Annotated in this window: 45 protein-coding genes (2 of these 45 only partly in view); 13 read left to right on the forward strand and 32 right to left on the reverse strand. The window is 72.4% G+C overall.

What is annotated here, in order from left to right; all coding sequences use genetic code 11:
* The 8 genes from QOM21_RS10565 to rimP all read right to left on the reverse strand — a co-directional run.
* Nucleotides 1-5,362, reverse strand: the 5' portion of a protein-coding gene (locus QOM21_RS10565) for a hypothetical protein (protein WP_407549613.1). It extends 95 nt beyond the left edge of the window; 5,362 of the gene's 5,457 nt are visible here — the first part of the coding sequence; its start codon is at nt 5,360-5,362; its stop codon lies off the left edge, out of view.
* A 358-nt stretch (nt 5,363-5,720) separates the two neighbouring features.
* Nucleotides 5,721-6,701: a tRNA pseudouridine(55) synthase TruB gene (gene truB, locus QOM21_RS10570; RefSeq protein WP_407549615.1), complete on the reverse strand. Its 981-nt coding sequence runs from the start codon at nt 6,699-6,701 to the stop codon at nt 5,721-5,723.
* Nucleotides 6,698-7,156, reverse strand: coding sequence for a 30S ribosome-binding factor RbfA (rbfA, locus tag QOM21_RS10575; protein WP_407549617.1), 459 nt, complete (start codon nt 7,154-7,156; stop codon nt 6,698-6,700). The genes truB and rbfA overlap by 4 nt, the downstream gene beginning before the upstream one ends.
* Before the next feature lie 66 nt (nt 7,157-7,222).
* Nucleotides 7,223-7,516, reverse strand: coding sequence for a DUF503 domain-containing protein (locus QOM21_RS10580; protein WP_407549619.1), 294 nt, complete (start codon nt 7,514-7,516; stop codon nt 7,223-7,225).
* A 198-nt stretch (nt 7,517-7,714) separates the two neighbouring features.
* Nucleotides 7,715-10,834, reverse strand: coding sequence for a translation initiation factor IF-2 (infB, locus tag QOM21_RS10585; RefSeq protein ID WP_407549621.1), 3,120 nt, complete (start codon nt 10,832-10,834; stop codon nt 7,715-7,717).
* Nucleotides 10,835-10,994: 160 nt separating this feature from the next.
* Nucleotides 10,995-11,285, reverse strand: a complete 291-nt coding sequence (locus QOM21_RS10590; protein WP_393895591.1) for a YlxR family protein — start codon at nt 11,283-11,285, stop codon at nt 10,995-10,997.
* 123 nt (nt 11,286-11,408) lie between these two features.
* Nucleotides 11,409-12,401: a transcription termination factor NusA gene (gene nusA / locus QOM21_RS10595; protein ID WP_407549623.1), complete on the reverse strand. Its 993-nt coding sequence runs from the start codon at nt 12,399-12,401 to the stop codon at nt 11,409-11,411.
* 2 nt (nt 12,402-12,403) lie between these two features.
* Nucleotides 12,404-12,955: a ribosome maturation factor RimP gene (gene rimP, locus QOM21_RS10600; protein WP_407549625.1), complete on the reverse strand. Its 552-nt coding sequence runs from the start codon at nt 12,953-12,955 to the stop codon at nt 12,404-12,406.
* 159 nt (nt 12,956-13,114) lie between these two features.
* On the opposite strand from rimP, the gene QOM21_RS10605 reads away from it, so the two are divergent.
* From QOM21_RS10605 to QOM21_RS10615, 3 genes are all read left to right on the forward strand, one after another.
* A complete protein-coding gene (locus tag QOM21_RS10605) occupies nt 13,115-13,660 on the forward strand; it encodes a hypothetical protein (RefSeq protein WP_407549627.1) in 546 nt (181 codons plus the stop codon).
* 112 nt (nt 13,661-13,772) lie between these two features.
* Entirely contained in the window at nt 13,773-14,279 is a 507-nt protein-coding gene (locus QOM21_RS10610; RefSeq protein ID WP_407549629.1) for a ferritin-like domain-containing protein, read from the forward strand.
* A 44-nt stretch (nt 14,280-14,323) separates the two neighbouring features.
* Nucleotides 14,324-15,235: an aminoglycoside phosphotransferase family protein gene (locus tag QOM21_RS10615; protein WP_407549631.1), complete on the forward strand. Its 912-nt coding sequence runs from the start codon at nt 14,324-14,326 to the stop codon at nt 15,233-15,235.
* Nucleotides 15,236-15,304: 69 nt separating this feature from the next.
* On the opposite strand, the gene QOM21_RS10620 is transcribed toward QOM21_RS10615, so the two are convergent.
* The 10 genes from QOM21_RS10620 to QOM21_RS10665 all read right to left on the reverse strand — a co-directional run bounded on the left by QOM21_RS10620 (nt 15,305) and on the right by QOM21_RS10665 (nt 31,003).
* On the reverse strand, nt 15,305-17,014 hold the full coding sequence (locus tag QOM21_RS10620) for a proline--tRNA ligase (RefSeq protein WP_407549633.1): 1,710 nt from the start codon (nt 17,012-17,014) through the stop codon (nt 15,305-15,307).
* Between the two features lie 88 nt (nt 17,015-17,102).
* Nucleotides 17,103-17,639, reverse strand: coding sequence for a GNAT family N-acetyltransferase (locus QOM21_RS10625; protein ID WP_398557162.1), 537 nt, complete (start codon nt 17,637-17,639; stop codon nt 17,103-17,105).
* Nucleotides 17,640-17,664: 25 nt separating this feature from the next.
* Complete coding sequence (locus tag QOM21_RS10630; RefSeq protein WP_407549635.1) at nt 17,665-18,510, reverse strand: GNAT family N-acetyltransferase; 846 nt, start codon at nt 18,508-18,510, stop codon at nt 17,665-17,667.
* Between the two features lie 185 nt (nt 18,511-18,695).
* Complete coding sequence (gene ispG, locus QOM21_RS10635; protein WP_407549637.1) at nt 18,696-19,874, reverse strand: flavodoxin-dependent (E)-4-hydroxy-3-methylbut-2-enyl-diphosphate synthase; 1,179 nt, start codon at nt 19,872-19,874, stop codon at nt 18,696-18,698.
* A 242-nt stretch (nt 19,875-20,116) separates the two neighbouring features.
* Nucleotides 20,117-21,418: a M50 family metallopeptidase gene (locus tag QOM21_RS10640; RefSeq protein WP_407549639.1), complete on the reverse strand. Its 1,302-nt coding sequence runs from the start codon at nt 21,416-21,418 to the stop codon at nt 20,117-20,119.
* Complete coding sequence (gene dxr, locus QOM21_RS10645) at nt 21,415-22,689, reverse strand: 1-deoxy-D-xylulose-5-phosphate reductoisomerase (RefSeq protein WP_407549641.1); 1,275 nt, start codon at nt 22,687-22,689, stop codon at nt 21,415-21,417. Before dxr ends, QOM21_RS10640 begins: the two co-directional genes overlap by 4 nt.
* A gap of 175 nt (nt 22,690-22,864) precedes the next feature.
* Nucleotides 22,865-24,784: an acyl-CoA dehydrogenase family protein gene (locus tag QOM21_RS10650; protein ID WP_407549642.1), complete on the reverse strand. Its 1,920-nt coding sequence runs from the start codon at nt 24,782-24,784 to the stop codon at nt 22,865-22,867.
* 399 nt (nt 24,785-25,183) lie between these two features.
* Nucleotides 25,184-26,644, reverse strand: coding sequence for an aldehyde dehydrogenase family protein (locus QOM21_RS10655; protein WP_407549644.1), 1,461 nt, complete (start codon nt 26,642-26,644; stop codon nt 25,184-25,186).
* A 298-nt stretch (nt 26,645-26,942) separates the two neighbouring features.
* Nucleotides 26,943-28,592 carry a PucR family transcriptional regulator gene (locus QOM21_RS10660; protein ID WP_407549646.1) on the reverse strand — a complete coding sequence of 550 codons (1,650 nt, stop codon included), beginning with the start codon at nt 28,590-28,592 and terminating at the stop codon, nt 26,943-26,945.
* A 233-nt stretch (nt 28,593-28,825) separates the two neighbouring features.
* Nucleotides 28,826-31,003, reverse strand: coding sequence for an ATP-binding protein (locus QOM21_RS10665; RefSeq protein ID WP_407549648.1), 2,178 nt, complete (start codon nt 31,001-31,003; stop codon nt 28,826-28,828).
* Between the two features lie 262 nt (nt 31,004-31,265).
* On the opposite strand from QOM21_RS10665, the gene gabT reads away from it, so the two are divergent.
* The gene (gene gabT, locus QOM21_RS10670) at nt 31,266-32,615 is read left to right on the forward strand and encodes a 4-aminobutyrate--2-oxoglutarate transaminase (RefSeq protein WP_407549650.1); all 1,350 of its coding nucleotides are present in this window, start codon (nt 31,266-31,268) and stop codon (nt 32,613-32,615) included.
* 539 nt (nt 32,616-33,154) lie between these two features.
* The gene (locus QOM21_RS10675; RefSeq protein ID WP_407549652.1) at nt 33,155-33,805 is read left to right on the forward strand and encodes a phosphatase PAP2 family protein; all 651 of its coding nucleotides are present in this window, start codon (nt 33,155-33,157) and stop codon (nt 33,803-33,805) included.
* A gap of 8 nt (nt 33,806-33,813) precedes the next feature.
* Here the strand turns inward: QOM21_RS10675 and QOM21_RS10680 are convergent, their stop codons facing one another.
* From QOM21_RS10680 to QOM21_RS10710, 7 genes are all read right to left on the reverse strand, one after another.
* A complete protein-coding gene (locus tag QOM21_RS10680) occupies nt 33,814-34,266 on the reverse strand; it encodes a hypothetical protein (RefSeq protein WP_407549654.1) in 453 nt (150 codons plus the stop codon).
* 133 nt (nt 34,267-34,399) lie between these two features.
* Nucleotides 34,400-35,833 (reverse strand): NAD(P)/FAD-dependent oxidoreductase, encoded by a 1,434-nt coding sequence (locus tag QOM21_RS10685; RefSeq protein ID WP_407549656.1) that lies wholly within the window; start codon nt 35,831-35,833, stop codon nt 34,400-34,402.
* Between the two features lie 5 nt (nt 35,834-35,838).
* A complete protein-coding gene (locus QOM21_RS10690) occupies nt 35,839-36,690 on the reverse strand; it encodes an ABC transporter permease (protein WP_407549658.1) in 852 nt (283 codons plus the stop codon).
* Nucleotides 36,690-37,622, reverse strand: coding sequence for an ABC transporter permease (locus QOM21_RS10695; RefSeq protein WP_393895612.1), 933 nt, complete (start codon nt 37,620-37,622; stop codon nt 36,690-36,692). Before QOM21_RS10695 ends, QOM21_RS10690 begins: the two co-directional genes overlap by 1 nt.
* Nucleotides 37,619-38,797 carry an ABC transporter ATP-binding protein gene (locus QOM21_RS10700; RefSeq protein WP_407549661.1) on the reverse strand — a complete coding sequence of 393 codons (1,179 nt, stop codon included), beginning with the start codon at nt 38,795-38,797 and terminating at the stop codon, nt 37,619-37,621. Before QOM21_RS10700 ends, QOM21_RS10695 begins: the two co-directional genes overlap by 4 nt.
* Nucleotides 38,798-38,850: 53 nt before the next feature.
* Nucleotides 38,851-40,098 (reverse strand): spermidine/putrescine ABC transporter substrate-binding protein, encoded by a 1,248-nt coding sequence (locus tag QOM21_RS10705; protein ID WP_407549663.1) that lies wholly within the window; start codon nt 40,096-40,098, stop codon nt 38,851-38,853.
* A gap of 219 nt (nt 40,099-40,317) precedes the next feature.
* Complete coding sequence (locus QOM21_RS10710; protein ID WP_407549665.1) at nt 40,318-41,838, reverse strand: gamma-aminobutyraldehyde dehydrogenase; 1,521 nt, start codon at nt 41,836-41,838, stop codon at nt 40,318-40,320.
* Nucleotides 41,839-42,039: 201 nt separating this feature from the next.
* Here QOM21_RS10710 and QOM21_RS10715 point away from each other — a divergent pair, with 201 nt between their 5' ends.
* Nucleotides 42,040-42,657: an NADAR family protein gene (locus QOM21_RS10715; RefSeq protein ID WP_407549667.1), complete on the forward strand. Its 618-nt coding sequence runs from the start codon at nt 42,040-42,042 to the stop codon at nt 42,655-42,657.
* A 35-nt stretch (nt 42,658-42,692) separates the two neighbouring features.
* Here QOM21_RS10715 and QOM21_RS10720 read toward each other — a convergent pair whose 3' ends face one another.
* Nucleotides 42,693-43,091 (reverse strand): DUF4190 domain-containing protein, encoded by a 399-nt coding sequence (locus tag QOM21_RS10720; RefSeq protein ID WP_407549669.1) that lies wholly within the window; start codon nt 43,089-43,091, stop codon nt 42,693-42,695.
* Between the two features lie 502 nt (nt 43,092-43,593).
* Here QOM21_RS10720 and QOM21_RS10725 point away from each other — a divergent pair.
* Entirely contained in the window at nt 43,594-44,616 is a 1,023-nt protein-coding gene (locus tag QOM21_RS10725) for an adenosine deaminase (RefSeq protein ID WP_407549671.1), read from the forward strand.
* A 105-nt stretch (nt 44,617-44,721) separates the two neighbouring features.
* Here the strand turns inward: QOM21_RS10725 and QOM21_RS10730 are convergent, their stop codons facing one another.
* The 4 genes from QOM21_RS10730 to QOM21_RS10745 form a co-directional block, all read right to left on the reverse strand.
* On the reverse strand, nt 44,722-45,216 hold the full coding sequence (locus QOM21_RS10730; RefSeq protein ID WP_407549673.1) for a hypothetical protein: 495 nt from the start codon (nt 45,214-45,216) through the stop codon (nt 44,722-44,724).
* Nucleotides 45,217-45,436: 220 nt separating this feature from the next.
* Nucleotides 45,437-46,000 (reverse strand): HXXEE domain-containing protein, encoded by a 564-nt coding sequence (locus tag QOM21_RS10735; protein WP_407549675.1) that lies wholly within the window; start codon nt 45,998-46,000, stop codon nt 45,437-45,439.
* 49 nt (nt 46,001-46,049) lie between these two features.
* Entirely contained in the window at nt 46,050-47,231 is a 1,182-nt protein-coding gene (locus QOM21_RS10740) for a PotD/PotF family extracellular solute-binding protein (protein WP_407549677.1), read from the reverse strand.
* Between the two features lie 131 nt (nt 47,232-47,362).
* Entirely contained in the window at nt 47,363-48,817 is a 1,455-nt protein-coding gene (locus QOM21_RS10745; RefSeq protein WP_407549679.1) for a gamma-aminobutyraldehyde dehydrogenase, read from the reverse strand.
* Between the two features lie 179 nt (nt 48,818-48,996).
* Here QOM21_RS10745 and QOM21_RS10750 point away from each other — a divergent pair, with 179 nt between their 5' ends.
* The 6 genes from QOM21_RS10750 (at nt 48,997) to QOM21_RS10775 (ending at nt 55,444) form a co-directional block, all read left to right on the forward strand.
* Entirely contained in the window at nt 48,997-49,470 is a 474-nt protein-coding gene (locus QOM21_RS10750) for an Lrp/AsnC family transcriptional regulator (RefSeq protein WP_052860613.1), read from the forward strand.
* Nucleotides 49,471-49,472: 2 nt separating this feature from the next.
* Nucleotides 49,473-50,834 carry an aspartate aminotransferase family protein gene (locus QOM21_RS10755; protein WP_393895622.1) on the forward strand — a complete coding sequence of 454 codons (1,362 nt, stop codon included), beginning with the start codon at nt 49,473-49,475 and terminating at the stop codon, nt 50,832-50,834.
* Nucleotides 50,835-51,049: 215 nt separating this feature from the next.
* Complete coding sequence (locus tag QOM21_RS10760; protein ID WP_407549681.1) at nt 51,050-51,790, forward strand: ABC transporter ATP-binding protein; 741 nt, start codon at nt 51,050-51,052, stop codon at nt 51,788-51,790.
* Nucleotides 51,772-52,935 carry a hypothetical protein gene (locus tag QOM21_RS10765; protein ID WP_407549684.1) on the forward strand — a complete coding sequence of 388 codons (1,164 nt, stop codon included), beginning with the start codon at nt 51,772-51,774 and terminating at the stop codon, nt 52,933-52,935. Before QOM21_RS10760 ends, QOM21_RS10765 begins: the two co-directional genes overlap by 19 nt.
* Before the next feature lie 138 nt (nt 52,936-53,073).
* Nucleotides 53,074-54,225 carry an LOG family protein gene (locus QOM21_RS10770; protein ID WP_407549686.1) on the forward strand — a complete coding sequence of 384 codons (1,152 nt, stop codon included), beginning with the start codon at nt 53,074-53,076 and terminating at the stop codon, nt 54,223-54,225.
* Nucleotides 54,226-54,391: 166 nt separating this feature from the next.
* On the forward strand, nt 54,392-55,444 hold the full coding sequence (locus tag QOM21_RS10775) for a hypothetical protein (protein ID WP_407549687.1): 1,053 nt from the start codon (nt 54,392-54,394) through the stop codon (nt 55,442-55,444).
* Between the two features lie 67 nt (nt 55,445-55,511).
* Here the strand turns inward: QOM21_RS10775 and QOM21_RS10780 are convergent, their stop codons facing one another.
* Entirely contained in the window at nt 55,512-56,582 is a 1,071-nt protein-coding gene (locus QOM21_RS10780) for an ABC transporter ATP-binding protein (protein ID WP_407549689.1), read from the reverse strand.
* Nucleotides 56,583-57,671: the 3' portion of an ABC transporter permease gene (locus QOM21_RS10785; RefSeq protein WP_407555628.1), read on the reverse strand. It continues 672 nt past the right edge of the window; only the last 1,089 of its 1,761 coding nucleotides appear in the window; its start codon lies beyond the right edge, outside the window; its stop codon occupies nt 56,583-56,585.

Here is a 57,671-nt window from a genome sequence, read left to right on the forward strand (position 1 = left end):
GCGCGAAGCCGGGCACCTGCCGTCCCAGCTCCACCAGCCGCCGGTCGAAGCAGGCCGCGCCCTCGGGAGTGCGTACCAGCAGCATGCCTGTGCGGTGCACCAACTCTCGGGTGTGGTCGGCGGGCCGTCGCCGCGCGCCCTCCGCGGCGGCCCGCAACAGGGCTTCCAGAACCCGCGTGTCGTGTCCGGCCACCCTGGTAGGGCCGCCTCCCCGCGGGGCGTACGGGCTCCCGCGGCCCGGAGGCGGTGCGTCGTATGCCTCGCTCGCGAGCAGCACGTCGAGGAATTCGCGGCGCAGCCGGGCCGACGGGGAAGCACCCGGCCGTGCCAGGACGGGGGCGAGCGCGCACCGGACCGCGACGCCCTGCCCGGTCAGCAGCTCCACGATGAGGGGCCGCAGGGCGGCGCGCGCGTCCGGCCCGTCCTCGAGCCGCCGGTCGACGAAGCGGGCGAGGTGCCGCGCGGCGTGCTCGGGGCGGCGCCGGGCGTACGCCCGGATCAGATCGGCGGCACGACGGGCGAGGTCGGCGGACGGCGGGGCGGAAACGGTGGGCGGCGCGAGCATGGGCCCCGCGCCCGCCGGCCCTCCGGGGGCCGGGACGGTGGACGCCGGGCCGCAGGCGTCGGCGAGGACGCGCAGGACGGCCTCGGCCGAGCAGGGGCCGCGGTCCGAGCCGGCGGCGCAGCCGTCGCATTCGCGGTCGCGGTCGCCCGAGCCGTCACCGTTGTCGCCCCTACCCCCGTCCCCGTCCCCGCCGTCGCCATATCCGTCGAGCAGTCGGGACAGGAAGGCGTCGAGCACCGGCTCCGGATGGGTGTGGAGAGCGCCCGCGAACGCCTCGGGCGGCACCTGTGGCGCACCGGGACGTGCGGCACCGGCCACGAAGCAGGCCAGGGCACGGTCGATGAACTGCGAGCGGGTGGACGGGTCGCGCACCAGCAGGGTGAGGGCGGCGCCGTGCCGGGAGGCGTCGGCGGGCCTGGCGAGGGAGGCGAGGGCCGCGTAGCGCAGCAGGGCTTGATCGGTGTCGGTGACGGCGTACGGGGCGACGCGCAGCGCCAGTGCGGCCGCGGTGGCCCGACGCTCGGACCGCTCGTCGTACGCCCAGCGGTCCACGGCCCGACAGACCGCGGAGGGCTCGTCCTCCGCCAGGGCTTCCAGCAGCTCCTGCGCCCCGGGGTGCGCGGCGTCGGCCAAGGTGTCGGCCAGTGCGTCCAGGGCCTGCCGACGGTGGGTGTGCAGCAGGGCTTGGGCGGCGGCCGCGACGGTGATCCGCCGGGGCGCGGGGCGTACGCGGGCGGGCACGGCTGTCGGCTGCTGCGGCACGCGTCCCTCGGCTCCTCCGGAAACACGTCCGGGCTGCGAGGCGGAGGGCGTCAAGGCCGCGCCTCCCCGGCCAGGTGTTTGCAGGGGGCGCCGGTCGTCGAACCAGGCGCAGAGCAGCGGCTGCGTCCGCTCGGGGTCCGCGCGCAGCAGTTCGGCGACGAGATCGAGGAACCGCACCGGGTCCCGACGATCCGTCGTTTCCGGGGCCGTGGCACTTCCGGCAGGCGGCGCGGCCGCCTCTGCCGACGCGGGCACCCCTGGCGCGACGGGCGCCCCGGCCGATCCCTCGGCAGTGGCTGCACCCGCCGCCCCCTCTGGTCCCGCCGGTCCTGCTGCACCCACCGCTCCACCCGCTCCGGTCACCGCCGTCGGGCCGGTTGTCACGCTCGGTCCGGCTGCCGGGCCCGGTCCGGTTGCCGGGGCAGGTACGACTGTCGGGGCCGCTTCCGGGAGGCGGGTCTCAGGGGCGGGCGGCGGAGGAGGCGCGAGACGAGGGCGCTGCGCCTCAACTCCCGCCCCCGAGACGGAGGTTGGTGAAGACTCGCGCGTCCCCTCCAGCCCACGCGGCCTCACCTCGGCCGACGGCCGTTCGTCCGCATCCCGCGCGGCGGCCTGCGGCGCCCTCTCGCCAGCCGGCCCACGACCCGCCCCGGACACCGGCCCCGCCACCGACCCGGACGCGGAGTCGGACGCCGGTTCGCGCGGCCACTCGCGCGGCCGCTCCCAGGGCGGCTCGGCCGGGCGGTGCAAGGAATCTGCCGTATGCACATGGACGCGCGGCGGACGCGCGAAGGGCCTGGCGGGGCGTCCGCGTACCGGTTCCGAGGGCTCGTCCGCTCCTCCACCGACGCCGAAGGAGGCCCAGGCGTCGGCCGTCCCCTCGCCCCTCCCGGTCGCGCCACGTGGGGTGGGCGTGGGGCCCGCCGGTGCGGCTTCGGGAGACGTACGGGGCGGATGGACCCGGTGCGCCCGCCCGGGCGCTCCCTCGGCCTCCCCCAGCTCCACCGACGGCCGCCCTTGCCGCCCTCCCCCACTCCCATGCTCCGGACGCCCTCCCCCGGCAGACCGCCCGTCGGCGCCCGTTTCCCCGGACCGCCGCACCCCTACCTCGTCCCTCACTCCGGCACGGAGCCCGTCCGCGGCCGCCGCTCCCGCGCGGGGCCCGTTCCCGTCCGTCACCCCGGCACGCCGCCCCTCCTCGGCCCATGCCTCGGTGTACAGCTCCGCCACGGAACAGCCCTCGGCGCCGAGGGGCTCCACCCTCCGCGCCAACCCCTCAGGGCGCTCCGCCGCACCGCCGACCGGCGACTTTCGTGCCCGCCCGTCACCCGAGCCGGCGGGAGCCGGCCGCGCCCCGTCCGCGCCCAGCCGCTCCGGCATCCCCGCCCGCCGCCCGACCGGTCCCGCCTCTCCCCTGCGCCCGGCGCTCCCGGCCGCACGCGACGCCACCGCAACCGCCGGCGGGCCATCGGCAGGCAGCAGCCTGCGCAGGAGGTCCATCCGGTCCGCCTCGGCCAGCGGCAGAAGCCGCCAGAACCAAGGCCCGAACGCCTCCAATCCGGTGTGGGCGAAGCCTCCGGCCGAGACAGCTCGTTCCGTGATGCGGTCTGCCAGCAACCGCAGGACACCGGCGTACGGCGTCGCATCCGGCACCCGCAGCAACACCCCGCTCAGGAGGCGCGTCGCCCACCACTGTGCGTCCGCGTACCGTCCGCCCCGCGGACCGGCGGCGGGCGCGGTCACCACCGGCACCAACTCCGCCAGCCGCCGCGTCAGTTGCCCCGTCCCCTCACGGCGGGCGAGGAGCAGCAGCGCCTGGACCACGGGCCCGATGCGATGGCCCGGTACAGGCACGGCGGCGGCCGGGCCCCGGGCCGCCCCGACACCGTGCGAGGACAGCCGCGCGAACGGCTCTTCGTGCGACGCTCCGCAGCCTCCCACCTGGCCCGCGTCCTCCCCCCGCTCCCGGCCGGCTCGGTGCACCAGGACCGACAGGGCGGCGTCGACATCGAGGTGGGCGCCCTGAAGCCACTCCCCGAGCTCCTCGTGCGTGAAGCGGTAGCCGCTGCCCGCCGGGGTCAGCAGCCCCTCCGCACGCACCGCGCCGCCCCAGCCCGTCTCCGAAGGGAACAGGGCGCCGAAGGACGCCTCGTCCAGCTCGCCTTGCCCGGGGCCGAGGCAACGGCGTGCAGCCTCGTGGACCTGCCCCGCGACCCGGGCGGCGAGGCGGCGTACGGACGTGCCCCGGAGCGGGGGCTGTGGTGCGGCCGCGAGCCGTACGGCGATGCGCAGACACAGCAGATCGAGGTAGGCGTCGAAGATCTCGTGCCGATCGGGCGCAGCGGCAGCGTCCGCTCCTCCGTGGTCCCCGGCGCCCACTTCCCTCCCGGCGCCTTCCGCATCCTCCGCACCTCCCGTCCTGCGGACATCCCCCTTCGGCAGTGCGGCCCTGACCTCCGCGAGCAGGCGCAGCGCCAGCGGGTGCCCGGCGTCGGGGGCCGCCTGCGCGCCGCTCGGCAGTCCGTAACGGGAGCGGGCCCGCTCGGCCTGCGGTCCGGCGAGGTCGCCGAGGCGTACACAGGGAGGCAGCGCCCAGGGCGGCGCTGCAGACGAGGCGGCGTGCGGCCGGCTCGGACGGTGGAGGCAGGCGGGCGGGAAGAGCGCACCGGCCCGCTCCCAGTATTCGGGGCGGCAGGCGAGGACCAGCCGCACGTCCGCCGCGCGTAGCCACTCGGTGGTCGCTCCGGTCCACTCGCGCAGGTCACGGGCCAGGGACGTCGGCATCTCCTCAGGTCCGTCGAGCAGCACCAGCAGCGGCCGCCCGGCTGCGGAAGCCTGCCGCGTCACGGCCTCCGTGGTGGTGCCTGCCGCGTCTCCGACAGTGCCCCCGGACGTCGCGACGGCCCGGCCCGCGGAACACAGGGCCCGGTCCACCGCAGCGCGAAGTCCCTCGTCACCGGCCCGCAGATCGGCGCCGCGGAGCCGCAGCGTCGGGGCCGGCGATCCGCTCTGCGCGCGTCGCTCCGCGAGAGCGGTCAGTTCGGTGCTCCGCCCCGTCCCCGGTTCGCCGACCAGCCCCAGCACCAACGGCGCGCGTCCGCCCCGCCCTCGAGGTGCTGTGGACTCACTCTTGGCCCGTGCCTCCGGCTCCTCCCCTTCCTCACCAGCCTCGTTCCGCTCCCCCGGCACCACCCCGAAGAGCGCGAACTCCCTTGCAGCTTCGGGACGTTCGACCGGATCGCGCCATCCGCGTGGCTGCCCGGCGGGTCCCGAGGAGATCCCTGACAGATGCAGGACACCCGCGAGATTCAGCTCGCTGCCGTAGGCCGGGACGGTCTCCGCGTTGCGCTTCAAAAGCGCCGCCAGCGCATTCCGTGGCGTCGTCTCCGCCGCCGCGCGCAAGGGAATCGCGAATCCGTCGGCACGGCTCCCGGAGTGCAGCGCGGTCCCGAGCAGACCGAGCACCGCCCCCGTCCGCGCGTCCAGCACCGGGCCGCCGGCCGCCACCCCGCCCAGCCGCAGCGCCTCCCGCCCCCGCGCGCAGAGCGCCAGTTCCAGCGTCTCGTCGAGGGGATGGAAGAGCTCCGTCGCCGTGTACGTGACCCCCGGGCCCGCGCCGACGACCGTGCCCTCCAGCCAGCTGCCGGCCCAGAACCGCACCCGGGTACCCGCCGCGGGGCGGGCCGCCGCGACCGGCAGCGGCGACAACCGGGGGAAGCCGAATCCGTCGCTCCGCACCAGGGCCAGGTCGAGCCCCGGGAGCGGTGTGACGGCGTCGGCCGACACCAGCCTGGCCGGTTCCGCGCCGCCGATGACCGCCTCCGCGACCGACCCCTCGAACGAGCCCCCGGACGCGCCCCCCGTTGCGCTGTGCGCCAGGGGCTGCAGCACCATCCGCGTCAACCCGTCCACCGCTTCATGGCTGGTGACGACCGTGCCGCGATGATCCGCCAGGAACCCCGTCCCGCGCGCCCTACCTGCCAGATCGCGGATACGCACCAATGCTTTTTCCGCGTCGGCATCCAGCCACGTCATCGCCGATCCTCCCCGCCGGTCCCGTGCTCCCGACGGTAGGCAGACGATGATCTTCTGGACAGGGTCACCGGCAAACGCGCCCCCTTCCACGCCGTGATTCACTCCGGGCGCCTGCCCGAATGAGTGAACGGCCGGGACCCGATGGATACAGACAGAGGGAGGGAGATGGTGGAACGCGAACCGGCCTCGCGGCCGTCCGAGCGACTCGCGTTCCACCACCTTCCCCCAGGCACGCGCCCGCACGGACAAGGGCCGGGCCCGAGCGATCTCTCGCCCGGGCCCGGCCCTCACCTTCAACGATCCGCTTGCGGACCTCCGCCCTCGGCACCGGCCTTCGGCCACCGCCGCAGGCCGTTCCTCAGGCGAATACCGCCATGCTCTTGGCCTTGCCGCCCTGGTTCTCCACCAGGGCGAGGAAGGTGCCGTCCGGCGCGAACGCCGCGACCGGCCCCTCACCGTCGAACAGCGGCATCGGGATCCGTGCGCCGTTGAGCAGCGGCTTGACCTGCTGCTCGGCCACGTCCCAGCGGGTGAACGCGGCGGCCGCCGCATCCCCGATCGGCATGACCGGCAGCCCGGCGCCCTCGGGGTCGTCGACCGCGGCCTGCAGCTGTTCCAGGGTGCGCGCCCGGTCCAGCTTGTACGGGCCGACGCGGGTGCGCCGCAGAGCCGTCAGATGACCGCCGACGCCGAGCCCGGCGCCGAGATCACGGGCCAGCGCCCGGATGTACGTGCCGGACGAGCACTCGACGGAGACCAGCAGGTCGGTCACCGCGGTGCCGTCCTCCGCCTCGGCCTCGTGCGCGGAGTGGACCACGAACGAGGAGATGGTGACCGGCCGGGCCGGGATCTCCACGTCCTCGCCGTCGCGGACCCGCGAGTACGACCGCTTACCGTCGATCTTGATCGCGCTGACCTTCGACGGGACCTGCATGATCGCGCCGGACAGCTCGGCGACACCGGCGTCGATGTCCGCACGGCTGATGCCGTGGGCCGCCTTCGACGCGGTGATCTCGCCCTCCGCGTCATCGGTGATCGTCGTCTGCCCGAGCCGGATCGTGCCGACGTACTCCTTCTCCGTCAGCGCGAGATGACCGAGCAGCTTGGTGGCCCGCTCGATGCCGAGCACGAGCACGCCCGTCGCCATCGGATCGAGGGTGCCGGCGTGCCCGACGCGGCGGGTGCGGGCCATTCCCCGCGTCTTCGCCACGACGTCGTGCGAAGTGAAGCCGGCCGGCTTGTCGACGATGACCAGGCCCGCCTGCCGCCCGCCACCGCCCTTGCCGGAGCGCGCCGCACGCTCGCCGCTCCCGGTCGGCTTGGTGCTCTCAGGCTTCATTCTGCTGCTGCGCCCTCGTCGTTCTCGTCGTCCTCGCCCGGCTTGCGGTACGGGTCGGCCTCACCGGCGTACTCGGCGCCCGAGGACACCTCGCGCACCTTGGCGTCCGACGCGCGCGCCTTGTCGAGCAGATCGTCGATCGTCTTGGCGTTCTCCGGCAGGGCGTCCGGCACGAAGGCCAGGGTCGGCGTGAACTTCGTGCCCGCCGCGGCACCGACCGCGGAGCGCAGGATGCCCTTGGCGCTCTCCAGCCCGGCGGCCGCGCTGGCCCGGTCCTCGTCGTCGCCGTAGACCGTGTAGAAGACCGTGGCCTCCCGCAGGTCGCCGGTGACCCGGGTGTCCGTGATGGTCACGTGCGTGCCGAGTCGCGGGTCCTTGATTCCGCGCTGCAGCTTCTGGGCGACCACCTCCCGGATGAGGTCCGCCAGCTTCTTCGCCCGCGCATTGTCGGCCACTGGTCCGTCTCCTTCTTGTCTTCCACAATTGTGCTTCCACCGGCGACGCGCCGCCCGGTTCCAGGGTCAGTCGTCGTCGCCGTGCAGCCGCCGCCGTACCGACAGCAGCTCCACTTCGGGCCGTGCGGCGACCATGCGCTCGCAGCGGTCCATGACATCGGTGAGATGTCCCGTGTCCCCGGAGACCACCGCCAGGCCGATCGTGGCCCTGCGGTGCAGATCCTGGTCCCCGACCTCGGCGACGCTCACCGCGAATTTGCGGTGCAGCTCGGCGACGATCGGGCGGACGACGGAACGCTTCTCCTTCAGCGACCGTACGTCGCCGAGAAGCAGGTCAAAGGACAGTGTCCCTACGTACATGCAAGACGGGTCAAGCCACCCGCGGGGCCTTTGGGGGCACCTCCCAGCGGTAGCTGGGGGAGTACGAGTCATTCGAACGGTACACGGAACGGCCGGGGCCGATCGACGGAATATCCTCCGCCGACCGGCCCCTTCCCGCCCGTCGCCCGACCACCATTCCTGGTGGTCTGCACGGCGCGCAGGCTGCTGTTCGCGTGATCAGCCGCGCGGCTTCTCGCGCATCTCGTACGTCGCGATGACGTCGTCGATCTTGATGTCGTTGAAGTTTCCGAGGTTGATACCGCCCTCGAAGCCTTCGCGGATCTCGGTGACGTCGTCCTTGAAGCGGCGCAGACCCTGGATGTTGAGGTCCTCCGCGATGACCTTGCCATCGCGGACCAGACGGGCCTTGGTGTTGCGCTTGACCTCGCCGGAGCGGATGAGCACACCCGCGATGTTGCCGAGCTTGGACGAGCGGAAGATCTCGCGGATCTCCGCGGTACCGAGCTCGACCTCCTCGTACTCCGGCTTGAGCATGCCCTTGAGGGCCGCCTCGATCTCCTCGATCGCCTGGTAGATGACCGAGTAGTACCGGACGTCGACGCCCTCGCGGTCGGCCATCTGCGTGGCACGGCCTTCGGCGCGCACGTTGAAGCCGATGACGATCGCGTCGGAGCCGGACGCCAGGTTGATGTCGGACTCCGTGACCGCACCGACGCCGCGGTGCAGCACCCGGATGTCGACCTCTTCGCCGACGTCGAGCTGGAGCAGCGAGGACTCGAGAGCCTCCACCGAACCGGACGCATCGCCCTTGATGATGAGGTTGAGCTGCTGCACCTCGCCCGCCTTGAGCACCTTGTCGAGGTCCTCGAGGGACACCCGGCGGGTGCGCTTGGCGAAGGCGGCGTTGCGCTCGCGCGCCGCGCGCTTCTCGGCGATCTGACGGGCCGTACGGTCCTCGTCGACAACCAGGAAGTTGTCGCCGGCACCCGGGACGTTGGTCAGACCCAGGACCAGGACGGGGGTCGACGGACCCGCTTCCTCGACGTTGTTGCCCTTGTCGTCGAGCATCGCCCGGACACGGCCGTAGGCGTCGCCGACGACCATCGTCTCGCCGACGCGCAGCGTGCCGCGCTGGACCAGGACGGTCGCCACGGCGCCGCGGCCACGGTCGAGGTGCGCCTCGATCGCGATGCCCTGCGCGTCCTGCTCCGCGTTGGCGCGCAGGTCGAGCGAGGCGTCCGCGGTCAGGACCACGGCTTCGAGCAGCTGCTCGATGTTCAGGCCCTCACGAGCGGAGATGTCGACGAACATGGTGTCGCCGCCGTACTCCTCGGCCACCAGACCGAACTCGGTGAGCTGACCGCGCACCTTGGTCGGGTCGGCGCCCTCGACGTCGATCTTGTTGACCGCGACCACGATCGGCACGTCGGCCGCCTTGGCGTGGTTCAGGGCCTCGATCGTCTGCGGCATGACACCGTCGTTGGCCGCCACCACGAGGATCGCGATGTCGGTCGACTTGGCACCACGGGCACGCATGGCGGTGAACGCCTCGTGACCCGGGGTGTCGATGAAGGTGATCCGACGCTCTTCGTCGTTGACCTCGGTCGCGACCTGGTAGGCACCGATGTGCTGGGTGATGCCGCCGGCCTCGCCCGCGATGACGTTCGTCTTGCGGATCGCGTCGAGCAGTCGCGTCTTACCGTGGTCGACGTGACCCATGACGGTCACCACCGGCGGACGCGCGACGAGCATTTCCTCGCCGCCCTCGTTCTCACCGAAGTCGATGTCGAAGGACTCGAGAAGCTCGCGGTCCTCCTCCTCCGGGCTGACGATCTCGACGACGTAGTTCATCTCGTCGGCGAGCAGCTGCAGCGTCTCGTCGGAGACCGACTGGGTCGCGGTGACCATCTCACCCAGGTTCAGCATGACCTGGACGAGCGACGCCGGGTTGGCGTTGATCTTCTCGGCGAAGTCCGTCAGCGAGGCACCGCGCGACAGGCGAACCGTCGCACCGTTGCCACGGGGCAGCATGATGCCGCCCACCGACGGGGCCTGCATGGCCTCGTACTCCTGACGCCTCTGCCGCTTCGACTTACGGCCACGACGCGCCGGACCGCCGGGACGGCCGAACGCACCCTGCGTGCCACCACGGCCACCGGGACCGCCGGGACGGCCACCGAAGCCGGGACGACCGCCGAAGCCGCCGCCACCGCCGGGACCACCCGGACGACCGGCGAAACCGCCGCCGCCACCGGGACGACCGCCGCCGCCACCGCCACCGGGACGACCGGCGAAACCGCCGCCGCCACCGGGACGACCGCCGCCGGCACCGCCGGGACGACCGGCACCGCCGGGACCGCGACCGCCGCCGCCACCGGGGCCCGGACGCGGGCCGGCAGCGGGACGCTGCGGCATCATGCCCGGGTTGGGACGGTTACCGCCGCCGCCACCGGGACGCGGAGCGCCACCGGGAGCCGCACCCTGCGGACGGGGCATGCCGCCCGGAGTGGGACGGGCGCCGCCCTGGCCACCCTGGGGACGCGGGGCACCCTGGCCGCCGCCCTGCGGACGCGGGCCGCCGGGACCACCCTGGCCGCCGGGACGCGGAGCGCCACCGGGACGGGGGGCCTGCGGACGGGCCATGCCGGTGGAGCCACCGGACGTGAAGGGGTTGTTGCCCGGACGGGGACCGGACGGACGCGCACCGCCGGGACGGCCGCCCTGGCGGTCGCCACCGGGACGCGGAGCGTTACCGCGCTGACCACCCTGGCCCTGACCCTGGGCCGGCGCCGGACGGGCCGGACGCGGGCCGGGCGTGGCACCGGGGCGGGGAGCCGACTGGCCGGCGGCGGGAGCTGCCGGCGGAGCCTGGAACTCGGGCTGCGCGGGGGCAGCGGGAGCAGGCTTGGGCGCCGGGGCCTTCGGAGCCGGCGCGGGGCGCGGGCCCGGGGTGGGCCCGGCGGAGGGGGTGCTGCTCTTGGGGGCTGCCGGAGCCTCGGGCGCCTGCGGCGCCTCGGGGGCGGCCGGGGCCGGAGCCGCGGGGCCCGGCTTGGGCGCGCCCGGCTTCGGGGCAGCGGGACGTGCCGCCTGCGCCGGCGAGGGCGCCGACGGGGACGGCTTTGCGGGTGCCGACTTGCGCGGCGCCGCGGGCTTGCCGGCGGCGCGGCCGTTGCCGCTGCCTGCCTGGAAAGCGTCGGTCAGCTTGCGCACGACCGGCGCCTCGATCGTCGAGGACGCCGAACGGACGAATTCCCCAAGCTCTTGGAGCTTGGCCATGACGACCTTGCTCTCGACGCCGAACTCCTTGGCGAGTTCGTATACCCGGACCTTAGCCACTTCGCTCCTTCTAGGTCCGGGTTGTCCGCCGGACCGTCGCTACTTCATGGGCGTACTCATCGCGTACTCATCGAGTGCTCATCGCAATCTCGACCTACTTCCGACTCGCGAGGTACCTGACCGCACGGTTTTCCGTGCGCTGTGCGTTTCTTGCTGTGCGTTAGTGCAGGGGCGGCTGCTCGGCACGCTCGACGTGGTGGCGCAAGGCCGTTGTGTCGAACGGTCCCCGGCCCCGAAAAGCCCGGGGAAAAGCCCGGCGGCGAACCGCCAGGTCGAGGCAGACCAGTGTCGGGTGCACGTAAGCACCCCGGCCGGGCAGCGTACCGCGAGGATCGGGGGCACACTCACCCTCCATCGCCACGATGCGCAGCAAATCGCCCTTGGCCGCTCGCTCCCGGCATCCCAGACAGGTTCGCTCAGGGCATGCGCGGGCATGCGTCCGGCCAGACACTGCTTAAGTCTACCTCCCCGCGGCGGCCTCACCCCGATGGGGTAAGGCCGGAACGGCTGCTGAGAATTCCCGGCAGCACGCCGCGACCCCCCTCTCGGCGGGACGCGGCGGCGCCGCTTTCGATCAGTCCTGCGGTGCCTGCTGCTCGGTGTCGGGACGGATGTCGATCCGCCAGCCCGTGAGACGGGCGGCGAGCCGGGCATTCTGCCCTTCCTTGCCGATGGCCAGGGACAGCTGGTAGTCGGGGACGGTGACCCGGGCGGACCGGGCCGCCAGGTCCACGACCTCGACCTTGCTGACCCGGGCCGGCGACAGCGCGTTCGCCACCAGGTCTGCCGGGTCGTCCGACCAGTCCACGATGTCGATCTTCTCGCCGTGCAGCTCGGCCATGACGGCGCGCACCCGGCCGCCCATCGGGCCGATGCAGGCGCCCTTGGCGTTGAGACCGGACCGGGTGGACCGCACGGCGATCTTGGTGCGGTGACCGGCCTCGCGGGCGATGGCGGAGATCTCCACCGAGCCGTCCGCGATCTCCGGTACCTCCATGGCGAAGAGCTTCTTCACCAGATTGGGGTGGGTGCGCGAGAGCGTCACCGACGGTCCGCGGACGCCCTTGGCCACCCGGACGACGTAACTGCGGATGCGGGTGCCGTGTGCGTAGTCCTCGCCGGGGACCTGCTCCTGCACCGGCAGCATGGCCTCCATCGGGCCGATGTCCACCAGGACGTTCTTGGGGTCCTTGCCCTGCTGGACGACGCCGGTGATGACATCGCCCTCACGCCCGGCGAACTCGCCGAAGGTGATCTCCTCCTCGGCGTCCCGCAGCCTCTGCAGGATGACCTGCTTGGCGGTGGTCGCCGCGATCCGGCCGAAACCGGAGGGGGTGTCGTCGAAATCGCGGGCCTCGGCGCCCTCCTCCAGGTCCGCCGGGTCCTCCTTCGCCCACACCGTCACGTGCCCGGTGTTGCGGTCCAGCTCCACCCGCGCCTGCCGACGGCTGCCGTCGGTGCGGTGGTAGGCAATGAGGAGGGCCGACTCGATCGCCTCGACCAGCAGGTCGAACGAGATCTCCTTCTCCCGCACCAGACCCCGCAGGGCACTCATGTCGATATCCACGGCTACGCCTCCTCCTTGTTCTCGTCGATCTTCTCGTCCTGCTGCGCGTCGTGCTTGTCCGCCTTCTCGGGCTTACGGCTGAATTCCAGCTCGATCCGCGCCTTGGCGATCTCGTCGAACGCGACCCGTCGGGCGGTCGGCTTACGGCCCTTGACGCCCGGCACCTCGAGGTCCAGGCCCTCGTCGTCCACGGCGATGATGCGCGCCACCAGCTCGCCGGACCCTGCTGCGTCGGTCAGTTGGGCCTTGATGAGGCGGCCGACGGCGCGGCGGTAGTGCCGCAGCTCGGTCAGTGGCCGGTCGGCGCCGGGTGAGGTCACCTCAAGGGTGTACGGGGCGCCGCCCATCGCATCGGTGTCGTCCAGGACCTGGGAGGCCTCGCGGCTCAGCTCGGCACACTCGTCCAGCTGGACGCCCTCGTCGGAATCGACCACGATCCTCAGCACCCGCCGCTTGCCTGCGGGGGTCACCTCGATCTCTTCCAGATCCAGGTCTCGCGCGGCGACGAGCGGTTCAAGCAATCCGCGCAGCCTCTCGCTCTGGGTCGTGCTCATCCGGGTGACTCCTCGGCCGCGTGTGCTGTTGTGGGTAGGTCGCGTGTCGGGTCAAAGCCTATCTGTTCCGGCGGGGTACTGACGATTCGGTGGCCGGTCACGGATACCCTCGCCTGCGGTGATCACTACGGAAGACCCGGGAAGTGGAACGTGCCGAACGTGAAGCTCACGCGCAGAAGGACCCTGCTGGCCGGTGCCGCCCTCGGGGGCGCGGCCCTGCTCGTGGGCTGCTCGGAGGATCCGGACCCCTCGGCGGCCGAGCACTCCTCCGCCGCCGAGCGGCTCCGCGAGCGCTCCGCCCGGGACAGCGAGCGGTTGCTGGCGCGCTACGACGCGACCCTGGCGGCGCACCCGGACCTGGAGACGCGGCTGCAGCCGCTGCGTGCCGAAGTCGCGCGCCACGCAAAGGCGTTCACCGACGATGCCGCCGCCCCGTCCCCGACCGCGACCCCGTCCGACGCCTCGGCCCGCAACGCCGGCGCCCTCTCCTCCGGTGCCTCGCCGAGCGCATCCCCGTCCTCGGGCCCCAGCGTTCCGAAGGACGGGAAGGCGGCCCGCACCGCCCTGGCCGACGCGGAACGCGAACTGTCCGATACCCGCATCAAGGCACTCAGGGCCGCGCCGCCGGAGCTGGCACGGCTGCTGGCCTCGGTGGCGGCCTCGGGCGCGGCCCACGCCTTCCTGCTGACGGAGTCCGGGGCATGACAGCCCCGCGGGCGCGCGGCGCATCGCTTGCCCGCCGCCCATCACGTCAGCCGGGCGCCCACGCACCGTGCGGGGACCGCCGTCACCACAGGACCGGACAAAGGGCAGGCACATGAGGGTCGGGACAGCGCGCACCGAGGACGACGACAGCGCGAAGGACGAGCTGGCGGCCGTGCAGGCCGCCCTGGCCGCCGAACACGCCGCGGTGTACGGCTACGGCGTCGTCGGCGGCCGTATCGGCGGCGAGCGGCGCAAGGAGGCGCAGGCGGCGTACGACGGGCACCGCGCCCGCCGGGACGCCCTGCACCGCGCCGTCCGCGATCTGGGCGGCAAGCCGAAGGCCTCGGCCGCGGCGTACGAACTGCCGTTCCCGGTGCCGGACGCGGCCGCCGCGGCCCGGCTCGCCGCGGAGCTGGAGGACCGGCTGGCCGCCGTCTACGCGGACCTGGTGCGGGCCGGTGGCACGGCACGCCGCGCGGAGGCGGCCTCGGCACTGCGCGAGGCGGCAGTGCGGTCGGTGCGCTGGCGCGGCAGCGGCGTAGCCTTCCCTGGGCTCGGCGAACGGGCCCAGGCCGGCCTCCCGACCGGCTCCGCGAGCGCTTCCTCCAACGCGCTCTGAACGGCCGCCCGCGGTCACCGCACCAGGAAAGGGACAGCTCAAGCATGGCAACGGCACCCATCGAACCGCCGCAACGGTTGGTGAGCTCGCTCAGCGGCGAGCAGGACGACGTTGCCCGGGGCTGGCTCGCGGCGCTGCCGACGATGGTTCAGGAGCGGCTGACGGCATGGGAGCTGACGCTGGAGCGGGTGCACGCCCCGGGGGGCCGGAGCAGTCTGCTGGCGCTCGTACGGCAGCAGGACGGGACGCCCGCGGCGTTGAAGTTCCCGGTGCCGGGGCGGGTGTCCGCGCACGAGGCCGCGGCGCTGGCGGTGTGGGACGGCTGGGGTGCGGTACGGCTGCTGCGGTCGGACGAGGAGAGCGGCGCGCTGCTGCTGGAGCGGCTGCAGGGCTCGGTGTCCTTGCGTTCGCTGCCCGAGGCCAAGGCGCTGTTGGAGGCGGCCGGCACGGCGCAGCGGCTGTGGGTGCCGCCGGGCGAGAAACATCCCTTCGAGACGCTGGCCGGGCGCACGGAGGCGGCGGCGGAGGCACTGCGGGCGGCGGCTGAGGCCGTCCCGTCCGCAGCTCCTCTGGTGGAGGAGGCGCTGGAGCTGCGGCGCGCGCTGCCGGCCGGCTCCGACGAGGCATATCTCCTGCACGGCGCGTTCCGGCAGGGCAAGGTGCTGGCGGGCGAGCGGGTGCCGTGGCTGGCGGTCGGGCCCGCGCCGGTCGTCGGCGAGCGGGCGTACGACCTGGCCGCCCTGGTGCTGGACCGCTTCGAGGACCTGGCGGCCGGCTCCGGCGCGGCCGCAGCGGCCCGCCGCAGGGTGGCCAAGCTGGCCGACTCCCTGGAGGTCGACCGGGACCGGCTGCGGGACTGGACGCTGTACCGCGCCGTCGGCGCGGGGATGCGGGAGACGGCCTCGGGCGACCGGCAACGGGGCGAACTGCTCCTGGAGTTCGCGGCCTGGCTGTAGCCGGCGGTGACAGAGCGAAGGACGGGCCGGCCGGGTGGCGATCCACCCGGCCGGCCCGTCCGCTGATCGCTACGCGCCGAGGCGGGCGACGGCTTCCTCGACGGTCAGCTCCTCGCGCTCGCCGGTGCGGCGGTCCTTGACCTCGACGACGCCCTCGGCGGCGCGGCGGCCGGCGACCACGATCGTCGGGACGCCGAGCAGTTCCGCGTCGGTGAACTTCACACCGGGCGAGACGCCGGCCCGGTCGTCGACGAGGACCCTCAGCCCCGCGGCGCCGAGCTGCTCGCCGACCTCCAGGGCGAGTTCGGTCTGCTTGGCCTTGCCCGCGGCGACGACGTGCACGTCGGCCGGCGCGATCTCGCGGGGCCAGCACAGGCCGGACTCGTCGTGGGTCTGCTCGGCGAGGGCGGCCACCGCACGGGAGACGCCGATGCCGTAGGAGCCCATGGTGACGCGGCTGGGCTTGCCGTTCTGGCCGAGCACGTCCAGCTCGAAGGCGTCGGCGTACTTGCGGCCGAGCTGGAAGATGTGGCCGATCTCGATGGCGCGGTCGATGCGCAGGCCGGCACCGCACTTCGGGCAGGGGTCGCCGGGCTCGACGACGACCACGTCGAGGTACTCGTCGACCTCGAAGTCGCGGCCGACGACGACGTTCTTGGCGTGCATGCCGGGCTTGTTGGCGCCGGTGATCCAGGCGGTGCCCTGGGCGATGCGCGGGTCGGCGAGGAAGCGGAAGGACTTGCCCGCCAGGCCCTGCGGGCCGACGTAGCCGCGCACCAGGTCGGGGCGGTCGGTGAAGTCCTCGGCGGTGACCAGCTCGACGGTGGCCGGCGCGAGGTGCTCGCCGAGCTTGCCGAGGTCCACCTCGCGGTCACCGGGCACGCCGACCCCGACGATCTCCCCGTCGACCTTGACCAGGAGGTTCTTCAGGGTCGCGCCGGCCGGTACACCGAGGTGGGCTGCGAGCGCATCGATGGTGGGGGTGTCGGGGGTGTCCAGCTCCTCCAGGGGCCCGTGGGCGCTGCCGTCGACCGGCGCGACCTTGGTGGTGACGGCCTCGGTGTTCGCGGCGTAGTCGCAGGCCGGGCAGTCCACGAAGGTGTCCTCACCGGCCGCGGCGGGGGCGAGGAACTCCTCGGAGGCGGAGCCGCCCATCGCGCCGGAGACGGCGGATACCACGCGGTAGTCCAGGCCGAGGCGCTCGAAGATCCTCTGGTACGCCGCGCGGTGCAGGGCGTAGGACTCGGCCAGGCCCTCGTCCGTGGTGTCGAAGCTGTAGGAGTCCTTCATCTGGAACTCGCGGCCGCGCAGCACGCCCGAGCGGGGGCGCGCCTCGTCGCGGTACTTCGTCTGGATCTGGTAGAGGATGACCGGCAGGTCCTTGTAGGACGTGCACTGGTCCTTGACCGTGAGGGTGAAGATCTCCTCGTGGGTGGGGCCGAGGAGGTAGTCGGCGCCCTTGCGGTCCTTGAGGCGGAAGAGCAGGTCGCCGTACTCCTCCCAGCGGCCGCTGGCCTCGTACGGCTCCTTCGGCAGGAGTGCGGGCAGCAGGACCTCCTGGCCGCCGATGGCGTCCATCTCCTCGCGCACCACGCGCGAGACGTTCTCCAGCACCTTCTTGCCCAGCGGCAGCCAGGTCCAGATGCCGGCGGAGGTGCGGCGGACGTACCCGGCGCGTACGAGCAGCTTGTGGCTGGCGGTCTCGGCGTCGGCCGGGTCGTCACGCAGCGTCTTGATCATCAAGCGGGACATGCGCTGGACCTGTGCGGCGTTGGCCATGGGAGTTTCTCCTGCGTAAGAAAGATGACTCCCAGGAGGTTAGCCGTACCGATGTGGCGCATGGAAATGCGTTCCGCCCCGGAGGGGGTCAGCGGCGCAGCAGCGGCAGTGGCGCGCCCATCACGGCGTACGGCGTCGGGGCGCTGGGGAAGAGCACGCGGCGGGCGAGATCGCGGTATCCCAGGGAGCGGTAGAGGGCGCGGGCGGGGCTCTCGGTGTCGATGGCGGAGAGGATGCTGCGGGGCTCGCGGGCCTCGTCGGTGATGCGGGTGATGAGCGTCCGGCCGATACCGCGGTTCTGGTAGGCGGGGTGCACATGCAGCTCGGTGATGACGAAGGAGTCGTCGAGCCAGTGGTCGAGGCTTTCGCCGCGCAGGTAGGGCTCGACGACGGTGGACCACCAGTGGCCGCGGTCGTTGGGCATGCCGTAGACGAAGGCGATGAGCCGGCCGGCGGCGGTGGTGGCGCCGAGGGCGCGGGCGCCGCGGCAGCCGAGGTGGCGCAGCACGATGTGGCGCCGGACGGTGATCTCGTCGTCGGTCAGGCCGAACGCCAGGGCCTGCACGGCGAGTGCGTCGTCCACCCGGGCAGCGAGATCGAGGGGGCCGACCGCGACGTCATCCATGGTCGGGAGCGTACAAGGCGGCGGGTCAGAACAGTACGCTCATGAACGCGCCGACTTCCTCGAAGCCCACCCGGCGGTAGGAGGCGCGGGCGGCGGTGTTGAAGTCGTTGACGTAGAGGCTGACGACGGGGGCGACGTCGCTGAGGGCGTAGCGCAGTACGGCGGCCATGCCGGTCTCGGAGAGTCCTTTGCCGCGGTGGTCGGGGTCGACCCAGACGCCTTGGATCTGGCACGCCTTGGGGGTCGCGGCGCCGATCTCGGCCTTGAAGACGACCTTGCCGTCCTCGATGCGGGCGAACGACCGGCCGGCGCCGACGAGTTCGGCGACCCGGGCCTGGTAGAGCAGGCCGCCGTCGCCGGCCATCGGGGAGATGCCGACCTCTTCGGTGAACATGGCCACGCACGCGGGCATGATCACGTCCATCTCGTTCTTGCGGATGCGTCGTACGCCGGGGTCGGGTGTGACCTCGGTGGCGGGTGTGCTGGTGACCATGAGGGGCTGGTGGCGGCGCACCTCACGGGCGGCGCCCCAGTGGGGCTCCAGGAGGGACCACAGCTCCGCGGTGGGGCCTGCCGGGCCGACGATGGAGGAGCAGCGGCGGCCTTGGCGGCGGGCGCGTTCGGCGAAGCCGCGGACGGCTTCCTGGGTGGCGCAGACGGGCACGAGATTGGCGCCGGCGTAGCAGAGGGATTCCAGCCGGCCGTCGACGTACCAGCCCCACATCTCTCCGCCGAGCCGCCAGGGGTCGAGCCCCGCGACCTGCACGCGGGCGGCGACGAAGGCGTTGGCGACCGGGTCGCGGTCCAGGACCGCGAGGGCGTCGTCGAGCTCCCCGGGCTCAAGCACCTTGATGGTGGTGGTCGTCAGCACGTGTCGGAATGCCTCACCGTTGCGGGCCTGGGAGGACAGGCGGGAGCAGGTCTTGGCACTTTACCTCTCCGTGCGCGAGCGCACCCGGCTCGCGGGCGGGCCCGCGACGGGGGCGCGCTGTGCGTGAGCCCCGCGGCCCGGGAGGGCGGCGGGGCTCGGACGCGGTGGGGCGCAGGCGCGGGGCGTCAGCCGACGGCGCCGGCCGGCTCGCCTGCGGCGGTGACGACGGGGGCACCGGAGGCGACGCCGTCCTTCTCCATCTGCTCGGCGATCTTCATGGCCTCTTCGATGAGGGTCTCGACGATCTTCGACTCGGGGACGGTCTTGATGACCTCGCCCTTGACGAAGATCTGGCCCTTGCCGTTGCCGGAGGCGACGCCGAGGTCGGCCTCGCGGGCCTCGCCGGGGCCGTTGACGACGCAGCCCATGACGGCGACGCGCAGCGGCACCTCCATGCCCTCCAGGCCGGCCGTGACCTGGTCGGCGAGCTTGTAGACGTCGACCTGGGCGCGGCCGCAGGACGGGCAGGAGACGATCTCCAGGCGGCGGGGCTTGAGGTTGAGGGATTCCAGGATCTGCAGGCCGACCTTGACCTCTTCGGCGGGCGGCGCGGACAGCGAGACGCGGATGGTGTCGCCGATGCCCTCGGAGAGCAGTGCGCCGAAGGCGACCGCGGACTTGATGGTGCCCTGGAAGGCGGGGCCGGCCTCGGTGACGCCGAGGTGCAGCGGGTAGTCGCTCTGGGCGGCGAGCTGGCGGTAGGCGTTGACCATCACGACCGGGTCGTTGTGCTTGACCGAGATCTTGATGTCGCGGAAGCCGTGCTCCTCGAAGAGTGACGCCTCCCACAGGGCGGATTCGACGAGCGCCTCGGGGGTGGCCTTGCCGTACTTGGCGAGCAGCCGGGCGTCCAGCGATCCGGCGTTGACGCCGATGCGGATGGGGGTGCCCGCGTCGGAGGCCGCCTTGGCGATCTCCTTGACCTTGTCGTCGAACTGCTTGATGTTGCCGGGGTTGACGCGGACCGCGGCGCAGCCGGCGTCAATGGCGGCGAAGACGTACTTGGGCTGGAAGTGGATGTCCGCGATGACCGGGATCTGGGACTTCCGGGCGATGACGGACAGCGCGTCGGCGTCGTCCTGCGTCGGGCAGGCGACGCGGACGATCTGGCAGCCGGAGGCCGTCAGCTCGGCGATCTGCTGCAGAGTCGCGCCGATGTCGGACGTCCGGGTGGTCGTCATCGACTGCACCGAGACCGGTGCGTCTCCGCCCACGGCGACCGTACCGACCTGGATCTTGCGGCTGACCCGGCGGTCGGCGAGCTTGGTCGGTACGTCCGGCATTCCGAGTGAAATGGCAGTCATCTGGCGAGCAACCCCAAGGTGTGGATCTAGGTCCCGAATTCGGCGGGCTCCGGTAATCGAGATTACGGCACCAGGGTTACGGGAGGCACATCGCTACCCCTGAGAAACCCCCGAAAGGGGGCTGCCGCGCACACCCATACGTCATGGGAGCACCCGGCCACCGTACCGCCCCGCCGTGGCCGGGCGGCCTCCGCCCGGCACCGCGCCCGTGTCGGGCGGGAGGTGCCGGGCGGGGCCCCGGCTCAGGTCAGCTTCACCGGATTGACCACGTCGGCGACGAGCACCAGCAGGGTGAAGCAGACGAAGACACCGGCGACGACGTAGGCGACCGGCATCAGCTTGGCGACGTCGAAGGGACCGGGGTCGGGGCGCCGGAAGACCTTGGCGAAGGCCCGCCGGACGGACTCCCACAGGGCGCCGGCGATGTGTCCGCCGTCCAGCGGCAGCAGCGGCAGCATGTTGAACAGGAACAGCGAGAGGTTGAAGCCGGCGACCAGGAAGAGCATGGTCGCCACCCGCTGCTCCGGCGGGATGTCGAGGGAGAAGACCTCGCCGCCGACCCGGGCCGCGCCGACCACGCCCATCGGGGAGTCCTGCTTGCGCTCGCCTCCGTTGAAGGCGGCGTCCCACAGGTCGGGGACCTTGGTGGGCAGGTGGACCAGCGAGTCGACGCCCTGCTGGACCATGCTGCCCATGCGGTCCACGGACTGCCCGAACGACTGCTGGACGACGCCGCTGGCCGGGGTGAAGCCGAGGAATCCGGCGGTGACGAATTCGCCGGCGACGTACCCGCCGTGTCCGTCGGTCTTGGCGACCTTGTTCTCGATCAGGTCGGCGTGCAGGGTCCGCTGCGCGCCGCCGCGCTCCACGACGAGCGTCGCGGGCCCGGTGGTGTCGCGGATCTGCTCCTGGAGGGCGCCCCAGTCGGGGACGGCGCTGCCGTTGAAGGAGACGATCTTGTCGCCGGCCCGCAGGCCGGCGGCCTTGGCCGGGGAGTCCTTGGCGCCCGCGGGGCACTTGTCGGTCTTGGCGGAGGCCGAGATGACGCAGTCCGAGACGGAGCCGACCTGGGTGGTCTGGGTGTTGATGCCGAAGCCCATCAGGACGCTCATGAAGATCACGACCGCGAGGATCAGGTTCATGAACGGTCCGGCGAACATCACGATGACGCGCTTCCACGGCTTGCGGGTGTAGAACAGCCGCTTGTCGTCACCGGGCTGCAGCTCCTCGAAGGCCGCCGAGCGGGCGTCCTCGATCATGCCGCGCCACGGTGAGGTGGAGCGGGCCTGGAGCTTTCCGTCATCGCCGGGCGGGAACATGCCGATCATGCGGATGTAGCCGCCGAGCGGGATGGCCTTGATGCCGTACTCGGTGTCGCCCCTCCTGCGGGAGAAGAGCGTCGGGCCGAAGCCCACCATGTACTGCGGCACCCGGATGCCGAACATCTTGGCCGTGGAGAGGTGGCCGAGTTCGTGCCAGGCGATGGAGAACAGCAGACCGACGACGAAGACGACTATGCCGAGGATGGTCATCCAGGTCGTCATGCGCGAGCCTCCGAAGGTGTGCGTGCCGCACGTGCGGCGAGTTCGCGGGCGCGGGCGCGCGCCCAGGTCTCCGCCTCCAGGACGTCCGCGACGGTCAGGGAAGTTCCCCGCGCGGGCGTGCCGTGCTCGGCGACCACTTCGGCGACCGTATCCACAATCCCTGTGAACGGCAGCCCGCCGTGGAGGAACGCGTCCACACATTCCTCGTTCGCCGCGTTGAAAACGGCGGGTGCCGTGCCGCCCAGACCGCCGACGTGGCAGGCCAGCGGGACGGAGGGGAAGGCGGCCTCGTCGAGCGGGAAGAACTCCCAGTTCTGCGCCTTCGTCCAGTCCACGCCGGGCGCGGCGTCCGGGACCCGCTGCGGCCAGCCCATGCCCAGCGCGATGGGCATGCGCATGTCGGGCGGGCTGGCCTGGGCGAGCGTGGAGCCGTCCGTGAACTCCACCATCGAGTGGATGTAGGACTGCGGATGGACGACGACCTCGATGCGGTCGAAGGGGACGTCGAAGAGCAGATGCGCCTCGATGACCTCCAGGCCCTTGTTCACCAGGGTCGCGGAATTGATCGTGACGACCGGGCCCATCGACCAGGTGGGGTGGGCGAGTGCCTGCTCGGGGGTGACGCCGGCCAGCTCCTGGCGGGTGCGGCCGCGGAAGGGGCCGCCGGACGCGGTGACGACGAGCTTGCGGACCTCTGCGCGGGCGCCCCCGGCCAGCGCCTGGAACAGCGCGGAGTGCTCGGAGTCGACGGGGATGATCTGGCCCGCCCGGGCGGCGGCCTTGACCAGCGGGCCGCCGACGATCAGCGACTCCTTGTTGGCCAGGGCGAGGGACCGGCCCGCGGTGAGCGCGGCCAGGGTGGGGGCGAGACCGATGGAACCGGTGATGCCGTTGAGAACGGTGTGGCACGGCGAGGCGGCGAGTTCGGTGGCCGCGTCGGGGCCCGCCAGCACCTCCGGGAGCGGCTCCCCGGCCCCGTAGCGCGCCGCGAGCGCCTCCCGCAGCGCGGGCACCGCGTCCTCACGGGCGACCGCGACGGTGCCGGCCCGCAGCCGGTGCGCCTGCTCGGCGAGCAGCTCGACCCGGCCGCCGGCCGCGGAGAGCGCGGTGACGCGGAAGCGGTCGGGGTTGCGCAGCACGATGTCGATCGCCTGGGTGCCGATCGAACCGGTCGACCCGAGAATGACGAGGGCGCGCGGGCCCTGCGGGCCTCCAGGATCGGTGGGAGCCGGCTCGAAACGCAGGTGCGGGTGGGCGAGGGAGTCCGTCATGTGGTCCATTGTGGCCGGTCGGTGCGGCGCCGTGGGCACCGAGTCGGCGAGCTGGTGATCAAGGGGTGCCGCCGGGGTCGTGCGACCGGCGGCAGGCGCCTCGTACGGGCGACCCGTGGGCCGTCCGTACGAGGCGTCGTGGTGCCCTTCCGGGCGCGATACCGGTGCCGTCCGGTCAGCGGATCGGCCGGTGCACGTTGTCCTTCGTGCTCGGTCCGGGGGTGGCGTCGGCGATCCAGGGGCCGTTGCCGCTGGGGTCGATGACGCCGTCCTCCAGCCAGGTGTACCGGCCGTCGAGGACCCCGGAGACGACCTTGCGGTCGAGATCGTCGGTGTTGTGCCAGAGCCTGGCGAAGAGTTCCTCGACGCGGATCCGGGACTGCCGGCAGAAGACGTCGGCCAGCTGGTGGGCCTCGCGGCCGCGCTCGCCGGTGAGGCGCAGGTGCTCCGCACGCACGCAGGCCGCGCTCATCGCGAAGAGTTCGGCGCCGATGTCGACGATCCGGCCGAGGAAGCCCTGTTTGGTCTCCATCCGGCCCTGCCAGCGCGACATCGCGTAGAAGGTGGCGCGGGCGAGCTTGCGGGCGGCCCGCTCGACGTACCGCAGGTGCACCGCGAGTTCGCCGAACTCCTGGTAAGTGCGCGGGAGTTGACCGGGTCCGGCGACGAGCTTGGGCAGCCAGCGGGCGTAGAAGCCGCCGGCCTTGGCGGCGGCCCTGCCCTTGTCGGCGAGGGACTTGTCGGGGTCGATGAGGTCGCCGGCCACCGACAGGTGCGCGTCCACCGCCTCCCGGGCGATCAGCAGGTGCATGATCTCCGTCGAGCCCTCGAAGATGCGGTTGATCCGCATGTCGCGCAGCATCTGCTCCGCGGGGACGGCCCGTTCGCCGCGGGCGGCGAGCGAGGCGGCGGTCTCGAAGCCGCGGCCACCGCGGATCTGGACCAGTTCGTCGGCCATCAGCCAGCCCATCTCGGAGCCGTAGAGCTTGGCCAGGGCCGCCTCGATGCGGATGTCGTTGCGGTTCTCGTCGGCCATCTGCGAGGAGAGGTCGACGACCGCTTCCAGGGCGAAGGTGGTGGCGGCGATGAAGGAGATCTTGGCGCCGACCGCCTCGTGCCGGGCGACCGGCTTGCCCCACTGCTCGCGGGCCGCCGACCACTCACGGGCGATCTTCAGACACCACTTGCCGGCGCCGACGCACATCGCCGGCAGCGAGAGTCGGCCGGTGTTGAGCGTGGTCAGAGCGATCTTCAGGCCGGCGCCCTCGGGGCCGATGCGGTGCTTGGCGGGGACCCGCACCTGGTGGAAGCGGGTCACGCCGTTCTCCAGGCCGCGCAGCCCCATGAAGGCGTTGCGGTTCTCGACGGTGATGCCGGGCGAGTCCGCCTCGACGACGAAGGCGGTGATCCCGCCCTTGTGGCCGGTGGAGGCGGGCACCCGCGCCATCACCACCAGCAGGTCGGCGACCACGCCGTTGGTGGTCCACAGCTTCACGCCGTCCAGCACGTAGTCGTCGCCGTCCGGCACCGCGGTGGTCGCCAGGCGGGCGGGGTCGGAGCCGACGTCCGGCTCGGTCAGCAGGAACGCCGAGATGTCCGTACGGGCGCAGCGCGGCAGGAAGGTGTCCTTCTGCTCCTGCGTGCCGAAGGTCTTCAGCGGCTGGGGGACGCCGATCGACTGGTGCGCGGAGAGCAGCGCGCCGATTGCCGGGCTCGCCGAGCCGACCAGGGAGAGGGCCCTGTTGTAGTAGACCTGGGTGAGGCCGAGGCCGCCGTACTTGGTATCGATCTTCATGCCGAGCGCGCCGAGCTCCTTGAGCTCTCTGACCGTCTCGTCCGGGATCCGGCCCTCGCGCTCGATGCGGGCGCTGTCGATCTTCGTCTCGCAGAACTCGCGCAGCGTGGCGAGGAACTTCTCGCCGCGCCGTACGTCGTCCGCGGCCGGGGTGGGGTGCGGATGGATGAGGTCGAGCCGGAAGCGCCCCAGGAACAGTTCCTTGGCGAAGCTGGGCTTACGCCAGTCCTGTTCACGGGCCGCCTCGGCGACCTGGCGTGCTTCGCGCTCGGAAACGTTGCGGATGGACGGAGCGGTCATCAGGAACTCACCTCGCCGCGGATCGGGAGTTTGCACCGGCGCGCCGGTCGGCTACCGGTCCGTGCTACTTGTGAGCGTTCCCGATTCGCGGGGGTTGCACCACTGCTGGCGCGGGACGTACCGGCCAGGCCGGGCGGAAATCCGCCATCGGTGGTATGCGCGGATGTGCTCCCGACCGGTGCGGCGGCCTCCGGGGACCGGCCTTCGGAACGGGGGCGCGGGACCTGCCTGCGTCTTTCCACGGGTGAAACAGGGCCGCGGCGCGCTCCAACGTGAGGTCGGAGCGCGCCGCGGGAGGGGGCCGGCGCCGGGGGGGCGAGCCGGCCGGGCCTGGACGGCGGGTGGCCTCGGGGAAGGCCGCCGCTGTCCACCGGTCCAGGCCGGTCGGGTGCTTTTCTGTTAGAGGTCCAGGCCGGTGAGGACCATGACCCGCTCGTAGGTGTAGTCGTCCATCGCGAAGCGCACACCCTCGCGGCCGACACCGGACTGCTTGACGCCGCCGTAGGGCATCTGGTCCGCGCGGTAGGACGGCACATCGCCGACGATCACGCCGCCGACCTCCAGCGCGCGGTGGGCGCGGAAGGCGGTCTGCACGTCGTGGGTGAACACGCCCGCCTGGAGGCCGTACTTGGAGTCGTTGACGGCGTCGAAGGCCTCGGCCTCGCCGTCGACCTTCCTGAGGGTGAGGACCGGGCCGAAGACCTCTTCGCAGGCGAGCGTCGCGTCGGCGGGCACGTCCGCGAGCACGGTCGGCGCGTAGGAGGCACCGTCCCGCTTGCCGCCGGCCAGCAGCTTCGCGCCGCCCTGCACGGCCTCGTCCACCCACGCCTCGACGCGCTTGGCGGCGTCCTCGCTCACCAGCGGGCCGACCTCGGTGGCGTCGTCCGACGGGTCGCCGGTGACCTGCGCCTCGACGGCCGCCACGATCTTGGGCACCAGGCGGTCGTAGACGGTGGCGTCGGCGATCACCCGCTGCACCGAGATGCAGGACTGGCCGCCCTGGTAGTTGGAGAAGGTGGCGATGCGCTGCGCCGCCCAGTCCAGGTCCGCCTCGGAGGAGAAGTCCGGCAGGACGACGGCCGCGCCGTTGCCGCCGAGCTCCAGGGTGCAGTGCTTGCGCGGCACCGAGTCCAGGATCGCGTAGCCGACCTTCTCCGAGCCGGTGAAGGAGACGACGGGCAGCCGCTCGTCCTGGACCAGCGCCTCCATCCGCTCGTTGGGCACCGGCAGGATCGACCAGGAACCGGCCGGCAGCGCGGTCTCGGCCAGCAGCTCACCGAGGATCAGTCCGGAGAGCGGGGTGGCCGGAGCCGGCTTGAGGAGGATCGGGGCGCCGGCCGCGATGGCCGGGGCGATCTTGTGGGCGCAGAGGTTCAGCGGGAAGTTGAACGGCGCGATGCCCAGGACGGTGCCGCGCGGGAACCGGCGGGTCAGCGCGAGGCGGCCGGCGCCGCCCGCGTCGGTGTCCAGGCGCTGCGCCTCGCCGCCGTTGAAGCGGCGGGCCTCCTCGGCCGCGAAGCGGAACACCGAGATCGCCCGGCCGACCTCGCCGCGCGCCCACTTCATGGGCTTGCCGTTCTCGGCGGAGATCAACGCGGCGATCTCCTCCGTACGCTCCACCAGGCGGCGCTGTACGTGGTCGAGGGCGGCGGCCCGCACATGCGCGGGGGTCGCGGCGAACTCGGCCTGGACGTCGACGGAGGCGGCGATGGCCTCCTCGACCTGGGCCTCGGTGGGGACGCTCACCGTACCGACGAGACGTCCGTCCCAGGGGGAGGTGACATCGAAGGTGGCCTCGCCGGTGGCCTGGCGGCCGGCGAGCCAAAAGGCGGTGGGGGCTGCATCAGTGTGGATCGGCACAGTGGTTCCCGGCCCTTCCGAAGTGGTGGGTGGTGCGCATGGCTCTGGGAGCGGCTCTGCGTATACGGCGTATTCGGCGTGTTCGGCTCTGCCCCCACCGTAGGGGCGCGGCGCCGCTGTGGCGTTTGTCCGAAGCGGCGTAATCCGTCCGCGGGTCTCTCCGCGGTGGAAGAGGCGGAAAGGGGGGCGCCGGGTGCGGGCCTGTGGCGCGGGAGCCCCGGGGTCGCCGGGTGCCTGTCCGGGGCGCGGGAGCCCGTCGCTCAGCGCCCTGGCGCCCCCGCAGGATCCACCCCCGCCCTCACTCCCCCGGTGGCGTCGACGTCGCCTTGAGGGCCAGCCACAGCTCCATCCGGACATCCGCGTCGTCGAGGGAGCGGCCCAGGATCTCCTCCACCCGCCGCATGCGGTAGCGCAGGGTGTGCCGGTGGACGCCCAGGTCGGCGGCGGCGGCATCCCACTGACCGTGCCGGGACAGCCAGGCGCGCAGCGATTCCACCAGGTCGCCGCGGCCCGTCGCGTCGTGGTCGCGCAGGGCGCGCAGCAGCCCGTCGGCGAAGGCGCGCACGGCGTCGTCGGCGAGCAGCGGCAGCACGGATCCGGCGGCGACGTCCTCGTGCTCGACCAGCGCGCGACCGCGGCGGCGGGCGACGGACAGCGCCTGTTGGGCCTGGCGGTGGGCGTGCGCGGCCGCGGCGGGGCCGGTGGGCGCGGACAGTCCGACGGCCAGCCCCTCGGCGCCGGCCGCGGGCTCGGTCCGCGCGGACCGGCCGCGGCCGCGCGGCTGCGCCCCCGAGCGGGCCTCGACCACCGCGGCGTACGCGGAGCAGGCGTCCTCCGCGGCGCCGCCGGCCGCGACCAGCACCGTCAGCCGGCCGGTGTCGGGGACGGCGAGCACCGCCTCGCCGGTCCTGGCGGCGGCGGAGTCCATGGCGTCGGCGAGCGCGTCCAGCACGGCCGGGGCCTCGGCGGCCGTACGCGGCGCGGGCGCGTCGTCGTCGGGGGCGACGGGCTCGGCGATGACCACCCGGAACGGGGCGTCCAGCAGCCCGCCGTAGAGCCGGCCGGCGACCGCGCGGGCGTGCTCCGGCTCGCCCGCGAGCAGCATCTTCAGCACCGCCGCGCCCAGCCGCTGCTCGGCGTCCTGCAGGGCACGGGAGCGTTCGGTGGTGAGGGTGAGCAGTGCGACGGCGGAGTGCACGGCGTAGCGCTCGGCCGTGCCGAGCGGGGCGCCGGTGCCGACCGCGAGGACGCCGCGGGCCCGGCGGCCGGTGCCGAGCGACTGCAGCTCGACGCGGTCGTCGCCGTCGGTGTCACTGACGACGGAGCTGGCCGGGGCGGGCCGTTCGCGCAGCCGGCCGACGTCGTCGGAGAGCCGGGCGGCGCGGCGGGCGGCCCAGTCCGGGGCGGCGGCGACCACCGCGCCCGAGGCGTCGTAGAGGGCTGCCCAGCCGTCGAGGTGGGCGGCGAGCCTGGCGAGGAGTTCGGCCGGGCCGTCGGGGCCGAGGGCGGCCCGGGTCAGTTCCCGCTGGGCCTCGAAGCCGGCGGTCACCGCGCGGTACTGGTCGGCGGCGACGGCGGCCGAGACGGCCTTGCTGATGGCGATGAAGGGGGTCTTGCGGGGCACCCCGAGCAGCGGGAGGTTCTCCTGCCGGGCCGCCTCGACGAGCGCGTCGGGCACGCCTTCGTAATTGACGCCGACCGCGAAGCCCAGGCCGACGACCCCGGCCCCGGCCACCCGCCGGATGTACGTGCGGGTCGCCTCGGCGTCCTCGGCGTCCAGCTTCAGGGCGGTGATGAGCAGCAGCTCGCCGCCCTCCATGTAGGGCACCGGGTCGATCAGCTCGCTGGCGTGTGCCCAGCGCACCGGGACGTCCAGCCGCTCCTCGCCCGCGAGCACGGTCAGCTTGAGCGCGGAGTGGTTGACCAGGGAAGCCAGGGTGTGCGGCATGGGACCTTCGATGACGACGTGGAGTCGGCAGCCGCCGCCGGTGGGGGCGGGGCGACACTGCCCGGTTGTTTGCGCCGTCCCGTATGAACGACGCCCCTCGATTCTGCCTCAGCGGAAGGATCGAGGGGCGCTGACGGGGCAGACCGGCCGGTGAGACCCGGGCCGTACGCCTCACCGGCCGGCTCTCCCACCCGTGTCGAGCCGTCGTGGCGCCCCCGGCCTGCGGGCCGCCCTCAGCTCCGCAGATCCACCAGCACCGGCGGTGCGTGCTCCCCCTGGACCGAGGTGACCGACAGCACCGCGTGCCCGGCCGGCACCGAGTTGGCGAGGTCGGAGGCGGACCAGCGCTCACGCTCCACGGTGCGGACGGTGACGGCCTTGGCGGTGGCCGCCTTGCCGGTGATGAGGTGGCGGAAGACATGGAACGCCTTCATCGCCGCGCCCTCCGCGATGATTTGACGGTCCGTCACATCGCGGGTCTCCACCCACTCCTTGCCCCAGACCTCGGCGAACCGCGCCCCGTCCCAGGTCGTCACGCCCGCGAACGCCATCCGGCAGCCGACCGCGCCGAGCAGGCCGCTGCGCAGCGCGTCGGGCACATCGTCGAGCGAGCGCAGCGTCAGCACCGCACCGGCGTTCGCCGAGCGCAGCCGCTGCAGTCCGCGGAGCGCCTCCGCGGTGATCGTCTGCGCCGCCTCGTCGAGCACCAGGCACGCGAACAGCGAACGGTCGCTGCGCGCCACCGCGCAGGCGGTGAACTGGGCCAGGACCAGCCGCGCGAGGATCCGTGAGGCTTCCGCGTGGCCACGCTCGGGCAGCTCGATGCGGACCCGCAGCGGGTGGTCCAGGGCGCGCAGCGAGACCTGCCGGGTGCCGCCCATGGGGTCGAAGAAGTCGGCGAAGGCGGGCCGGTCGAGCAGGGCGATGCGGTCGGCGAGCAGGACGCCGACATCACCGGCCCGCTCCGCCTGGCGGGCACGGGCGTCCAGTTCGCGCAGCAGCGTGTGCTCACCGGCACCCTCCAGCGCGGTGCGCAGCGCGACCACCGCCGACGGCACGCCGTCCAGCAGTTCGCGCAGCTCCGGCACGGTGGGGAAGCGGTCGCGGGCCGCCCGGAAGGGGCCCAGCAGCTGGGCGAGGGCGGTCGCGGCGCGCCGGCTGTCGCCGCCCGGCAGCTGCTCACTGAGGTCGCCGACCAGCGCCTCGGCGAGGATCCCGGCCGCCTCGTCCGGGTCGGTGGTGCCGCCGTAGAGGTCGAGGTCGCACTCCGCGTCCGGGCGGCCGATCTTGACCACGACGTCGAACGCCTCGTCCGGCCCGAGGCCGGAGCCGGCAGGACCGACGGCGATGACGGCGCTGTGCCCGGCGAGCGCCTGCAGGCACATCGACTCCACCACCGGCCCGACCAGCCGGGTGGTCTTGCCGCTCCCGGAGGGCCCGACGGCGAGCAGCGAGGTGCCCAGGACGCCCGGCGCCAGGGCGCATCCGGCGCCCCGGTGCTGGTACGGATTGCGCGGGTGGTCGGCGGCGGTGCCGATCCTGACCTGGTGGGCGAGCAGGTCGTGGTGGGCGGTCCTGCGCGGCAGGTCGCGCCGCCCCGAGGGGTGCGCACAGGCCGCGGCGCCGTGCCGCAGCACGGTGTCGGTGAAGGAGGCGACGGAGTTCTTGCCGGACCGCACCGAACGCCAGGCGCGTTCGATCCGGGCCGCGTCCACGTCGTTCATCCGGCCGGCGCGGGCCTCCTCGGCCAGCTTCTCGGCGGCGTCCGGGGCACCCTGGGCGCGCAGCTCGGGCCACTGCGCGCGGTCCGCTGCGGGCGCCGGGGCGGCGGCCGGTGCGCGGTGGCGAAGGCGCCGGAGCACGGGCGCCAGGAACCGGCGGGCGAGTTCGGGCCAGCGGCCCAGGCGGCCGAAGACGACGGCCAGCAGAACGAGGAACAGGCCGTAGTAGAAGTAGGTCGCCCAGACGTAGACCATCTTGTCGCCGCCGGCCTCGCGCCAGGAGTCCGGGGTGAGGAGCAGCAGCGGCCACAGCCAATAGCTGCCCAGATAGCCGTTCCACAGCAGCGACCACAGCAGCCAGCCGCACAGGAACGAGATCACCGCTCCGCTGATCAGCTGCCGCAGCGGTACCCGGTCGGGTTCCTCGGCGGGCCGGGGCTCGTGGCCGTACGTCCAGATGCCCGGCGCGGCGGCCGGTCGCGGGGTGCGCAGCCAGCGGAGTACCGGCGGCTCCGCGGCGGCGGCCTTGGCGGCCTGTGCCGGCACGGAGGGGGGCGCGGCGGGCGGGGGCGGGGTGGCCGGCGCTGCGGGCGGCGCCGCGGGGCGCGGCACGGTGGGGTCGGGTCGGTGCGTCCCGCCGGGCGGCGGGGCGGCGGTGTGCTGTGCGTCCTGCGTGCCCTCGGTGTCCATCCGGTGCCCTTGTCCCCCTTGAGCCGTGGCCTGTTGCGTGGTTGCGCGGGCTGCGCGTTGCCATTGTCATGCCCGCGCTGGCGTACCCGCCGCTGCCGGCCGCGCCGCCGTTCAATCTACTGGCCGTACACCGTCGCTATGTCCGGTGCGGACAACGCAACACGCGCACTTCTCCCGAACGGAACATGCCAGACCCGGCCGCCCGCCCCTAGCCTGCGAGAACAACCTTCTGCACGTCCTCGTTCCACCCCAGGAGACTGCCATGACCGAACTGTCCGGAGGCCCTTCCCTCCCCCAGGAGCGTCGCGTCGTCACCGCGATCCCCGGCCCGAAGTCCCAGGAGCTGTGGGCGCGTAAGCAGGCCACGGTCGCCGCCGGTGTCGGGGCCGTGCTGCCGATCTTCGCCAAGCGGGCGGGCGGCGGTGTCCTGGAGGACGTGGACGGCAACTCCCTGATCGACTTCGGCTCCGGCATCGCGGTGACGTCGGTGGGCAACAGCGCCGAGGCCGTGGTGCGGCGCGCCACCGCGCAGCTCAACGACTTCACCCACACCTGTGCGATGGTCACGCCGTACGAGCCGTACGTCGAGGTCTGTGAGCAGCTGGCCGAGCTGACCCCGGGCGACCACGCGAAGAAGTCCGCGCTGTTCAACTCCGGCGCGGAGGCCGTGGAGAACGCCGTCAAGGTGGCCCGCGCCTACACCAAGCGCCAGGCCGTCGTCGTCTTCGACCACGGCTACCACGGCCGCACGAACCTGACGATGGCGCTCACGTCGAAGAACATGCCGTACAAGAACGGCTTCGGCCCGTTCGCGCCCGAGGTCTACCGCGTACCGGTCGCCTACCCCTACCGCTGGCTGACCGGCCCGGAGAACTGCGCGCAGGAGGCCGCCGACCAGGCCATCTCGCAGATCACCAAGCAGATCGGCGCGGACAACGTCGCGGCGATCATCATCGAGCCGGTGCTCGGTGAGGGCGGCTTCATCGAGCCGGCCAAGGGCTTCCTGCCGGCCATCGCGAACTTCGCGAAGGAGAACGGCATCGTCTTCGTCGCGGACGAGATCCAGTCCGGCTTCTGCCGCACCGGCCAGTGGTTCGCCTGCGAGGACGAGAACATCGTCCCGGACCTGATCACCACCGCCAAGGGCATCGCCGGCGGTCTGCCGCTGGCCGCCGTCACCGGCCGCGCCGAGATCATGGACGCCGCGCACGCCGGCGGCCTGGGCGGCACCTACGGCGGTAACCCGGTGGCCTGCGCCGCGGCGCTGGGCTCGATCGAGACCATGCGCGAGCAGGACCTGAACGGCAAGGCCCGCCGGATCGGCGAGATCATGAAGCCGCGCCTGGAGGCGATGGCGGAGAAGTTCGACATCGTCGGCGAGGTCCGCGGCCGCGGCGCGATGATCGCGATCGAGCTGGTCCGGTCCGGTTCCAAGGACCCGAACCCGGAGGCCACCGCCGCGCTCGCCAAGGCCTGCCACCAGGAGGGCCTGCTGGTGCTGACCACCGGCACGTACGGCAACGTGCTGCGCTTCCTGCCCCCGCTGGTCATCGGCGAGGACCTGCTCAACGAGGGTCTGGACATCATCGAGGCGGCGTTCGCCACGCTCTGAGCGGCCAGGCACGGACATCCCGGGTGCGGCCCGGGGCACGGCGAGCGCCGTGCCCCGGGCCGCGGCCTTTGTGCGCCGGCCGCCACGGCCGCGCGGCCGACCGGGTCGCGAAAGCCCTTACGGGGCGGGCGAGTTCGGAACGCGCGTAGCTGGTGGCACGGAGTGAAGAAGATGTGGGGGGCCCATGGTGGCCGGGTGATCCCGCTGTCGGGTGAGCCCCCGGTGCCGTACGGTTTTCCCAGATGAGAGAAACACCCCGCCCGCAGGGGACTGCGGGCGACGCCCGGTCGGCGCTTCCCCGGCTTCGACCTGGCTGTGCCCTCGCGCACACCACCGGAACCCCTGGAAACACGGGATCCGGGAATCCTCACCGATCGGATGTCCGCCCGCCCCATACCCCCCGGGGCGCGCGGAACACCGGTCAGCGCGGCCGCCTCGGAACCACCCCCCCTGTTCCGAGGCGGCCGACTTCTCTTTCCGGCCGCGGCCCGCTCGGGCCCGCCGCCCTGGCCGGTCTCCTCTGCGCACCGCTCTTCGCCGTGATCACCTGGCAGGTGGCCGGCCACGGTCCGCTGCGCGCCCTCGACGAACGCCTCGGCCGCGGCGTCGCCGCGAGCCCCGTCCCCGCCCCGCTCGCGGAGTTCCTCGCCGATCTCGGCAACACCACTGTCGCGTTGCCGGTGTTGCTCCTGGTCGTCCTGGGGACGCTGTGGGCTTCCCGGCGGCGTCAGGCGGAGCGTGAGAACGCGCCCGAGGGGGCCGAGCCGGGCCACGGCGGGGCGGCGGAGCGCTGGTGGCTGCCGCCGCTCGGCGCGCTGGTCGCGTTGGCCGCGGTGCCCGCGTTGGTCGTCCCGTTCAAGCTGTGGCTCGCGCGGCCGGGCCCGCCGCAGATGGCGGGCGGCGCGCACGACGGCTTCTACCCGTCCGGCCATGGCGCCACGGCCGCGGTCGCGTACGGCGTGGCCGCGCTGCTGCTGATGCGCTGCCACCGGCAGGCCCACCGCGGGGCCGGTGCCGGGTGGGCGCTCGGGGTGGGCGTCGTGCTGCTCAACGCCGGCGTCGGGACCGGCCTGGTGCGTCAGGGCTACCACTGGCCCCTGGACGTGCTGGGCAGTTGGTGTCTGGCCGGGGTGCTGTTGGCGGCATGGTGCGGGATGTGCGGCAGGTGGTCGGGCGGGCCGACCGCGTAGCCCGGCGCTCAGCTCCCCCCGGCCAGGGAGGCCGCCGCCTCGTGCATCGCCAGCTCCAGCACACCGGGATCGATGAGGGTGCCCGAACCGTCCGGCGGGACCAGCCAGCGCACGCCGCCGGTGACCCGGCCCGGGTAGGGCACCACTATCCAGGTGCCCTGCCCGGCGGCCCGGACGCCGGTGCCCAGCCAGCGGGTGGCCGTACCGGGAGGCACGAAGAATCCCATCCGTGCCTCCCCGAAGTCGGCCAGGACCGGGCCGGGGCGGCGGACGACGCGGGTGAGGACGTCCAGCGTCGGATAGCCGAGCGTGCCGTCGACGATCAGGACGTCCCACAGCAGGCCGGCGGGCAGGAGCGCGACCCCGAGCGGGTTGCGCTCCCATTCCCACCGGCAGGCGTCCGGGTCCGGTGCCGCCGACACCAGCCAGTCCACTGCGTTCTTGGCTCCCGCGGCGCTCATCTCGCTCCTCGCTCTCCCGGCCCGGTCGGGCCGCGGTTCCCCAGGGAGAGGGCGCGCCGGCGGCATCCTTACACGGGTTGGCGAGGGTTTTTTCGCGGGCGGCGAGGGCGGGTGCCGGCGCCGCCCGCCCCGCTCAGCTGTCGAAGCCCAGGCCCGCCTTGTCCATGGCCTTCAGCCACAGGTTGCGGCGCCCGCCGTGCCGGTCGGCGCGGGTCATCGACCACTGCGTGATGCCGATGCCCGCCCAGCGCAGCGGCTCCGGCGGGAAAGGCAGCGGCTTGCTGCGCACCATCTCCAGCTCGGTGCGTTCGGTGCGCTCACCGCTGAGCAGGTCGAGCATCACCTCGGCGCCGAAGCGCGTCGCGCCCACGCCGAGGCCGGTGTAGCCCGTGGCGTAGGCGACCCGCCCGGCGTGCGCGGTGCCGAAGAACGCCGAGAAGCGTGCGCAGGTGTCGATGGCGCCGCCCCAGGTGTGGCTGAACCGCAGGCCCTCCAGCTGCGGGAAGCAGCGGAAGAAGTGCCGGGCGAGCTTCTCGTACGTGGCGGGGTGGTGGTCGTACTCGGCGCGGATCCCGCCGCCGTAGCGGTAGACGATGTCGTAGCCGCCCCACAGGATGCGGTTGTCGGCGGTGATGCGGAAGTAGTGGAAGTGGTTGTTGCTGTCGGACAGGCCCTGGCGGTTCTTCCAGCCGATGGCGGCGAGCTGTTCGTCGGACAGCGGCTCGGTCATCATGGCGTGGTCGTAGACCGGGACGACGTACGGGCGCACCCGCTTGACCAGCGAGGGGAAGGCGTTGGTGCCGAGCGCGACATGGCGGGCGAAGACCCGGCCGTAGGGGGTGCGGACGGCCATCCCCATGCCTTCGGAGGCGAGGGCGGTGGCAGGGGTGCGCTCGTAGATGCGGACCCCGAGGTCGCGGCAGGCCCGCTTCAGGCCCCAGGCGAGGCGTGCCGGATGGAGCATGGCGACGCCGTCGCGGTCCCAGAGCCCGGCCCGGAAGGTCGGTGAGTCGACCTCGGCGCGCAGTTCGTCCTGGTCGAGGAAGCGGTGCCGGTCCAGGCCCAGCCGGGCGGCGTCCTGCGCGGCCTCCTCCAGCTCGGCGACCTGGTGCGGCTCGGTGGCGATGTCGATCTCGCCGGTGCGCTCGAAGTCGCAGTCGATGGCGTAGCGGGCGACCGCGTCCTCGATGGCGTCGAGGTTGCGGATGCCCAGCTCTTCGAGCCGGGCGAGTTCGTCCGGCCAGCGGGCCAGGCCGTTGCCGAGGCCGTGGGTGAGGGAGGCGGCGCAGAAGCCGCCGTTGCGCCCGGAGGCGGCCCAGCCGATCTCGGCTCCCTCGACGAGGACGACGTCGCGCTGCGGGTCGCGCTCCTTGGCCAGGAGCGCGGTCCACAGTCCGGAGTAGCCGCCGCCGACGACCAGCAAGTCGCAGGTCTCGTCGCCGACCAGGGCGGGCAGGGCGTCCGGGCGTGCCGGGTCGTCCAGCCAGAAGGGGGTGGGGGTGGCGTCCGCGAGCGCCTGGACGGCGCTCGACGGGTGGGCCTTGGACGTCATGGCATCTCGTGCCATGTTTCTCAGCTCCTCTTGCTCCTCTTACGACGGCTCCCGGCCAGTTGGCCGACGAGCACGCACACCACGGCGACCAGGAACATCGCCGTCCCGATGACGTTGATCTGCACGGGGGTACCCCGTTGTGCCGAGCCCCAGACGAACATCGGGAAGGTCACGGTGGAGCCCGCGTTGAAGTTGGTGATGATGAAGTCGTCGAAGGACAGCGCGAAGGAGAGCAGCGCGCCGGCCGCGATGCCGGGTGCGGCGATCGGCAGCGTCACCCGAAGGAAGGTCTGCACGGGTGAGGCGTAGAGGTCCTGCGCGGCCTGTTCCAGTCGCGGGTCCATGCTCATCACGCGTGCCTTGACGGCGGTGACGACGAAGCTCAGGCAGAACATGATGTGCGCGATGAGGATCGTCCAGAAGCCGAACTGGATGCCCATGTTGAGGAAGAGGGTCGCCAGGGAGGCGGCCATGACGACCTCGGGCATCGCCATCGGCAGGAAGATCAGGGTGTTGACGGAGGACCGGGCGCGGAAGCGGTAGCGGGCCAGCGCGAACGCGATCATGGTGCCCAGGGCGGTCGCGCCGATGGTCGCCCAGAGGGCGATCTGCAGGCTCAGCCCCAGCGATCCGCACAGGTCGGCGACGCCGCACGGATCGGTCCAGCCGTCCGTCGAGAAACGCTGCCACTGGTAGTTGAAGCGCCCGTTGGGCTTGTTGAAGGAGAACAGCATCACCACGACGTTGGGCAGGATGAGGTAGCCCAGCGTGCACAGGCCCGCTATCGCGACGATGTTGCGGCGCAGCCAGCGCAGCCCCCGGTTCCGGGCGCGCGGGGGCGCGGTGCGTGCGGTGGTCTCGCGTACGGCCATCAGACCAGATCCTCCGTCCCGGACTTGCGGATGTAGATCGTGACCATGGCGAGGATGGCCGCCATGAGGATGAACGAGAGGGCGGCCGCGGTCGGGTAGTCCAGGACCCGCAGGAACTGCGACTGGATGACGTTGCCGATCATCTTCTGGTCGGTGGAGCCCAGCAGTTCGGCGTTGATGTAGTCGCCGGCGGCGGGGATGAAGGTGAGCAGGGTGCCGGCGACGACGCCCGGCATGGACAGCGGGAAGGTCACCCGGCGGAAGGTGGTGGCCGGGCGGGCGTAGAGGTCGCCGGCCGCCTCGTGCAGCCGGGGGTCTATGCGCTCCAGCGAGGTGTAGAGCGGCAGGACCATGAACGGCAGGAAGTTGTAGGTCAGACCGCAGACCACCGCGAGCGGTGTGGCCAGCACCCGCTCGCCTTCGGTGAGGCCCAGCCAGCTGGTGACGTCCAGGACGTGCAGCGAGTTGAGCAGACCGACGACCGGTCCGCCGTCCGCGAGGATCGTCTTCCAGGCGAGGGTGCGGATGAGGAAGCTGGTGAAGAACGGGGCGATGACCAGGATCATCACGACGTTGCGCCAGCGGCCGGCCTTGAAGGCGATGAGGTACGCCAGGGGGTAGCCCAGCAGCAGGCAGAGCGCGGTGGCGGTGGCCGCGAACAGCACGGACCGCAGGAACTGCGGCCAGTACTCGCCCAGCGCGTCCCAGTAGGTGGCGAGGTGCCAGGTGACCTTGAAGCCCTCTTCGAGGGAGCCGGTCTGGAGGGACGTCGACGCCTGGTAGACGAGCGGGGCGGCGAAGAAGACCACCAGCCACAGGATGCCGGGCAGCAGCAGCCAGTAGGGGACGAGCCGCTTGCGGGTGGGGGGCTTGCGTATCGGCAGCGGCGTCTCGGGGTCGGTCTGCGGGGCGGGCGCCTCGACGGTGCTCACGCGGCCTCCCCATCGAGCTCCGCGCCGGGGGCCGCCGTGGTCCCGGCGAGCACCGACTGGGCGGCGTCGAGTCCGAAGGTGTGCGCGGGGCTCCAGTGCAGGACGACGTCCGCGCCGGGCACGAGGCGGCCGTCGCGCTCGATGTTCTGCTCGTAGACGGCGAGTTCGCCGATCCCGGGGGCGTCGATGACGTACTGGGTGGAGACGCCGATGAAGCTGGCGTCCTTGATCCGGCCGGGCAGCCGGTTGCGGCTGTCGGCGAGGGTCCCGGCGTCGTCGGCGTGCGCCAGGGTGACCTTCTCCGGCCGTACACCCGCCAGCACCTTCTCGCCGGCACGGGCCGTGGTGCTGCACCGGGAGGCGGGCAGCCGCAGGCCGGCGTCACCGGCCTTGAGGAGCAGCTGCTCGCCGCCGGCTTCGACGACCTCGGCCTCGATGAGGTTGGAGGTGCCGAGGAAGTTGGCGACGAAGGTGGAGCCGGGGTTCTCGTAGAGGTCGGCGGGGGCGCCGAGCTGTTCGACCCGGCCGCCGTTCATCACGGCCACGGTGTCGGCCATCGTCATGGCCTCCTCCTGGTCGTGGGTGACGTGCACGAAGGTGATGCCGACCTCGGTCTGGATGCGCTTGAGTTCCAGCTGCATCTGCCGGCGCAGCTTGAGGTCGAGGGCGCCCAGCGGCTCGTCGAGGAGCAGCACCTGGGGGTGGTTGATCAGCGCGCGGGCGACGGCGACGCGCTGCTGCTGGCCGCCGGAGAGCTGCTGGGGCTTGCGACGCGCCATCGGGCCGAGCTGGACGAGGTCGAGCATCTCCTCGACCTGCTTCTTGACGGACTTGATGCCGCGGCGTCGCAGGCCGAAGGCGACGTTCTCGTAGATGTCGAGGTGCGGGAAGAGCGCGTAGTTCTGGAAGACGGTGTTGACCTGGCGCTTGTAGGGCGGCAGGGCGGTGACGTCCTCGCCGGAGAGTTCGACGGTCCCGGTGGTGGGGTCCTCCAGTCCGGCGATCATGCGCAGGGTGGTGGTCTTGCCGCAGCCGGAGGCGCCCAGGAGAGCGAAGAAGGAGCCCGCGGGGATGGTCAGGTCGAGGGGCCGGACGGCGGTGAAGGTGCCGTAGGTCTTGCTGATACCGGTGAGGCGGACGTCGCCGCCGCTGCTGCTGTGGGCGTTGTTGGTCATGTCGGTCGTCCCGTGGGTCGGAGGTCGGAACAGCTCATGCGGGCCTGGCAGGGTCAGGCACCGGTGAGGTCGGAGAACTTCTGCGCGAACTCCTTGCTCTCCTTGGCGCTCAGGGCGCGGAAGGAGTGGGACCTCGCGGCCATCTCCTCGTCCGGCAGGATCAGCGGGTTGTCCGCCGCCGCCTTGTCGATCTTGGCAAGCTCCTTGCGCACGCCGTCGACCGGGCAGACGTAGTTGATGTACGCCGCGACGCGCGCCGCCACCTTCGGCTCGTAGAAGTAGTCGATGAGCCGCTCGGCGTTCTGCTTGTGGCGTGCCTTGTTCGGCACCATGAAGTTGTCGGTGGACGTCATGTAGCCGGCCTCGGGCACGGCGAACGCGATGTCGGGGTTGTCGTTCTGCAGCTGGACGACGTCTCCGGCCCACGCCACGCACGCGGCGAGGTCGCCCTTGTCGAGGTCGGTGGTGTAGTCGTTGCCGGTGAAGCGGCGGATCTGCTTGCTGTCGACGCCCTTCTGGATCCGGGCGATGGCGGCGTCGAAGTCGTCCGCGGTGCACTTCTCCGGCTGCTTGCCCATGTCCAGGAGGGTCAGGCCGACGCTGTCGCGCATCTCGGAGAGGAAGCCGACCCGGCCCTTGAGCTCGGGGTCCTCCAGCAGCTGGCTGATGGAGTCGACCTTCCGGCCGCCGGTGGCCTTCTTGTTGTAGGCGATGATCGCCGGGATGCCCTGCCAGGGGTAGGAGTGGGCGCGGCCCGGGTCCCAGGCGACGTCGCGGAACTCCGGTACGAGGTTGGTGTAGGCGTGCGGGAGGTTGGCCGGGTCCAGGGACTGGATCCAGCCCAGGGAGATCATCCGCGCGCACATCCAGTCGGTGAGCACGATCAGATCGCGGCCGGTGTCCTGGCCCGCCGCGAGCTGCGCCTGGATCTTGCCGAAGAACTCGTCGTTGTCGTTGATGTCCTCGGTGTACTTGACGTTGATCCCGGTGCGCCTGGTGAAGCCCTCCAGCGTCGGCCGGTGCTTGCCGTCGTCGCTGACGTCCATGTACTCGGTCCAGTTGGAGAAGTTGAGGCGCTTCTCCTTCGAGGAGTGGTCCTCGGAATTGCCGGCATCGGTGCGGCCGGCGGGCGGGATGCCGCAGCCGGCGAGGGTGCCGAGGCCGCCGACCGCGACCGCCGCGGCACCGGAGGCACGCAGCAGTGAGCGCCTGGTCATGGCGAGCCGGCCATGGGTCAGGCTGTGACGCATCGCGGATATCTCGGCCAGGGAGAGGGGTTCGGGCTGCTCGTGATGCTCCATGCGCGGTGCCCTTTCAAGGGGTGAGCCCGGCGCTCGGCCGGTGGTGACGATGCCGCGCGGCACTGGCCGCTGAGGGGGGCGATGCACGCCGCTGTGGTGGAACTGCCGTGTCGTGGACGCTCCCGGGACGGGCGTCCGTGGACCGTGGACCCCGTTCCGGGCGGGCACCCTACTCGGTGGGTGCCCGCCCGCGGCAGGTCCGCTGCCGGTGGGCCTCCCTTACGGGCGGTCCCCGAAGACCGTGCGGTGCCAGTCCTTCCTTGCGACCGCGGTGTTGTCGTACATCACGTGCTTGACCTGGGTGTACTCCTCGAAGGAGTAGGCCGACATGTCCTTGCCGAAGCCGGACGCCTTGGCGCCGCCGTGCGGCATCTCGCTGAGGATCGGGATGTGGTCGTTGACCCACACGCAGCCCGCCTTGATCTCGCGGGTGGCGCGGCCGGTGCGGTAGACGTCCCGGCTCCAGGCGGAGGCGGCCAGTCCGTAGGGGGTGTCGTTGGCGAGGGCGATGCCCTCGTCGTCGGTGTCGAAGGGCAGCACGACCAGCACCGGCCCGAAGATCTCGGACTGCACGATCTCGCTGTCCTGGGCGGCGCCCGCGATCAGCGTGGGCCGGTAGTACGCGCCCGCGGCCAGCGTCCCCTGGGGGGCCTCGCCGCCCGTGACGACGGTGGCGTAGCCCCGCGCCCGGTCGACGAACCCGGCGACCCGGTCGCGCTGTGCGTGCGAGATCAGCGGACCGAGGTCGGTGGACGGGTCGAAGGGGTCGCCGAGCCGTACGGTCGCCATCAGGTCGGCGACGCCGCTGACGAAGGCGTCGTAGAGCGGGCGCTGGACGTAGGCGCGGGTGGCGGCGGTGCAGTCCTGGCCGGTGTTGATCAGCGAGCCGGCCACCGCTCCGTGCACGGCGGCCTCCAGGTCCGCGTCGTCGAAGACGACGAACGGGGCCTTGCCGCCGAGTTCGAGGTGCAGCCGCTTGACGGTGCCGGTGGCGATCTCGGCGACCCGCTTGCCGACGCCGGTCGAGCCGGTGAAGGAGGTCATCGCGACGCCGGGGTGGCCCACGAGGTGCTCGCCCGCGTCCCGGCCCGCCCCGGAGACGATGTTGATGACGCCGTCGGGGAGCCCGGCGCGCTGTGCGGCCTGCGCGAAGAGCAGCGAGGTCAGCGGGGTGATCTCGGCGGGCTTGAGGACGATGGTGTTGCCCGCGGCGATGGCCGGCAGCACCTTCCACGCGGCCATCTGGAGCGGATAGTTCCAGGGTGCGATGGAGCCGACGACGCCGATGGGCTCGCGACGGATGTGGGAGGTGTGGTCCGGGCTGTACTCAGCGGTCGCCTTGCCCTCCAGGTGGCGGGCGGCGCCGGCGAAGAACGCGGCGTTGTCGACCGAACCCGGCACATCGAACTCGTTGCTGAGCTTGATCGGCTTTCCGCAGTTCAGCGACTCCGCGTAGGCGAGGTCGTCGGCGTCCTCGGCGAGCGCGGCGGCGAAGCGGTGCATCGCGTCGGAGCGCTCGCCGGGCGTCGCGCCGCCCCATTCGGTGAACGCCCGCTGCGCGGCCTCGACGGCGGCGTCCACATCCGCGGTACCGGCGAGTTCGTAGGAGTACACCTCCCGGCCGGTCGCCGGGTCCACGACGCTCTGGCTACGGCCGGAGGTGCCGCCGCGGAGGCCGCCCGCGATGAATTGGGCGCCCTCGGCAAATCGCTCGGTGACATCGAATCGCTGGTGGTCCATGGTGCTCTCCTCCGCCGGGCGCCGGGGCCGCTCAGCGGCACTGCCAGGCGTAGCTATTTCCGGAATCGATGGCTGATCTTGACAGAGTAGGAGGTGCGCAACAAGGGATTCCGTTGTTGCCTTTTGGTTACGCGACGGATTCTGCGTTTCAGCGGTCAAAGCCCCCGACACGTTGTCGGTGCCTGCTGACAAAATCCCGGCATGCTGCACGACACCACGGGGATCTTCACCGAAAGCACCACCCGGACCGCCGCCGACGAGCCGCGGACGGTCGAGGAATTGATCAGCGCGACGGCGAGCCGCGAACGCGTCAAATATCTCCACTTCTGGGGCCATACCCCCCGGCGGGACGGCTCGCTCGGCGCCTCCTGCCTCAGCCAGTGGTGGCCCGCGCCCTTCACCGTCGACGGCGTCGCCTATGCCACCGCCGAACACTGGATGATGGCCGGCAAGGCGCGGCTGTTCGGGGACGCGGAAGCGGAGCGGCGTGCAATAGCCGCGGGGCACCCCAAGCAGGCCAAGGATGCGGGGCGCGCGGTCCGCGGTTTCGACGAGGAGATCTGGCGGCAGCACCGCTTCGCGCTGGTGGTCGAGGGCAGTGTGCACAAATTCGGCCAGGACGCCGCCCTGCGGGAATTCCTGCTGGGCACGAATTCCCGGGTGCTGGTGGAGGCGAGCCCGCTGGATCGCGTCTGGGGCATCGGTCTGGCCGCCGACGACGAGCGTGCGGAGGACCCGGCGCGGTGGCGGGGGCTGAATCTGCTGGGCTTCGCGCTGATGGAGGCCCGCGAGCGGCTGGCCGAGGAACCGTCCCGGTAAAGCCGTCCGGCGCCGCTGGTCGAGGGCGTGTGCGGCTAGACGGAAGCGCTCCCGGGCGGCGGGGCGGCATCGCGAGGCCCGGCCGGGGCGGCTTCGTAGGTGTCCGAGTAGCCACCGTCCTGACCTCCGCTACCGCCCCCCGGGCCCTCGTCCCGCGGATGGCTCGCCCCGATCAGGGCGAGGGCGATCACGACGGCGCTGATCAGCAGGGCGACCCCGCCCAGGATCAGCCCGGCGAGCGCCATCCCGCCGTTGGTCGCCTCACCACGGGTCGCCTTGGCGCGGCCCAGGGCCCCGAAGACGATCGCCAGGACGCCGAGGACGATGCCGAAGATGATGCTGATCCCGAGGAGCGCTCCGACGATGCCGACGACGAGCGCGGCGGTGCCGAACCCGTTGCTGGGCCGCAGGGGCTGCCAGGTCGAGTAGCCCATCACCGGGGGGTAGGCGACGTAACCGCCGGGGGCCGACTGACCGGGTCCGTATGCCGACGCCCCGTACGCGGGTGCTCCGTACGCCGGCGCTCCCTGAGCAGGCGTGCCGTACGCGGGCGCCCCGTGAGCAGGCGCACTGTACGCAAACGCCCCTTGCCTCCGCTCTCCGTAGCCTCCCGAAGACGGCGGGGAGGACGGGGACGACGGGTCCGCAGGGACGGACGGGGCCTGCGGACCCTGCTGCACCTGAGGAGCCTGCGCGGCCCGAGGAGCCTGAGGGGCCGCCCAACCCGCCATCGGATCGGCCCCGTTGGCGAGCGGGCTGCGGTCCGCCGGCGGCGCCCACGGGTCCCCCGGCTCGGGCTGCCTGCTGTCGGCCATCGCACTCCCCTTTGGTTGTCCGGCTCATGCTAAGACCTGCACCGGGCTCGTCCCCCGGGCCCCGCATACGATTGGCCATCCGTTCCGCACCGTCGCGCGCACCCTTGACCAGGAGGATCCGTTGTCCGATCTCGATGCATTCATCGCGGGCCTGCCCAAGGCGGAGCTGCATGTCCACCACGTCGGCTCCGCGTCACCGCGGATCGTCTCCGAACTCGCCGCCCGGCACCCGGACTCGGCCGTCCCCACCGACCCCGAAGCGCTCGCCGACTACTTCACCTTCCGCGACTTCGCGCACTTCATCGAGGTCTATCTCTCCGTCGTCGACCTGATCCGCGACGCCGAGGACGTCCGGCTGCTGACCTACGAGGTCGCCCGGGACATGGCGCGGCAGAACATCCGCTACGCCGAGCTGACCATGACGCCGTTCAGCTCGACCCGGCGCGGCATCCCCGACGCCGCATTCGTCGAGGCCATCGAGGACGCCCGGAAGTCCGCCGAGTCCGAGCTGGGAGTGGTACTGCGGTGGTGCTTCGACATCCCCGGCGAGGCGGGTCTGGAGGCCGCGGAGGAGACCGCCAGGATCGCCTGCGACCTGCAGCCCGAGGGCCTGGTCTCGTTCGGTCTGGGCGGGCCGGAGATCGGTGTGCCCCGCCCGCAGTTCGCACCGTACTTCGACCGGGCGATCGCGGCGGGCCTGCATTCCGTGCCGCACGCCGGGGAGACCACCGGCCCCGGCACCATCTGGGACGCGCTCACCTCGCTCCGCGCCGAACGCATCGGCCACGGCACCAGCGCCACCCAGGACCCCGAGCTGCTGGCGCACCTCGCCGAGCACCGCATCCCCCTGGAGGTCTGCCCCACCTCCAACATCGCGACCCGGGCCGTGCGGACGCTGGAGGAGCACCCGGTCAAGGAGATGGTCGACGCGGGCGTGCTGGTCACGATCAACAGTGACGACCCGCCGATGTTCGGTACCGACCTCAACACCGAATACGGCGTCGCCGCCCGTCTGTTGGGCCTGGGCACCGACGGGCTGGCCGACCTCGCCAAGAACGCCGTCACGGCCTCCTTCATGGACGCGCCGGCCAAGGCGAAGCTGGCCGCCGAGATCGAGGCGTACGCGAAGTCCTGGACCGTGTGAAACCCGTGGCCGGGGGCGGCGACGGGCCCGCCCACCGGCCGCGGACCGCACGATCCCGGCGCGCGCCGACCCGGTGCCTCCGCACCTGCGCCCGCTGCGCGCCGCCTACTCCACCCGCCAGGGCACTCCGAGCCCGTCGGGAAACCCGGCGGTGAACTGACGTACCGCCCATCGCGCGGCCGCCGCGTCCACCAGTTCCTCCGGCGGGAAGTACGCCCCTTGGCCGCCGCAGACCAGCCAGATCGCCCGGTCCTCGGGGTGCAGCTGCCGGGGGTCCTCCTCCAGGCGCCGGGCGGCTCCGCCGCCGAGGTGCGCCCGGCCCCACCCGCGGTCCGTGGCGGTCCGCTCCTCCGCCGCCCGGCACAGCTGCAGCAGTGTGCCGTCGTCGCACTCACCGGTGACCAGGAAGTCCGTCGGGCCGCCGCTGACCGTCAGGCATCCGCCGCCGTCTTCCCAGCGGTCGAGCGAGAGTTCCGTGCAGACCTCGCCGTCCAGCTCCGCCAGCGCCGCCTCCAGGGCGGCGCCGTCCGGCTGCCGGAGCATCCGCGACCGGCAGACTCCCGCCTCCCAGCGGCTGACCGCGGCCTTCATCCCGTCCACCGCGGTGCGTGGTAGCGCGCACCGCGGGAGGCGGTGGTTCGGCTGCCGTGGGCGGTAGGGGCGGCGGTCCGGCCGGGCGCGGTACGGATCGGGGGGCGGCTCATGGGGGGAGCATACGGTCGCCCCGCCCTGACCTGCCCCCTTCCAGCCACCCGGCTTGTTCGTCAGCGCCCGGCACCCGCTCATATGACATGAGTTGACGATCGTGCCGGGCCTCCGCTCAGGCCGCTCCGGCGGGCGTCGTCACCCGCCGGGCCACCGCGTGCGAGACCACCGTGGCCGCCCCGGCGACCGCGAGCCCGCCCAGTGCACGCCGCACGGTAACGGGAGTGCGGATCCCGGCCCGCCGGAGCCGTCCGCGTGCCCACAGGGCGAAGGGGATCACGATGACCGGGGAGGTGGCGGACCCGGGGGTGTAGCCGCGGGCGGCCGCCGCCTGCGCGAGGTGCACGAGGCCGTGCAGCCCGAAGCCGTCCAGAGCGCCCTGGAAGAACGCGGACCGGCCGCCGGTGCGCAGGCCCTCGGCCGACGCGGCCGCGACGATGACCCCCATCACGCCCACCGCGACGGCGAACTCCCGCTCGTCGACGCTCTCCATGGCCTGCCAGACCCGCTCCGGCACCCGCGGGAAGCGGGTCCTGAGGGCGGGGACGTTCTCCCGGATCCAGCGTGGCCCGAAGGCCACCTCCTCGGCGTCGTGCAGCGCCCAGGCGGCGAACAGCCCGACGGTGACCAGAGGCGATATCTCGTGCGAAGGCTTCGGCAGGGACAGTGATCTCGACATGAACAGCAATTCTGGCACGCCTATTTGACGCCCCTTCAGGCCGTCCCCCTCACAGCCCGACGATCGCGTTCCATTCCTTGGCGAAGGTGATCCGCTCCTTCGAGGTGATGTCACGGGCGATGGCCAGCCGCTTGCGCATCGCGTCGTCGGGAAAGATCAGCGGGTCCTCGGCGAGGGCGGCGCGCTCCTTGTCCTTGGACGAGGCGAGGACATCGCGTGCGGCCGGCACGGGGCAGACGTAGTTGACCCAGGCCGCGAGGTCCGCGGCGACCTCCGGCCGGTAGTAGTGGTCGATCAGCTGCTCGGCGTTGCGCTTGTGGTCGGCGAGGTCGGGAATCATCAGGCTCTCCGACCACAGCTCGGCGCCCTCCTGCGGCACCACGAACTCGATGTCGGGGTTGTCCGCCTGGAGTTGGATGACGTCGCCGGAGTAGGCCTGCGCGGCGAGCACATCGCCGGAGTCCAGGTCCTTGATGTAGTCGTTGCCGGTGAAGCGCCGTATGTGTCCCTTGTGGACGAGGCGGCCCACCCGGTCGGTCATCCGGTGGAAGTCCTCGGCGGTCCAGCGGGTGATGTCCACGCCGTCGCCCTGCATGAGCATCGCGAAGGCCTCGTCGAGTCCGGCGAGCAGGGTGACCCGGCCGCGCAGATCGTCCTTCCACAGGTCGGCGGTGTGCTTGATCTCCCGGCCGAGTTTCCTGCGGTCGTAGGCGATGCCGGTGATCCCGGACTGCCAGGGCACGGAGTGCTTCCGGCCGGGGTCGAAGTGCGGGGAGCGCAGCAGCGGGTCGAGGTGCTCGGCGACGTGCGGCTGGGCCGCCCGGTCCATTTCCTGGACCCATCCCAGGCGGACGAACCGGGCGCACATCCAGTCGCTGATGACGATCAGATCGCGTCCGGTGCGCTGGTGGTTCATCAGCGCCGGGCTGATCTTCCCGAAGAACTCGTCGTTGTCGTTGATCTCCTCGGTGTACGTGACGGAGATCCCGGTGCGCCTGCGGAAGGTCTCCAGGGTCGGCCGGAGCTGTGTGTCGCGGTCGTCGACGTCGATGTAGAGCGGCCAGTTGGCGAAGGTGAGCTTCCGGTCCCGCGCCGAGCGGTCCCGGCCCGCGCGCGCCCCCGCCTCGATGTACGCGGGCGGCACCCCGCATCCGGCCATGGCGCCCAGCGCTCCGGTCACACCGATGGTGCCCATGCCTCTTAGCAGCGAACGCCGCGAAAGATCAGCCATGGTGAGCACTCTCACGCGACGCGGGCGGAGGCGGCAAGAGACAGATCGTCAACTGCCGGGCCTCCGCCCGCGACGGTGTGTCGAGCGGTCCGTGCCGCTCGACGGTGCGGATCCCCCTGGATCCTGCCGGATCAGCCGTCCAGCGAGGTCATCACGTGCTTGATGCGGGTGTAGTCGTCGAAGCCGTAGGCCGAAAGGTCCTTGCCGTAACCGGACTTCTTGAATCCGCCGTGCGGCATCTCGGCGACCAGCGGGATGTGGGTGTTGATCCACACACAGCCGAAGTCCAGGCTCTTGGACATCCGCATCGCCCGCGCGTGGTCCTTGGTCCACACCGAGGACGCCAGGGCGTACTCGATGTCGTTGGCCCAGGTCAGCGCCTGCGCCTCGTCCGAGAACGACTGGACGGTGATGACCGGGCCGAAGACCTCGTGCTGGATGATCTCGTCGTCCTGCTTCAGACCCGAGACGACGGTCGGGGCGAAGAAGTAGCCCTTGTCGCCGACCTGGTGGCCACCGGCCTCGATCTTGGCGTGCGCGGGCAGCCGGTCGATGAAGCCCTTGACCTGCTTCAGCTGGTTGGCGTTGTTGAGCGGGCCGAAGAGCACGTCCTCGTCGTCGACCGCGCCGGTCTTGGTCTCCGCGGCGGCCTTGGCCAGCGCGGCGACGAACTCGTCGTGGACGGAGTCCTGGACGAGCACGCGGGTCGCGGCCGTACAGTCCTGGCCGGCGTTGAAGTAGCCGGCGACGCTGATGTCCTCGACGGCCTTGGCGATGTCGGTGTCCTCGAAGACCACGACCGGCGCCTTGCCGCCCAGCTCCAGGTGGACCCGCTTGAGGTCCTTGGAGGCCGACTCGGCGACCTGCATACCGGCGCGCACCGAGCCGGTGATGGAGGCCATGGCCGGGACGGGGTGCTCGACCATCAGGCGGCCGGTCTCACGGTCGCCGCAGACGACGTTGAACACACCGCGGGGGTGGCCCAGTTCGTCCAGCACGCTGCCGATGATCTCGCCGATCAGCACCGTCGAGGCCGGGGTGGTGTCGGACGGCTTGATGACGACGGTGTTGCCCGCCGCCAGCGCCGGGGCGAACTTCCACACGGCCATCATCATCGGGTAGTTCCACGGCGCGACCTGCGCGCAGACGCCGATCGGCTCGCGCCGGATGATGGAGGTGAAGCCGTCCATGTACTCGCCCGACGAGCGGCCTTCCAGCATCCGGGCGGCACCCGCGAAGAAGCGGATCTGGTCCACCATCGGCGGGATTTCCTCGGAGCGTACGAGCGCGATCGGCTTGCCGCAGTTCTCGGACTCGGCGGCGATCAGCTCCTCCGCCCGCTCCTCGAAGCGGTCGGCGACCTTGAGCAGTACCTTCTGGCGCTCGGCCGGGATCAGGTCACGCCAGGCGGGGAAGGCGGCCTCGGCGGCGGCCATGGCCGCGTCGACGTCCACCGCCGCAGAGAGAGGCGCGGTGGCGTACGCGTCACCCGTCGCCGGGTTGACCACCTCGGTGGTCCGCCCGTCGGCGGCGTCCCGGAACTCCCCGTCGATGTAGTTGCGCAGACGACGCAGTGAGGTGGTCACTGTGCGCCCCCTTCAGTCAGATGTCCGGTGGTTGAGACACCCACCCTAGCCATGGATCCGACGTTTTCAACACACCCGCCACCCCCGAACAACGGAATCAGTGCAATTTCGATCGCGGGACAACTGATTTCATCGGTTTGGGGTTGCCATACAGACGAGGCTCGTGCACAGTGAGGGCCGTGGCCACTCGTGACAGAAACGGCACCCCGTCGATCGACTCCGTCTCCCTGGCGATCATCGAGCAGCTCCAGGAGGACGGGCGCCGTCCGTACGCCGCGATCGGCAAGGCCGTCGGCCTCTCCGAGGCGGCGGTACGCCAACGCGTACAGAAACTGCTCGACCAAGGCGTGATGCAGATCGTCGCGGTCACCGACCCCCTCACGGTCGGTTTCCGACGGCAGGCAATGGTCGGCATCAACGTCGAGGGCGACCTCGATCCCGTGGCCGACGCCCTGACGACCATGGAAGAGGTGGAATACGTCGTCATGACCGCAGGCAGCTTCGATCTCCTCATCGAGATCGTCTGCGAGGACGACGACCACCTCCTCGAAATGATCAACAAGCGAATCCGCACGCTGCCCGGCGTCCGGACGACCGAGAGCTTCGTTTACCTCAAGCTCCGGAAGCAGACCTACACCTGGGGAACGAGATAGACATGAGCGCCGACCTCTCCAAGACGGCATACGACCACCTGTGGATGCACTTCACCCGCATGTCGTCGTACGAGAATGCCCCCGTGCCCACGATCGTGCGCGGCGAGGGCACCAACATCTACGACGACAAGGGCAAGCGCTACATCGACGGCCTTGCCGGCCTCTTCGTGGTCAACGCCGGCCACGGACGGGTGGAGCTCGCCGAGACCGCCTACAAGCAGGCGCAGGAACTGGCCTTCTTCCCCATCTGGTCCTACGCGCACCCCAAGGCCGTCGAGCTCGCCGAGCGCCTGGCCAACGAGGCCCCCGGCGACCTGAACAAGGTCTTCTTCACCACCGGTGGCGGCGAGGCCGTCGAGACCGCCTGGAAGCTGGCCAAGCAGTACTTCAAGCTCACCGGCAAGCCGATGAAGCACAAGGTGATCTCCCGCGCGGTGGCCTACCACGGCACCCCGCAGGGCGCCCTGTCCATCACCGGTCTGCCGGCCCTGAAGGCCCCCTTCGAGCCGCTGGTCCCCGGCGCGCACAAGGTGCCGAACACCAACATCTACCGCGCCCCGATCCACGGCGACGACCCCGAGGCCTTCGGCCGCTGGGCCGCCGACCAGATCGAGCAGCAGATCCTCTTCGAGGGCCCCGAGACCGTGGCGGCCGTCTTCCTGGAGCCGGTACAGAACGCCGGTGGCTGCTTCCCGCCGCCGCCCGGCTACTTCCAGCGGGTCCGCGAGATCTGCGACGAGTACGACGTGCTCCTCGTCTCCGACGAGACGATCTGCGCCTTCGGCCGCCTCGGCACGACCTTCGCCTGTGACAAGTTCGGCTACGTGCCCGACATGATCACCTGCGCCAAGGGCATGACCTCGGGCTACTCCCCGATCGGTGCCTGCATCGTCTCCGACCGCCTGGCCGAGCCGTTCTACAAGGGTGACAACACCTTCCTGCACGGCTACACCTTCGGTGGCCACCCGGTCTCCGCGGCGGTCGGTGTCGCCAACCTCGACATCTTCGAGCGCGAGGGCCTCAACAAGCACGTCCTCGACAACGAGGGCGCCTTCAAGGCCACCCTGGAGAAGCTGCACGACCTGCCGATCGTCGGCGACGTCCGCGGCAACGGCTTCTTCTACGGCATCGAGCTCGTCAAGGACAAGGTCACCAAGGAGTCCTTCACGGACGAGGAGACCGAGCGCGTCCTGTACGGCTTCCTCTCCAAGGCGCTGTACGACAACGGTCTGTACTGCCGCGCCGACGACCGTGGCGACCCGGTGATCCAGCTCGCCCCGCCGCTGATCGCCGACCAGTCGGTCTTCGACGAGATCGAGCAGATCCTGCGCACGGTGCTCACCGAGGCGTGGACCAAGCTCTGACCGTCGCGCCGGCGCACGGTTCGATAGCGCACAACTGAATAAGCACGGCTCGGATTCACTCAATTAAAGCCATACGAGTGAATTCGAGCCGTTCTGCGTGCCCAGGGACGATTGCGAGGGGTCACCACTACTTACCGTGCCAGTGACCGATACCCTCCATGGTCGTTCACCCGGACAGGGGAACGAGTCGACGCGAACAAGCAAGAGGTGCGCAGATGGTGGCCCCGCCTGACAACGACGTTCTCTGGGCCCGCGGCCTGCACCACGGCTACCGCGGCACCACCGCCCTCGCCGGAGTCTCCCTCGGCGTGGGTGAGGGCGAGATCCTCGCCGTGACCGGACCACGCGGATGCGGCAAGACCACTCTCCTGAAGTGCCTCTCCGGTCAACTCCGCCCCGCCGAGGGCGAGGTGTGGTTCAACGGCTCCCCCATCCACTCGCTCTCCTCGCTCAGCCGCGAACGGCTCCGCCTGGACCGGTTCGGCTGGATCGACACCGAACCGCATCTCGTCCCCGAGCTCACCGCGTGGGAGAACGCCGCCCTGCCGCTGCTGCTCCGCGGGGCCGGCCACCGCAGCGCCAAGCACGCCGCCCTCGAATGGCTGGACCGCCTCGACGTCGGCATGTGCGCCCGCCGCCGCCCCTCCCAGCTCGACCAGTCACAACGCCAGCGCGTCGCCATCGCCCGCGCGCTGAGCACCACGCCCCACGTGCTGTTCGCCGACGAGCCGACCGCCCCGCTGCACCAGTCGGACGGCACCCAGGTCCTGCGCACCCTCACCACCGCCGCCCGCTCGCACCAGATCACCGTCCTGCTGGCGACGCACGACCCCGAGACGGCCACCCTCGCCGACCGGTCCTTCGCACTCCTCGACGGCCACCGGGCGGACGAGTCCCCGGCCGCCACCGGCTCCTCCGACGAGGAAAGCAGGGCAGCGTGCTCGCTCTCCGTCTAGCGCGCGGCTCCCGCCCGCTCGTCCAGCTGCGCCGCCTCCTGGTGGCCGCCGCCGCGGCCGGTACGGGCTTCCTCCTGCTGGCCACCGTCGGCCACGCCGCGGGCCATCCGACGACCGCCGGCGACTCGCTGGTACGGCTGCTGTGGTGCGCCGCCCCGCTGGCCGCCACCGCGCAGCTCGCGGTGTCGGTGGCCCGCTCGGACCCTGCCGCCCGCCTCCAGCGCGGCATGGCCGCCGCCGGGCTCGGGCCGTTCCGGCTCACCCTGATCGCCGCGTCCGCGACCGCGCTCACCTGCCTGCTCGGCGTCCTGGTGTCGCTGGTCGTCTTCTTCCGGCTCCGCGGCGACCTCGGCGGTTCGCCGACCACCGCCCTCGACGCCGACCTGCTGGGCGCCGGCCACCCGGTGCCCTTCCTCGGGGCGCTGATGCTGCTGGCGCTCGTTCCGCTGACCGCGGCCGGCGCGACCGCCTTCTCGCTCCGCCCCCGCGCCGGCGGCGACCCCCGCCACGGCGATCACCGCCCCCGGGTGGACACCCCGACCGCGCTCCCGTGGGGCATCGCGCTGACGGCGGCGGGCCTGGCGATCGAGGCGTACGCCAGCCGCGGCGCCATCCCGCCCGGCGGGCTGCTGCCGCTCCCCGGCCGGCTGATCGGCAGCCCCCCGGGCGTGCTGGCCGGCTGGGCGCTGTCGGCCTGCGGCCTGGTGCTGTCGGGTCCCGGTCTGGTGCACGTCTGCGGCCGGATGCTGTGCTCGGGCCGGCCCGGCAGCCTGCGTCTGCTGTCCGGCCGGGTGCTCCAGCAGGAGTCGCAGCGCATCGGTCGCCCCCTGGGCGTGGTGTGCGCCGTCGCCTCCGGCACGTACGCCGCGGCGAAGGTGTACGAGGCCTCCCCGACCTCACCCTTCGGGCCGCTGACCGGCATCGGCGCGGTCGTCGTCCTCGCCTGCGCAACGGTCAGCGCGCTCACCGCCGCGGTCGAGTCCCGCGCCGCCCGCGCGCACACCACGGCCGCCCTGCGCCGGCTCGGCGCCCCGGCCTCCGTGCTCTACCGCGCCGCGGCACTGCGCACTTCGGCTCTGGTGATCGTGCTCGGCCCGCTGACCTGGGTCGTCGCCGAAACCGCCACGCTTCCGCTGGTCCACTGAGCCGGGCCTCGCCAAGGGCCCGGCCGAGGCGGACCGCGGCGCGGCGGCGGCCCGTCGGACGGATGCCGGCCCCGGCGTCGTAGCGGCGGCCTCCGTCCCATGGGCCGCCACCCCGGGCGCGATCACCGCCCGCCTACGATGACGGGCGTGTCCTCGAATCCAGAGTCTCCCGCGCCCCGTCATGCCCACGACCACGACATCGAGATCGAGTCCCTCGCGGAGTTCGACCGGGTCGTCGCCTCGGGAAGTCTCGCCGGATACCGCGTCCAGTCACTGGATCTGACGGACCGTGGCTTCGCGCTGCTGAGCACGGACACCGGCGACGCGGTGTTCCTCGGCTGCGTCATGGAACCGGACGCCGCCGCGAAGGTGCGCGCCGGCGGCGCCCTGGTCTTCCCACCCATACCCGGCCTGCCCTTCGATCCCTACCGCGGCACGCTCTACGGCGCGGACGAGCTCTTCGAGGGCCTTGCCGATGAGGGGTACGAGGCCACTCCCGACGCCCGCGCCTACGACTGGTACCGGCGGACCAGGTCCGACGGCGACGTCTTCGCCTCGATGCTGCGCAGCGTCCACGACGACGCCATCTCCGACGCCCTCCAGGAACAGCTCGCCGGTGCCCGCGTGGTGGGCATCATGGGCGGCCACGCGCTGGAGCGGGACTCCGCCGCCTACGCCGGCGCGGCCCGCCTGGCCCGCGAGCTCTCCCGGGGCGGCCTGACGGTGGCGACGGGCGGCGGCCCCGGCGCGATGGAGGCCGCGAACCTCGGTGCGTACGCCGCTCCCTTCGAGGACGGCATGCTCGACTCGGCGCTGGAACTGCTGGGCACGGTCCCGCACTTCACACCCTCGGTCACCGACTGGGCGCGAGCCGCCTTCGCGGTCCGCCGGAGCCGGCCGGGCGGGGGCACCTCGATCGGCATCCCCACCTGGTTCTACGGCCACGAGCCGCCGAACGCCTTCGCGTCGCACATCGCGAAGTACTTCGTCAACGCGGTGCGCGAGGACGGGCTGCTGGCGCATTCCAACGCCGGTGTGGTGTTCCTGCCGGGCGCCGCCGGCACCGTGCAGGAGATCTTCGACAACGCCACCCCCAACTTCTACGGTTCCCGGGGTGAGCCGACCCCGATGGTGCTGGTCGACCGCGAGCACTGGACCGAGCGGCTGCCCACCTGGCCGTTGCTCCAGGCGCTCGCCAAGGGGCGCCCGATGGAGTCCCGGATCGCGCTGGTGGACTCCGTGGACGAGGCGCCGGAGGCGTTGGCGAAGCTGACGGCGGCGGTTTCCTGACCGCCCCGGCCGCGGCCGGAGGCTCGCGGCCCGGCCACCTCACCCGTCCGGCCGATCTTTTGCCCGCGGAGGCAACGCACGTCCCGTATTGCACGTCTGCCTGACCAGGTGCGGAAAAGGTCGTGCAGGCAGTGGACCTGCGGGCAGCGCGCGAACGGAGTTCTTGGTGATCATCGGCCTTCTGACGGCCGTGGCGGCGTCCGCCTGCTACGGCACGGGTTCGGTCCTGCAGGCGGTGGGGTCGCGGCGGTCAGCCCGCCAGGAGGCGGCTGCCGCGTCCGGCAGCGGCGTCACGCAGCACGGCGGCCCCAGCCTCTCGTCCACCGCGAAAGCGGCCGTGACCTGGGAATTCATGGTGGGCACGGTGCTGGACTTCCTCGGCTTCGCGCTCGGGGCACTGGCCGCCCGGCTGCTGCCGCTGTTCCTGTCCCAGACCGTGATCAGCGCCAATCTGGTGATCACGGCGGTGCTCGGCATCAAGCTCCTCGGCATCAGGCTCAGCCGGGCGGAGTGGACCTCCATCGCGGTGGTCTGCTCCGCGCTGGTGCTGCTCGCCACGGCCGCGGGGTCCGAGGGCGGCGGCGACACCTCGCTCGCCACCCACTGGTGGCTGCTGGCCGCCTCCGTCGTGCTCATCGGCGGCGGCACGCTGCTGGTGCGTCTGCTCGGCAGCCGGGCCGCGATCCTCGCCGGCCTCCTCTCCGGCCTGGGCTTCGGCGCGCTCGGCGTCGGCGTCCGGGTGCTGAACGGCGTGGATCCGTTCCGGCTCTCCTCGCTCCTCGCGGACCCGGCCCTGTACGCGATCCTCGTCGCGGGCATCGGCGGCATGTACCTGCACACCGTCGCCCTGCAGATCGGTTCGGTGAACGGCGCCACGGCCGCGCTGGTCGTCGGCGAGACCGTGGTGCCCGGCATTCTGGGCGTGCTGTGGCTGGGGGACGCGTCCCGCCCGGGCTTCGCCTGGGTCGCCGTCCTCGGCTTCGTGGTGGCGGTGGCCGGCGCCGTCGCGGTCGCCTGGTTCGGGGAGCCGGAGGCCGACGCGGGCTCGCCGACCGGGGACGAGGCGGCGGGGCGGGCCGCGCTGGCGGGTGCGGGCGGTTCGCCGCAGGACGGCAGCCCCGCACGGGCGGCGGGAGCCGGGGACGGCGCGGAGGCCGGGCCCGGGCAGGACGGCCGGCCCGCTCACTCCTTGGCCGGCGACCGGACCGGCTCCGCGTAGGGATCGACGCCAGGACCGCCTCGGAGGCCCACACTCGGCCCGGACCCGAACCGGCTCGCGCCCCTCCCTACTCCGCCGAGGCGTCCAGGATCACGACGTCCTCCGCGGCGAAGGCAACGCCCACCCGCTCCCCGCTCTCCGGCGCGTCCCTGAGGGCGCAGGCCGCCTCCAGCGCGGGCCCGCCGGCCGGCTGGAGCAGCAGGGCGACATGGGTGCCGCGGAACGTCCGGGCGGTGACCGTGCAGGGCAGGCCCTCCTCGGCGGGGGTCAGCCGCACCCCGGCCGGGCGGACGAGAAGGCGGCACGGTCCGTCCGGGGTGCCGTCGGGAACCGGCACCTTGCCCCAGGGGGTGGCGGCGGCCTCGCCCTGCACGGTCGCGTCGACCACGTTGTCGAAGCCGAGGAAGCGGGCGACGAAGGCGGTGGCGGGCCGCTGCCAGACCTCCAGCGGGGTGCCGGTCTGCGCGATGCGCCCGTCCTGCATCACCACGACCCGGTCGGCGAGCGCGAACGCCTCGCCCTGGTCGTGCGTGACGGCCAGCACGGTCGTCCCCAACTCCTGGAAGAGGCGCCGCAGTTCGACGACCAGCCGCTCACGCAGCCCGCGGTCGAGCTGCCCGAGCGGCTCGTCGAGCATCAGCAGCCGGGGACGCGGGGCGAGCGCGCGGGCCAGGGCGACGCGCTGCTGTTCGCCGCCGGACAGTGACGCCACGGCGCGCCGCTGGGCGCCGGGCAGGCCGACGAGTTCGAGCAGTTCGGCGACCGTACGCTCCTGGTCGGCGCGCGAGGCACGCCGCATCCGCAGCCCGAAGGCGACATTGCCCGCGACGTCGCGCTGCGGGAAGAGCTGGTGGTCCTGGAACATCATGCCGACCCCGCGCCGGTGCGTGGGCACTCCCGCCTGGTCCCGCCCCTCCAGCAACACCCGCCCCGCGTGGGCCTGTTGGAGTCCGGCGACGACCCGCAGCAGAGTGGACTTCCCGCTGCCGCTCGGCCCCAGGACGCACACGATCTCGTGCGCGACGACATCCAGGTCCACCGCGTCCAGTGCGGGCCGTCCACCGGGGTTGTCGAACCGGACGGTCACGCCGCCCAGTCGCAGCAACTCCTGACCGGCGGTCAGGTCCTGTGCGGTCATCTAGAACTCCCCGGTGTGGTCGGCGGTTCCCCCGGCCGTGCCCGTGCGGGGCCGGAGGCGGAGGCGCTCCAGGGCCAGCAGGGCCCCGGCGCACACCACCATCAAGACGGTCGACAGGGCCATCGCCTGCCCGTAGTTCTGCTCGCCGGCCCGCCCCAGCAGCCGTGCGACGGCCACCGGCAGGGTCGGCTGGTCGGGCCGCGCGATGAAGACGGTGGCCCCGAACTCGCCGAGCGACACGGCGAAGGCGAAGCCGGCGGCGATCAGCAGCGCCCGCCGCACCATCGGCAGGTCCACCTCGCGCCACACCCGCCAGGGTGAGGCGCCGAGCACCGCGGCGGCCTCCCGCAGCCGGCCGTCCACCGCCCGCAGCACGGGCAGCATCGTCCGGACCACGAACGGCACCCCGACCAGTGCCTGGGCGAGCGGCACCAGCCACCACGAGGAGCGCAGGTCCAGCGGTGGCCGGTCGAGCGTGATCAGGAAGCCGAAGCCGACGGTCACCGCCGAGACCCCGAGCGGCAGCATCAGCAGCGCGTCGAACCCGCGGACGAGCCGGCCTGCCGCGGGGGCCTTGCCCGCGGCGCGGCGGCGCGAGGCGGGGAGGGTCAGGGCGGCGGCCGCCAGACCGCCGATCACCAGCGCGATCAGCGTCGCGACGGCCGCGTAGCCGAGGGAGTTCCACAGCGCTTCGAGAGGGGCGACGGCGAAGGTGCTGTCGGCGGTCGCGGCCGAGCGAAGCGTCGCGTAGAAGACCGTGCTGTAGCCGTCCGGACCGGCGAACGAGCGCTCCGCGAGCACCAGCAGCGGAGCGATGAGCAGCACGGCGATGACGGTGAGCGTGCTCCACAGCAGCGCCCACTGCCCGGCGCCGCGCGGCCGCCGCGCGGTCTGCGACGCGTCGACGAGCCGCAGGGCGGACTCCCGGCGGCGCACCGTCCAGGCGTGCAGCGCCAGCAGGCCGAGGACCGCGGCGAACTGGAGCAGGGTCAGGACCGCCGCGGTCGGCAGGTCCAGGAAGTCGGCGGTCTGCCGGTAGATCTCGACCTCCAGCGTCGAGAAGGTGGGGCCGCCCAGGATCTGCACCAC

This window comes from Streptomyces sp. Pv4-95 (genome assembly GCF_045782725.1).
In the GTDB taxonomy this organism is placed as follows: domain Bacteria; phylum Actinomycetota; class Actinomycetes; order Streptomycetales; family Streptomycetaceae; genus Streptomyces.

Coding starts and splice junctions, on each gene's coding strand:
- QOM21_RS10650 (WP_407549642.1), bottom strand. CDS start 24,784: ATGACCGCTCCGTCCATCCGCAACGTTTCCGAGCGCGAAGCACGCCAG.
- dxr (WP_407549641.1), bottom strand. CDS start 22,689: ATGACGGACTCCCTCGCCCACCCGCACCTGCGTTTCGAGCCGGCTCCC.
- QOM21_RS10615 (WP_407549631.1), top strand. CDS start 14,324: ATGGCAACGGCACCCATCGAACCGCCGCAACGGTTGGTGAGCTCGCTC.
- QOM21_RS10710 (WP_407549665.1), bottom strand. CDS start 41,838: ATGGACCACCAGCGATTCGATGTCACCGAGCGATTTGCCGAGGGCGCC.
- QOM21_RS10755 (WP_393895622.1), top strand. CDS start 49,473: ATGAGCGCCGACCTCTCCAAGACGGCATACGACCACCTGTGGATGCAC.
- QOM21_RS10705 (WP_407549663.1), bottom strand. CDS start 40,098: ATGGAGCATCACGAGCAGCCCGAACCCCTCTCCCTGGCCGAGATATCC.
- QOM21_RS10660 (WP_407549646.1), bottom strand. CDS start 28,592: ATGCCGCACACCCTGGCTTCCCTGGTCAACCACTCCGCGCTCAAGCTG.
- QOM21_RS10715 (WP_407549667.1), top strand. CDS start 42,040: ATGCTGCACGACACCACGGGGATCTTCACCGAAAGCACCACCCGGACC.
- ispG (WP_407549637.1), bottom strand. CDS start 19,874: ATGACTGCCATTTCACTCGGAATGCCGGACGTACCGACCAAGCTCGCC.
- QOM21_RS10690 (WP_407549658.1), bottom strand. CDS start 36,690: ATGGCCGTACGCGAGACCACCGCACGCACCGCGCCCCCGCGCGCCCGG.
- QOM21_RS10685 (WP_407549656.1), bottom strand. CDS start 35,833: ATGGCACGAGATGCCATGACGTCCAAGGCCCACCCGTCGAGCGCCGTC.
- QOM21_RS10610 (WP_407549629.1), top strand. CDS start 13,773: ATGAGGGTCGGGACAGCGCGCACCGAGGACGACGACAGCGCGAAGGAC.
- QOM21_RS10680 (WP_407549654.1), bottom strand. CDS start 34,266: ATGAGCGCCGCGGGAGCCAAGAACGCAGTGGACTGGCTGGTGTCGGCG.
- QOM21_RS10735 (WP_407549675.1), bottom strand. CDS start 46,000: ATGTCGAGATCACTGTCCCTGCCGAAGCCTTCGCACGAGATATCGCCT.
- QOM21_RS10780 (WP_407549689.1), bottom strand. CDS start 56,582: ATGACCGCACAGGACCTGACCGCCGGTCAGGAGTTGCTGCGACTGGGC.
- rimP (WP_407549625.1), bottom strand. CDS start 12,955: ATGAGCACGACCCAGAGCGAGAGGCTGCGCGGATTGCTTGAACCGCTC.
- gabT (WP_407549650.1), top strand. CDS start 31,266: ATGACCGAACTGTCCGGAGGCCCTTCCCTCCCCCAGGAGCGTCGCGTC.
- QOM21_RS10620 (WP_407549633.1), bottom strand. CDS start 17,014: ATGGCCAACGCCGCACAGGTCCAGCGCATGTCCCGCTTGATGATCAAG.
- QOM21_RS10700 (WP_407549661.1), bottom strand. CDS start 38,797: ATGACCAACAACGCCCACAGCAGCAGCGGCGGCGACGTCCGCCTCACC.
- QOM21_RS10770 (WP_407549686.1), top strand. CDS start 53,074: ATGACGGGCGTGTCCTCGAATCCAGAGTCTCCCGCGCCCCGTCATGCC.
- QOM21_RS10760 (WP_407549681.1), top strand. CDS start 51,050: ATGGTGGCCCCGCCTGACAACGACGTTCTCTGGGCCCGCGGCCTGCAC.
- QOM21_RS10625 (WP_398557162.1), bottom strand. CDS start 17,639: ATGGATGACGTCGCGGTCGGCCCCCTCGATCTCGCTGCCCGGGTGGAC.
- QOM21_RS10580 (WP_407549619.1), bottom strand. CDS start 7,516: ATGTACGTAGGGACACTGTCCTTTGACCTGCTTCTCGGCGACGTACGG.
- QOM21_RS10640 (WP_407549639.1), bottom strand. CDS start 21,418: ATGACGACCTGGATGACCATCCTCGGCATAGTCGTCTTCGTCGTCGGT.
- QOM21_RS10665 (WP_407549648.1), bottom strand. CDS start 31,003: ATGGACACCGAGGGCACGCAGGACGCACAGCACACCGCCGCCCCGCCG.
- truB (WP_407549615.1), bottom strand. CDS start 6,701: ATGAAGCCTGAGAGCACCAAGCCGACCGGGAGCGGCGAGCGTGCGGCG.
- QOM21_RS10740 (WP_407549677.1), bottom strand. CDS start 47,231: ATGGCTGATCTTTCGCGGCGTTCGCTGCTAAGAGGCATGGGCACCATC.
- QOM21_RS10720 (WP_407549669.1), bottom strand. CDS start 43,091: ATGGGCTACTCGACCTGGCAGCCCCTGCGGCCCAGCAACGGGTTCGGC.